The following is a 57,671-nucleotide window of genomic DNA, read 5'->3' as shown; positions in this document are numbered from 1 at the left end:
TTCAGCAAAATTACTCCTTATAATTCGTTGGCATCATAAGGTGTAATTCCACCAAAACGCCGTTCGCGTTGAGAAAAAGCATTGAGCGCACTTTCAAAAATAGTATCGTCGAAATCTGGCCATAATACGTCGGTGAAAAATAGCTCTGCATAGGCAATTTGCCACAATAAGAAATTACTAATGCGATGTTCACCTCCGGTGCGGATCACTAGATCAACTGGGGCCAGTTCGTTCATGCAAATTACCTGGCATAATGCGTCTTCATCTATTTGATCGGGATGCATTATACCCTCTTGCACCCGGGCGGCAAGTTTTCTGACCCCATGGATAATATCCCAACGGCCACCATAATTCGCGGCAATATTTAAAGTTAATCCGTCGTTATTGCAGGTCAACGCCTCTGAGAGGTGAATGAGCTCCTGTAACCGTATGCCAAAGCGCGAAGTATCTCCTATAATACGTAGCCGGATATTATGCTTGTGTAAACTTTTCACTTCGCTGCCTATCACTCGTACGAACAGCTTCATGAGTGCGGACACTTCTTGGCTGGGGCGATTCCAGTTTTCGCTGCTGAAAGCATACAGCGTCAACGCGTCAAAATGATGGTTGACGGCAAAACTTACTGCACGGTATACCGATTTAATGCCCGCCTGGTGTCCAAAGATATTTAATTGCCCTCGTTTTTTTGCCCAGCGGCCATTTCCATCCATAATAATAGCTACATGGCGTGGTGAGGAGGGCGGAAACTGTTTTCGCTGTTGCTGATTTTCCGACGACATTAGGCTCACGTATTTCCTCATTGTTAAAAATACCACGAATACTAAGTCTTATTAAAATGAAGGGGTACTCTAATGTACAAAAAGGCCGTGCACATATTCGTCTTATAGTTGATTAATCTGATCGACCTTTCTCAATGGAATAAATGTCGTAGATTATAGTATTTTTTCATTTATCGAACAAATAAACCTTCGCATCTCTTGTTCTTTGCGTCACTGCCGGTAATACCGGATGCTTTGGAGTGCCATTTTTCTCGCTTGGCTGTCAATGTATAATACTTCTTCCACGCTATTTGGTTCAGGCGAGTCGCCCTGTTCTAGCACCCGTCTGTTTACAGCGGCAATATCGGTAAAGCGGATATTGCCGCTTAAAAACGCCGCTACTGCGATTTCATTGGCTGCATTAAGTGTAGTCGTCGCGGCTTGGCCACGCTGACTAGCGTCGATTGCCAGCTGTAGGCAAGGGTAACGGTTTTTGTCCGGCTGCTCGAAACTAAGAGTACCTAGTCGTAAAAAATCTAGCGGTTTAACACCAGACGGCACCCGTTCTGGATAAGCCATCGCGTGCGCGATCGGTGTGCGCATGTCTGGCGATCCTAATTGTGCGAGCACGCTTCCGTCAGCATAGCGCACCATTGAGTGAATTATAGACTGGGGATGCAACAGTATTTCGATTTGTTCGGCTGTGGCATTGAACAACCAGCGCGCTTCGATATACTCTAATCCTTTGTTCATCATAGTAGCAGAATCCACTGATATTTTGCGCCCCATTGACCAATGTGGATGAGAGCAAGCCTGCTCCGGTGTCATCATTGCCAGCGCGGCCAGCTCTGTCTTGCGAAATGGCCCGCCTGAGCCGGTTAAAATAATGCTTGATACACCATGTTTTGTTAGAGACTCGTAACCTAACCCGTTCTGAAGTGGCTCAGGTAAACTTTGAAAAATTGCGTTGTGTTCACTGTCTACCGGTAGTAATCGGGCGCGATAGCGGTGTGCCTCGTTCATGAATAATCGGCCGCAAGTTACCAGCGATTCTTTATTGGCCAACAATACTCGCTTGCCGGCTCTTAGCGCTGCTAGCGTCGATGCCAGCCCAGCAACTCCCACAATAGTGGCCATCACCGTGTCTATTTCATCGATTGCCGCGAGCTCGCAAGCCGCATGAGCGCCTGCGAGCACAGCGGTCGTAGATCCCGCTTTGGCAAGATTATCTTTGAGCACGCGAGCCGCGGCGACGTTCGACATGCAGGCGTAATCAGGACTAAAAATTAGGCACTGCTCGGTCATTCGTGTCACGTTTTTATTGGCTACCAGTGCACGTACGGTGAATTGATCTGGATTATGCTTTATCACCGCTAACGTATTAGTACCCATGGAGCCGGTACTACCGAGAATCGTTAAATGCCGCATGAAATTACTTCTTATCGCATTTAAATTATAAAGGCAATATTCAGTTTAAAACGATGTATCCGTTTTGCCTATGATGCTTCAAACAAATAGATATAGCGACAAGTATCCTACTATGGAGATGTTCGACTCCTCCTAGAGTTTTTCATTCTCAGTTGGATTAAATTTCCATTAATTCCGCTTCTTTTTCTGCCAAGGCAATATCTATCTGGTTAATCGAGGCATTAGTCAATTTTTGAATTATATCTTGCGAATGTTGGTCTTCATCATCACCGATGGTTTTGTCTTTCAGCAATGCTTTTACTTTATCGTTAGCATAGCGACGCACATTGCGCACAGATACCCTACTTTGCTCTGCCGCGGCGCGCACTGTTTTTATTAGATCGCGTCGGCGTTCTTCTGTCAGAGGTGGCAGTGGCACGCGAATAACTACTCCGGCGGAATGGGGATTAAGTCCTAGATCTGAGGCCATAATGGCTTTTTCCACTGTTATTACCAGAGCACGGTCAAAAACGGTGATGGCCAAAGTGCGTGGATTTTCGGCGACAATATTGGCTAACTGGCGAAGCGGCGTCATAGTGCCGTAATATTCGATCTGAATATTATCAAGTAAGCTAGGAGAAGCGCGTCCCGTGCGGACTTTGCTGATATGGGTTTTAAACGCGTCGATGCATTTTGCCATGCGCATCTCGGCATCTTTACTTATTTCATTAATCACGTGACGAACCCTTACGACTTTAGTTATCTAAGAGGATAATGGCCGTTAGTGGCCAAGTTAGTTATCTATTATGTGCATTACTTAGTAATCAAGGTTCCTTCTTGATCACCCATTACAACCCGTCGCAGAGCACCAATCTTGTTTATATTAAACACACATATTGGCAGATTGTGATCCCGTGCCAAAATAAAAGAGGCTAGATCCATAATTTTCAATTCTTGCTCCAGCACATCATGATAGCTCAACTTATCATAAAATATAGCATCAGGATGTTGAACTGGATCGTCGGAAAATATGCCATCTACTTTTGTTGCTTTTAGCACGGCATCGGCTTCGATTTCAATACCGCGCAGACAGGCGGCGGAATCAGTGGTAAAGAAGGGATTGCCGGTGCCGGCGGCGAAAATCACCACGTGATTATTGCGTAGCAAGCTGATGGCTTTGGTCCAGCTATAGTTGTCACAAACGCCATTCAGAGGAATAGCTGACATCAAACGGGCGTTAACGTATGCGCGATGCAATGCGTCGCGTAGCGCCAGACCATTCATAGCGGTTGCTAACATACCTATATGATCTCCTGCCACGCGGTTCATGGTAGCCCGCGCCAGACATGCGCCGCGGAACAAATTGCCACCTCCTATTACAATACCTATTTGTATACCTAGCTTTATTAATTCTTTTACTTCTCGGACTATGCGATCGAGCATATTGGCGTCAATACCGAAATTTTCGGCACCTTGCAGGGCTTCACCGCTTAATTTGAGCAGAATACGCTGGTAAATAGGTTTTGCATTGTTTGCCATTCGATCTGTCCTTAAGAGTAATTTTATGTGTGATTTTAACCTAGTCCCGCGCCTAGTTTTGAGTACTGTACACTTTGTTTGACATTGTGTTAGTTTATTAAAACGGAACCGCCTTCAGGCGGTTCCTAATAATTTAATTTTAATTAAGTCTGTTTTTTATACTCAAGCTTTTTACTTGTATCCATCACGGTCAAGTCGGCGGCGAAATTCGCTTTAACTTTTGAATGCTTTTCACCCACTTCAAAACGAATAAAGTTATTAACTTTGGCACCGTGTTCGCCCAACAGCTGACCAACGGTTTTATTCGGATCCATTACGAAGTCCTGGCCAGTCAAGGAAATCTCATTAGTGAATTTGCGTATACGGCCTTCAACTATTTTTTCTACTATTTTACGTGGCTTGCCGGACTGCATGGCAATATCCATTTGGATTCGATGCTCACGAGCTACGACATCGGCTGGTATATCATCCGCGTTGACATATTCCGGTTTTCTGGCGGCGATGTGCATCGCGATGTGTTTCACTAATTCTACTTCCATTCCGTAAGCTAAAACTATAACGCCAATGCGAGTGCCGTGCAGATATGATCCGAGCATGTCACCTTTTAATACCCCCAGGCGGTTAATATTAATGTTTTCACCAATTTTAGCGATCAGCTCGATGCGTTTTTCTTCAAATTTAGCTTTTAACTCTTTAATATCAGAGATGTGTTCATTTAGTGCTGCTATGATAACCTCATCGCCAAAAGCTTTGAAGATGTCGTTTTTAGCAACGAAATCAGTTTCGCAATTTAGTTCAATTATAACGCCGTATTTTTTATCTTGTGCTATTTTTGTCAGAATAATGCCTTCAGCTGATACGCGCCCAGTTTTCTTGGCAGCTTTTGCCTGGCCTGACTTGCGCATATTGTCGATAGCCAGTTCTATATCGCCTCGCGTTTCAATAAGGGATTTTTTGCATTCCATAATGCCTGCGCCTGTACGTTCACGCAGTTCTTTAACCAGATCGGCGTTAATATATGCCATTATATATATGTTCCTAGTTATTCCGTGTGAGAAATAAATGAAAAGAGCCTGAAACACAGACTCTCTAACCAACACATTTAAAACTTAATTAGTAAAATCTTTTCTGAATGTATGCTTTATTATTCCGCCGCTACAAAGCTTTCTTCAATCTGCTGTGCTATATTTTGAGAAAAACTTTCTCGCAAGGTGGTCGCAACGGTGGTTAGGTACAGATTAATTGCGCGTGTGGCATCATCATTACCCGGAATAATAAAGTCTACGCCGTTAGGTTCGGAGTTAGTATCAACGATAGCGAAAACCGGAATGCCCAATTTTTTTGCTTCTTTGATAGAAATATATTCGTGTTGAGCATCGACAACAAATAGAGCGTCTGGTAGACCACCCATATCCTTGATACCGCCAAGGCTTTTTTCTAGTTTGTTTAATTCACGAGTACGCAATAGTGCTTCTTTTTTGGTTAGTTTTTCGAAAGTACCATCCTGAGACTGTGTTTCCAGGTCTTTTAAACGCTTGATAGACTGACGAACTGTTTTCCAGTTGGTCAACATACCACCTAGCCATCGATGATTGACGAAGAATTGATTGCAGCTTTTAGCCGCTTCTTTTATCGCTTCGTTTGCGGCGCGTTTGGTGCCGACAAATAAAATTTTGCCTTTACGCGAGGCAATTTTGTGCAACTCAGCTAGAGCTTCGTTGAACATAAATACCGTTTGTTCCAGGTTAATAATGTGAACTTTATTACGGGTACCGTAAATAAAAGGCTTCATTTTAGGGTTCCAGTAACGGGTTTGATGACCAAAATGAACACCCGCTTGGAGCATGTCACGCATGGAAATAGTTGCCATGATAAACCTCTAAGTAAATTTGGGGTTATGCTTCCACGTATCCCATACGACTAACTCCTACCTGACGGTTAAAGCACCCCGTTGCATGTGACGATACGTGTGTGTAATAACAGAATTAAATTTTGTTACGACAAACGGTGCGCAGCTTAAAAAACTAATGTCTACCACCAGCGCTTTTATACCATAAACTAAGCGAGAACTCCACAAAATATTTTGCGAATACTGTTGGGGAGGTGATAATTGAACAGTTTTTAGACGTACTAATACTATTAGTATAATTCTTTAATTCATCTTAATATTATTCCCAACTTTAGTGTTTGTTAATGGATCTTTATATGGCCATTTTTATTAAAACCTCAAATGATATCGCTAAAATGCGCGTTGTCGGTCGGCTGGCCGCCGAGGTGCTAGAAGTCATTAAGTATTATATTAAAACTGGCGTAAGCACTGGAGAATTAGATCGTTTGTGCCACCATCACATCACTGAAAAACAGCATGCCTTTTCCGCGGCACTTGGCTATCGAGGTTTTCCGAAATCGGTATGCATTTCGGTAAACGAGGTAGTATGCCACGGTATTCCGAGCGATGATAAAAAGCTTAAAGATGGTGATATTCTCAATATTGACGTCGCTGTTGTCAAAGACGGTTTTCATGGTGATACATCAAAGATGTTTTTTGTCGGTAAACCATCTATTCTTGGTAAACGTCTCTGTCGGGTGACCAAAGCAAGTCTTTATTTGGCTATCAGCATGATCAGGCCTGGTATTCGCTTGCGTCTTCTCGGTAAGGCGATTCAACAGTTCGTCGAAGCGGAAGGTTTTTCCGTAGTACGTGAATATTGTGGCCATGGCATCGGAGTAGGCTTTCATGAAGAGCCGCAGGTGTTAAATTATGATGCCGACGACGGCGGCGTTGTGTTGCGGACAGGCATGGTTTTTACTATTGAACCCATGGTTAACGCTGGGGACTACCGTATACGTATTATGAAAGACGGATGGACGGTAAAAACCAAGGATCATAGCTTGTCAGCACAGTATGAGCATACGGTTTTAGTAACCGAATATGGCTGTGAAATCATGACGCTGCGCACGGATGAAACATTATCGACGGTGATTCACCACCACGTAGGATAATGCCGTATACATGGTTAAATATATTTCGTTTGTTTCATGGAATACTACTTTAACTTTATAAAAGACTAGAATTTAAATATGTTATACTATTGGCTTTGTACTACATACAATTTCAACCCCTTTTTTTCTCAGTTCATCTAACTATAACACTCAAAAACGCCTGTCTATAAAAGAAAGGCTAACTGATTTACATTAACGAATCATCTTCTGTTCTTCATGCGAGAAAGTTAGCGAAATTATTTGACCTACTGGTAGATCCCACGGGGTAATGTATACCGAGTATCTCTCTTACGAGCTATTGTAGTATTTATGATGAATTTGTTAATGCGCATTCTATATATTGCTAGTATATAGTTACTGCCAGAAATAAAACGTGAAAGTTATCTGCATTAGCTACATTTTCTCTAACAGAGTTGGAATATTACGCTATGAGTAACATTTCGTAGTGTAACTAAAAATAAGCGTATTGCGTAAATATTTTTTTTACTACCGACCATGAGTACAGTCGGTATGTACTTATCTCTTGATTTATGTTTTTAGGTTTAGGATGCGGCAAAACCGTTGTTAGGCTTTTTAGCCTGTTTGAATATGATAAGAATGAACGAATACTGCTTTACAGGCAGTATGAAGTAAGTTTCGTGTTAAATATTTCTTGTTTTTTTTAAATGATGTGACTTTAACCAACTTTATTGCTTCCATCTCAGCTAACCTGGCATTTTAGTTAATGGTGTTATCCGACTGCTACGAACCATTGGTACTTATTAGTTTGTATACCACCCGCGTTGGAACCAAAATTTTTCCATTTGTAATCAGAACTATTTTAGTATTATTAAATTAGTTATCGCAATGACAGTTGCGATGTATTACCACAATTTTGTGTACATATACCGTGCAATTTTTTATTAACTGAAACGGGATAATAATAAAATATTGTCATCGGGATTTATCTGGGATGGCAGCGTGCGGCTGTCTGACTATTTTTTGCTATGTGCAATACCTCTATCCATACTACGGTATTTGAATATAAAAGCCTAGGTAATATTTCTGTCGTCACCTTAAGATGGTGTAATAATTTTTAGCTAACGGAGCTTTATTAGCCTAAATTACTGGTTACCTTTAGAGAGTTATTTATCAATTTAGACATTGCTCAGCCTGTAATGTACTCAGGAACAACAATATAAAAAAATGAAGGCGTTTGCTTGACAGCGAAGCTAAAGCCAAACTATAAAATTTGATATTTATAACGTTATAAATTTTATTAAGCTGATAGATAAGGATACTATAAAATGAAGTCATTACAGCAGGTTATTTATACCGCTTTTGAACAACGCGCCGCTATCAAACCAGAAACTGTTGATGATATTACCCGCGACGCGATTAACCAAGTAATGGCGCTGCTTGACAGTGGTGCACTGCGCATAGCGGAAAAAATCAATGGCGAGTGGTTTACCCATCAATGGCTAAAAAAAGCAGTACTACTCTCGTTTTGTATTACCAACAATACGCTAATCGAGGGCGGAGAAACGCGTTTCTTCGATAAAATACCAGTAAAGTTTGCCAGATGGGATAGCGATCGCTTTCAACGCGAGGGGGTACGTGTAGTGCCGCCGGCCATCGTGCGTTATGGAGCCTATATTGCCCACAATACGGTACTAATGCCCTCTTATGTCAATATAGGTGCCTATGTTGATGAAGGCACCATGGTAGATACTTGGGCCACAGTTGGCTCTTGTGCGCAAATTGGTAAAAATGTACATTTATCTGGCGGCGTAGGTATCGGCGGTATTCTAGAACCTTTGCAGGCCAACCCAACTATCATTGAGGATAACTGTTTTATTGGGGCCCGTTCTGAAATTGTTGAAGGTGTGATCGTAGAAGAAAACTCAGTTATTTCCATGGGAGTTTTTATTGGCCAAAGCACCAAGATTTTTGATCGCGCAACTGGTGAAGTAAGTTACGGCCGTGTGCCGGCCGGCTCGGTGGTGGTGTCTGGAAATTTACCCTCCAAAGACAGAAGTTATAGTCTCTATTGCGCGGTGATTGTAAAAAAAGTTGACTTTAAAACCCGCGGTAAGGTAAGTGTTAATGAGTTATTACGTATTATTAATTAAATATTATTGACAGCGGACGTGATCTTACTCATCAAAAGTGTTATGAGATTACATAAATTACATGTGAATGATGAGTGAAATAAAATTCATCTGCACGATCGGACTGCGATGCAAATATTAAAACATTAGACAACTTATCCAATTTAGAAGCTGGGTATTCAATAAAATTTCGACAGCGAAGAAGTATCTAAAATGACCTATGAAACAATAATACGGTTTGTTAAGTCGAGGCATCAGCACAGAAACTTTATATAGTCATGTTTTAAAACATACCCTAGGAACAAAAGCCTTGATAACAGTATTCCGTCCCAAAAAGAACTTGCGGCAATGCGCCGCATAGTTCAGAGTTTTTATATTTATTCAAAATGTTTAGCGTGTAATATCGCTAATAAATTATATTGCCTGCGGCTCTTATGATGGTTAAGTACTCCGCTTTACCATTCAGCAATAAATCAGCCTTTTCGACGCTGAATCAGCCATACGCCACATCAAATTCTAAAAGAAAATTTTCGTCAGCGCCCCTTGTGCTCTACTGCTTTAACCTCACGTGAAGGCAATATTAGCATAGCACTGACTTGATACTGCAGCTTATCTTTTTTTTACTTGTTAGAGTAAACACAACATAAAATTATGCAGCAGTGTCGTCCTCTTATCTGTTGTAGAGATAATAATCAGAAAATTATCTTGTTAGATATACGTCAATTCATGGCTTCCATGATATCATTTTCCCATTGAGTCACTTATCTGACGACTATGATCTAGTATAAAATACTTTATTTTATTAGTTAACAGTTAGTTACACCGTGTACTATATTAATAAATACACTTATTAACACCATTGTGTGCAACTATCATACACTTGCTGCTTTGAATGAAAGACCTTATATTAGTCTTGAACCTAGCAAACTCAACTTTTGCTTATGCAGCAATATGTAATTTAATAATGTTAAAGAACCAGCATAATTCAAATGTCAGTTGTTGCTAGTTATAGTTTTTAATTAATGATTAAAAATCAGCAGTTCTGTTGCTAATCGTATTCGATTACGTCAATTGGTAAAAGTATGGCATGAACTAGGAGTTCATCCGTAGTCAAAATTATTGATGTACATCGTGTTATTCACCTACGATGTAGGTAGTTTATATTATATAAAAAAGATTAAACTTTATGTAAAGCAATACATAAGCGCTGCTTTTAACTCCGAAAGCAATGATAAAAAATCCTCGTGCAATGTTAAGCGAGGTTGATCTCTAAAAGTGATCAATTTCAGAGAACAAAACAAACTTCCTGATCTGCGGGAAGTTATGCAACTACCAATCAGATAGATAGATATGCATACTATCAGTATTTGTTCTTTCTCTCCAAAGCTGTTTATCGCTAAAAAAATGGCATAACGTTGTTTTATATCAATATTGCTATATTTATGCTTACTGTATATGTCTATATTGCTTATTAGCTTAGTACTAAATTAGATTACAATAATCTGTGTCGATAATATTGCTCTTTGAGCAACGTTTGCCTTTGAAAGGCATGTTTTTTATCAATTTTGTCTCGCCAGTTTTGCGTTAAATTCTTCGCACTATTCATGCGGTACAATCTTATTAAGGAGTCGGTATTTACTTTACTAATATGATTGTTAAGGTTGCTTAACCTTTTGTTCTCAATAAAAGTTATTATAACTTTTTATAAAGCGTAAAATAAGTAAAGTAATTAATTAATTAGCATATTGCTTTTATATTATATCGTTAATTAAATTTTAAACGCATTATAATTTGTTTATAAACAAAATGTGGTTTTACGGCGATAGTTGTAACTTCAAGATGGTTTTGTTGCATTACCTATGATCACTCTCTTACTAATAACTTCATACAGTTTACCCCTCTACCTGCTAATGCATCGTATGACCGATGAAGCTTTCGCATCAGCAAAATGTCTTTTAAAATCTAACTGTAATCGGAGTAAATTAAATTTGCTCTATGCCTACATCAGTTAGGCTTATATTACCCATATAGTTACTAACTATATTAACATTGTAGTTAGTAGATTTACTCTGACTATTTTGGTTGCAAAGTCAGTGTCAGTTCAACTTTCGCCAAAGTATAATCCTGTGCCACCGTGCGGTTATAGCAGTAAATTGCATTACTGGTACTTTAAAGGCAATATGCTTGCCGGGGATAGCCTTTTGTCTTCTTGTTAGGTAACTTAGCTGTCATTTATTGCCAGTATACTACATAGCTCTTGTACAATTTACCCATGCTAGAGTAACGATTGAGTTCTTATTTTTTATCATGTTGCAGTGATATGCATTAAATTAATTTAAAGCGTAACAGTACAGTTCTAAAGTAACCACCATGATGTACTATGGACCAATATTACGCTTTTACAATCTCTGATGATGGGGAAATTAATCCTTGCTCGCTAGTGCTCTGAGTCTAGGTTGCTTTAGTTAATACCGCATGACCTTCTAAATTGCTATTTATTTCTTACTGGTTGATATTTATCAATTTTGTATGCATTATCTTTATTCAAAGATACGAAACCCGCTGCAAGTTGCAATTAGCAAAATTAATCTAAACAACCTACAGCGAGGATCTTTAATCTTATTGAATTAAAAAGTTCTAAAATGTATCTAATTAGTTTTAATCAGACTCACTGGACCTACCGTGCAGTATTACATACCACGGTTGCTTATATTCAGTTAGAATGTAATTATTATAGAGAGCTATCTTGATTAAGTATATTAACTCGTTAGGCTTTATGGATCTATTATTGCATGTATATATGCGTAGGATACGCCGCTAGCAGCGTATCCTTTATCAATTATTTTGCAACTGTGCACTGATTGTGCTTAATTATGGGATCCAGAATAATAGTAAAATAAAACCGGTTGAGCGCTATCAGAATTTTGATATCAATGTGTTACGCCACGCACGTAACACAAAGTTTGAATTAATTAACCAGACGATGGAAGCATTTATCTATGACCATATCATCCGTTTATTGCAGGCTAACTTTGTTTGCAGTATTGCAGGATATCTTGTTTATTAACAACTATACTATAAGTGTAGTTAAGCATTAACATTTTAATTTATCACACATATTTATCAGATCACAAATCTGGTGTTTTTCATTTTATGCCTTACACGAGATGAGGCGCCTAATATAAATTTCTGCGGGGGCTTGCATTCTATTAACGTAAGCGAATATAGCTACGCTAGCGCTGCCTGTAATCAGTTTAGGATTACGTAAATTGAACATTGGCACATTCGCTAATTGGATGAGTGCGACGTAGCTCCTTATGAAGAGGGAGGCTAAGCCTTTGGAGATACACAATAGCATTATTAAAGAGTGCCATTTTATCAGATGTTGCCACTAGGTCTTATTAGACCAAAAAAGCGCTAATTATTTCTGAGCGCTGAACGAATTTATTGTCAGCACTCTTGGTGCCGAAGCTATTAATACCATTATTATATCATTGTTAATGATTTCGCAGAAGTGCCAGTCATATGAAAAGTAATATCAGGATTTTAGAAAAAACAACGAGGTAGCGACCATGTTTATGGCTTCAATTGGTCGTTGCGCATCACTTATGATTTTCAGTATTCGTTTAAACTTTGTTATTAAAATATAGTTAACCTTAATTTGCATCGTGATCAGCCGTCATAATGCTTGACGTTAGACGTCGGGAGGGGCTTTCTCTGGCATCATCGCGGGCAACTTTAAGGAAAAATGTCATTCGCTCTTTATCCAGAGACACGGATTTTATCAACTCTGCATGATGAAGCTGAGATTATGTGTGGTTATGTAGATGTATTGCTTTAGGTCTTCATCATCCTAAAGCTGATGAAATTGCCTGGTAGTTCCTATCTTTTTTGCAATAAAATTGGGATGTAACTTTGATCGATGTTGTAAAAAAGTCGGTTTTATCGCTGCGATGGGGTGTTTCTCATTTATATAAAGTAAAATTAGGAGGATAAAACTTTGTTTTAATGATGTAATTGTTATTGATAGTTGATCTTTTAACCAGATCAATCTTATGCCTGCGGCAGAGTGCTATATGTTTTCCCCCTTTTAGGGAACTATTTGTTCTATTAACTATTATCGCACTAGCTACACAGCTTGTCAGTTTTATTGCAACTAGCAGTATAAAAATAAAAAAAAACTCTATCCCACCAGCAATTATCGCAAGATAAGCGCATGCGTACGTTAGTAACAAATATTTACAGGAGTTTGACATGCCAGTCATTCGCGTGGGATTTAGTTGTGAATTTATACCCATTAGCATACTAGGGGGAACAGTTGATTTATATTCCTGGGTTAACAGGGGTGTACAGTCACAAAATTCCAGGCTAGCGTTGCAGGTATTGATCTCACAATACGTTGCAAAATTATGATTAAAGATCATATAAGTATGCTTTGTTTCATTATCCGTTTGAACGATTGTTAGGGAAATAACGTCCCAAGCTGAAATGCAACTATGGTTTGGCGGTGTTACAAAGTTAAACAAACAGCTCTACCTACAAGCATCGGTTAGGTTAAAACGTCTGCTAACTACACAAGACGGGTAAAAAATTTTTTTTGTATCAGCAGTGGAGGTGATAACGCTATAGCAACCGTTTTGATAAGCGGATTATAGCAAATTCTATTTTGGTAATGCGATGAGGTTACTAATGCTTTTGGCACCTTCTTCTGTTTTTATAGTTTTGAAAAGTAAAGAGCTGTTTAGAACCATTTCTAAGTCTGTTTTTCCTAAAATTAACCCTCTTAGGTTTGTTATTTTGAATTATTGCGCATAGCCTACATTTTTATGCCTATCAGTATGTACCGCTTAGTGTATGTGGCTTTATTAGGCTCTATAAAACAATACTTACGAGAAAGAAGTCTACTAATCAATAAAACATTTGATTCCGCACGTTAATAACCAGTATATATTATGACTAGGTCAATTATAGAGTAAATTTTTTAATTTACCTGCGAATAATAAGTTTCGCACGCTTACTAGATAATTTAAGAATTTCTCCCGTTCAAATGTTAGTTATGATATCGCTAGTTCTTTTATTCATAGCCATTCTGGATAACCAATAAATGCTTCATCTTGACTTTGTGGATATAAATTACGGTATAGCTAATGATTTTATCATTAATTTAGTAGATTTCGATAACGGTATATGTTTTGTTATCAAACTGCGTTGAATTACTCTCGCTTGAGTATTGGACTTATTAGTCCATCAGTGCTATAAGTCGTAAAATTGCAATAAACATCACAAGGTTGTCACAGCTATGTGACTAGATATAAAAATTTGAGTGTATCGATTAACTAGAATAGTTGAGTAAGTTATTTTTATAAGAAAAGCTATAGCTTTTTGAATCTGTAATTATTTATTGTAATAAAAATTATTAGCAAATTTGACTACATTGCTTTTTAGTTCAAAAAAGAAGTTTATATCTAGTTAACAATAGGTCATTAGCTAATATTTATGGTGTTATTTTCATGTTAAGAAATTTAATATTGGTCGAAAATTAGCTTTATTTTAATTTCAAATTAATTAGTTAATGATATTACTGATGAAATCACTTATTAAATAAGTGACGGCTGGCGTTATAGCATTTAATGTGGTAGATAGTTTCAGTACGTTATAAGAGATGAACGCTACGGTGTTTCGATTGTCCTGAATAAAATCTACTGAAGGGGTAGTTAAAATTAGCACTTCACTATTAAGTATAGTGTACTAATTTTTAATTGTGCTGTACTACTTTTGATAATTATCAATAGAAAATCTGCTGTCATCTAGCAGTAGCGTTAGACTGCGTGCCTAAGTTCCATTGAAGCAAATCGTCGATTGTGTTTACTTCTGCTGAAGTTCTAATTACACACTATAGAAAATACATGTTTGCTTACCAACAATCTGATCTAACGTGTATGTTATTAGCACTGACCTTACTTTCCTTTTGCTCTATGATAATATTAAGCAGAGTGAGCCATCACGCACCGATAATGAATTGCGGCCGCCTATGATCATGGCTATGTAACTAAAATAGATCCCTTGTGCGTATAATGAGCTAGCTCAAATTTAAATATCAGATTGTAAAGAAATTCTCTCTGCAATGATCATGCAAGAGTATATGGTATGTTAAATACAACGTTGTTTGTAGTAGATGATGAGCAATATAGCTGTCGCACAAATTATAAATACTTATTCGATATACAACTATTTACTGGCTTTGCTGATTAATTACCGCTGCTATGTAAAAAACTACCACTTTTAATTAAGTGACCCACTATTAAGTTATCAGTTATTTTCTAGCAATTTATTACTGACCTGGATTACAAAATATCAATACCGGGTCAAAATGCGTTCAAACATGGGAATAGCAATATCACAACTTCTGAATAAGTTAAGATCGGCATCAATCTAACTCGTAAGCGCGTTTTTAGCCCCGCTCAATTGTAGCTTGCACAAACTCTTACGCAAGTACAAAAAAAATATCTGCATATCAAAATAATGGTTTTACTTTTTGTAGTCTTTGCTAGCAAGCAATTATGGCGCCTAAAGAATATTAACCCAGAAAAATCCTCCTACAAGTCAATCTGATGATTGATGGCGTCCTGCGTAACGCATAACTTGTTCATAGTTTTAGTGAAGAAATTTCAGCAACATTCCATTACGTGAAACACCTATAAGGTATTAAGTGGAAGGCATTGTTTGAACATAAATATTTTTGGGGATTGACTATTCATGATTATAGGCAAAAAAATTGCATTTTTGAAAAATTATAACTAAGTATCTTTTATAAAGCTGATTTAGTAAATCATACAATTTTATTTTCAAAATAGGCCGCAATGTAAAATAATCTTTGATTTGTTTAAATATATTTTATCCGCAGGATCGGTAGCAATAGTAAAGTATCGCTATGTCTTCGTCTCTTTGCTTATGCATCTAGGGTTAGTATTAGTTAACGGCATAATCATCCTGGTGAATAGGCTATTAGAGTATGGTTGTATCGTTCATGTTTATTATGTTACTTGAAGTCCTTTTCAGGTGTAAGTTACAGGAGCCAGTAATGGCGGAAGTAATAGTGACAGGATTTAGTCAGTATTTACTATAAAGGCTTTATCGCGTTTTCGTCATTTATTTATACTGCTCATCTGCAATTCATAGATGGAATTTATACACGGAAAATAGTAATAATAATGGGAATGCCAAATTTTTACTCTGTATTTATAATATTTCACGCTATTAATTTCAATGTAGAAATCTAGCAGAAATATAATAATTTAAGGTGTTAATATCTTTTTATGTGTATTTATTTATGAGTATAATTTAGTGAGTTTATATTAAACAAATACTACTCTATAAATTGGGAAGAAATTTACAAAAAATAAGTTGACTAAAGCCGCTATAGTTATATAATAATCCATAAGCGCGGGGTGGAGCAGTTTGGTAGCTCGTCGGGCTCATAACCCGAAGGTCGTCGGTTCAAATCCGGCTCCCGCAACCATACTTATCTAAGTATGTAATTTTATTACATTACTACTAGTAATGTACCAACTTTTCAATTACCAGTAAGAGTATTAATAGTCAATGATAAGAAAGTTAACTAGCATATAACTGTTACGTACTACTTGCTAGTACGTAGCAGTTATACTACTGTGAAGTAGTTTATTTTCTACCCATGTTTGCTCAAAGTCAATTAATTAAAGCCTCATGTAATGTACACTTGCTTCTCTAGCAATAGAGAAGGTTATCATAGTTTTGTCTAGATTAACGTATAATATTACACGATTATAATTTATGCTTGAATTTTTCAAATAAAATTTAGATTAGATTATATCTATTTGTTGTCATTCTACTGAATAATGAGATTATTACTAGATATAATAATTTTTGCATATTTAGCAATTTTTGATAAGTTTAAAGCAAATATTTAAAGCGTAAATCAGCAACTATGATTATCACTGCTTTTTATAAAAGCAATTTTCACTCAGACTAGTTTTCCTTTTTGTTTATTAATCTTATTTCGAATGTGAGTATTCGAATTAAATTTTTATCCGGACCAATTTAAGCCTTAAGCTGGCAACCATTTTGTTCTATAAAAACAAAGATAATACGATAGTTATCGTACTATAACCATGTTATTATCTCACGAACGTGAATTAGTTTTCCCAATTAGGCTTCAGTAATATCGGATTATCCGCTAAACACCTACTGCATTTTATCTTTTATGGTATAGGCAGGGATTAAATTACCGTTTAATGTATATAAACACAGGGTATAGAGGTGTGTTTTGTATCAAACACCACTGTCGGCAAAATCGTATTTATAAATCATATTTATATTGTTTCCGATCAATAACTATCATGCTTTGTGTGTTGTTAGTCGGTTATAACGATACTTGGCATTGCAGCAGCATAAATAATAGCACCACATTTATTATATAAATAGCGATACATCCCATTTTACTGCCGGAATAATAATTTCTACTTCTACCATTTCTGTATTTGCCTTGCTGTACGAGATAATACAGAAATTAATAACTTAAGTTCTGCTGCGACGAGCACGCCTAATATTAAGCGATAAAATACATTGATGCGTGCCATACATCTTCTAATATCGTTCTAATATGATACTGATGGAAATCTTTTATTATGAAATCGCTTTTAGCGGTTTTTTTACTTTAGTGATGATTATTACCTTTTGTAACCGGAAATTATCTATAGCAATAGCCATAAAGTAATTCCCATCACTTTGGTAAGCGCTTCAGACAAGCCTAAGAGGCTACTTAATTTTGTTTTCTAAAGCAATGATGGTTATCATACAACTAAGGAAAATATTATAACAAGCCTTAAATATTGGCTTGGTCTTATTTTGTATTGGTTATGAAATAACAATAAAGCATGATCCTGTGAGATCAATACCGAGATAAAAGTTTAATATAATTAGCTTTAGGGAAGATAAAAGACAGAGGGGATGTCCAAGTTAAGCAACATCATGATTCTTACCTAAATAAATTTACTTATAAAAACATTATTCTACACAGGGGATGCCACAATGACATCAGGATCTGCTGGTATTACGCAGAGAGATTTAACACAATAAGAATTAGATAAAAATATTCTGTCCAAGAAGGAGGACAGAATGTTGAGCAGCCATGCAAAAAACTAATTTAGATAAATAGTGTAAACTCTATGGTATGGATGCTATTAATCCTAGCCGTAGCATGTCATTAAACTTAGAATAGCAGCGATAGTGCGTTTTAATCGGTGGCAAGTCGTTCGATAAGGCCACTGCTTCGCAGGGTTTTAGTTTTAATAATGTGCTGCAATACCTTCTCTGTAGCGTATATAGATAAACGTGAGCGTGCACGTGTCACAGCAGTATAGAACAGCTCTCTCGTTAATACTGGTAATATTTTATTGGGTAACACTAAGGCTGTGTGATGGAATTCCGATCCCTGAGATTTATGTACCGTCATCGCGAACGCCGTTTCATGCTCAGGTAATCGTCTCAACGATATAGTTTTAACACCACCTACTGGTAGGGAGAAATGCACGCGTAGCGTCTGTTGACTGTCCCAAAGAAAGATACCGATATCACCGTTATACAGATCTAGTTCCGGTGCGTTGCGTAATATCATTACCGGACGCCCTGCGTACCAGTGTGCGGTATTATCGAGAGCGATCAGCCCCGAGTTGCTTAAAGCCCACTTAATACGTTCGTTAAGGCCAGCGATCCCGAATGGTCCTTCTCGCAGCGCACACAACAGTCGGAATCGGTTAAAGGATTCAAGAATTTTGTCCGGTGCATCGTGTTTGTGCACTTGCTGCAAATAGTCTTTATAGCCGTCAATGCAGTCGTTTAGCATACGCAGATATTCCTCTGCATCACGTAACTGCTTGTAGTTGATATCCCTCTCGATGCCGGCTTTAAGCAACTTTATCGCACCCTTGTAATCGCCAGTGTGTATAATATTTGCTAGTCGGTTAATACCGGAACTTTCATCAAAGCGGTAGTTATTACGGAGCAGGCATAAACTATCGGCGACTCCATAACCGCAGCATCCTGTATCATCTTCCGATAGCGTAAAGCCCGTTAGACGCGACAGCTCCGCGCGTCGCTCGGAGCTGTATCCACTCTCTGCGAACTGGCAGATATCGCTCAATACTGCTCCTGCCTCCACCGAGGATAACTGAAAACGATCCCCCAAAAATATCACTCGCGCTTGCGGCGGTAGCGCTGCAATCAAATTAGCCATCATCGTCAAATCAATCATTGACGCTTCATCAATAATCAAAATATCTACTTGTAGCTGATTGTCTTGATGATAAATCATCTTTTGGCTATTGGGCTGCGCTCCGAGCAAATGGTGCAGCGTTATTGCCTCAAGCGGCAGCAGTTGTTTCTGTTGTTCATTTAGCCCCAGTCGCTTTAAGGCCAAGCCAAGAGATTCGCTCAGGCGCGATGCTGCTTTACCCGTAGGGGCAGCCATAATCATGCGTAAGCGTTTGTTGTTGTTCAACTGCAGAAAAGCAGCCATCATCTTGGCTACAGTTGTGGTTTTACCAGTGCCAGGACCTCCAGATATCAGTGCGACTGGGCGTGTTATCGCGACTGCTGCCGCGATTTTTTGCCAATTGATTACTGTGCCGTCGCTAGGGAAATAACGTGTAAGGACCGAGGCGATGTTAGTTCCGTTATATTCTGCAGGTGGCGGTCGACGTTTGAAAAACTGTGCCACTTTGCATTCATAGCGCCACATGCGTTGTAAATATAATCTCTGCTTATCTAGTACTAGTGGCGTTGGATGCGAACCGGAGCTAACTGCCTTGGAATTTAGCAGTATCTTTTGCCATTCTTCAAGAGAAGGTCTACCGGCCCGCAACCAAGCCTGCTGCGCTAGTAACGGCATACGGCCGTTAAATAGTTGCGCAGGCATTAATCGTTCTAGGGGTAGGCAAACATGTCCTGAACTGGCATTAGCGCTAAGGCAGGCGCTAGCCAACATTAGTGTAGGGTCGGCTGATGTAGCTAGCATTCGGGCGAATTGGACGTCCAGTGGTCGAAATAAATGTAACTGTTGCGCTTCGGCAAGAATTTTTTCCATATACGAGCTACCTACGTTAGCCGGTAAATAATTTATCAAGTCCATCAATTAAGTCGATATCCGGTCGACAATGAAAAATACCGTTTCTTGGCATTGACGAGTTAATGCCGCGTAGAAACACATAATATACCTCGCCGAAATCGCGCTGGTAATTATAATCTATTATGCGGTGTCGCAAAAAACGATGCAGCGCTAAAGTATAAAGTTGGTACTGCAAGTCATAACGATGGGTAATTATGGCCTGTTCCATCGCCGATAAGGTATAGGCTGAATCATTTTCCCCTAGCCAGTTAGATTTATAGTCCAGAATGTAATACCGGCCCTGCCAGCGAAAAACTAGATCAATAAATCCTTTCAATATTCCCGTAAACTGCGGAAAATCTAACGATGGGCAACGTGCTGAAAGCGGATCATAGCGCTTGCAGAGTATATCAATATCACGCGCTTGTACTAAAGAGTGTATAAGCAGATAAAAAGATAGTTCAGTATGGCGGCTGTCGGGCGCAATGTTTGCTAGAGAAATCGATCTGTTATCCAGCGGCATAGCAAGAATGTTTTCTATCCATTGCGTTATTATTGGTAGCCAAACAGTATCGATGCCTTGTTGTGTTAATTTTTTGTTGAGCGACTGTGGGTCTAATGACTTGTTAAAATTTAAAGTTTCAAGCAGGCTATGCAAAAACCTTCCGGTTGACGTGCCTCTCGGAAAGTTATGCTGTGTCAGCGGTAGAATTTCCTTAGACTTACAATCCCTTGCTGCATCTCCGTCTAACCATAGCTGCAACTCTATCACCTCCGAGCTGTCGTGTTTTTGCAGATCAGAATAACTGGTGATTCGCCATGTATCTCGGGGTAGCGAAGGACATTTTCGGACGCTCAATGTGGGTGTTCGTGCAGGTATTGGCATAATAGTTTTTGCTGGGGTAGCGAGCAAATCTTCGTACAGTACAATATCACCGCTGGAACGAGAAGCTAGCGCCGCTAGCTTCTCTCGCAGGTCATAAGCATAACTATCCAGCCCTTGCTGAATAAGGTAACCTAATGCACTTAAATGAAGATTGCTGGCACCATTTTTTTTACGGTTGCTGCAGCATAGTGGTGCGATACCGATACTGCAATGGTAGATAGATCGCGTTAGTGCTACGTACAACAGACGTAAATCTTCCGATAGCCTCTCCTCTTCTGCCAGCCGTAAACTCTCTGGTGCCGCGTTGAGATCTAGCCAGGCACTGTACGTAATACGATCGTGAAATAGTGGTCGCTTTTGCGTGTGGAAATTGGCCGCGAACGGCAGGAACACTAGTGGAAATTCTAAACCTTTGGATTTATGCACCGTAATGATTTGTACTAGGTGGTGATCGCTTTCTAGCCGCACTTGTTGATTATTAATTTGTGGATTAGGGGATTGTACTTGAATTTCTAGCCAACGAATCAGTGCAAATTCGTTATCCAGTTGCGTCGAGGCTTCTTGCAGCAATTCTTCTAAATGTAGCACATCTGTAAGCCGACGTTGCCCCCCCTGGCTTGACAACAAGCTTTCCGCAATGCGATAATTTTTCATTATTTGACGCAACATTGGTTGTATTCCATTTTTTTGCCAGCGCTGGCGATAACAGGTAAACTCTTCGATCAATTGCTCCCATCGTTGATCGTCGTTATTTAGCGCATTTATTGTGGCTGCATTAAAGCTTAGCAGTGAGGTAGCCAGTGCGCGTCGCAGTGTAATATCTTGTTCCGGCATTAACACTGCTTGCAAAATCCATTGTAGTTCTCGTGCCTCTATCGTCTTAAAAACGCTATCTTTGTTAGAAAGATATACGGATGGGATCATAAGTGTCGCCAGTGCATCACGTACCAGAGCTGCTTCTTTGCGGTTGTGCACCAGTACCGTGATATCTGACGCTTGCAGTGTTTGACGCCCTTGGTGCTTTTCTAGCCACGCTTTTCCTTCCTGCGCTGCATAAAGCCAGTCACGAATGGTAGTAGCACACTGACGAGCCATGCATTTTTGGTACTCTCTTACTCCTACGCCGGCACCAGGTTGTAGCCATATGTGCATTGCTGATTGAGGTTGATTATTAACAACTAGTCGGAAATTGACGTTACCCTCGGCGGCTATTGCCGGTACAAAAGGAATATCGCTAAAAATAAATGGCTCTGGCAAGCTTTGAAATATGTGATTTACTGCATTGATCATTCCTGGTGTGGAACGCCAGTTGGTATCAAGGGTATAGTGACAATTAACTTCACTTCGGGCTAGCAGATAAGTAAAAATATCCGCGTTGCGAAACGCGTAAATGGCTTGTTTAGGGTCACCTATCAATATTAGACCGCAGTCTGATTGACCGCTGTAAATCCGGCGAAAAATGCGATATTGCTGTGGGTCGGTATCCTGAAACTCATCGATCATAACTACTGGATAGCGTATACGCACCGATTCTGACAGGTTTTCACCACTATTGACTAGCGCTTTTTCCAGGCTACTTAGCAAATCGTTGAATCCCATTTCCGCCTTGCTTTTTTTTTCCTTTTCTAGATCTTGACGCATTTCCACCAATGCCATACTGAAAATAAGTTCGCGCAGCGATAGTCTCTGTTGATAAAAGGCCTCTATCTTGACAAATAGTTCATGTTGTGGTGGTTCGTTGCCTATGGTTTTTTCTTTTAACACTGAGCTTGTGAACCGCATTAATTCATCTGGTACTTGATAATTTATGGTGTTTTCATTCGCCCAGCGATCGGTTTTTGCAAGCCAGGTTAGTATATTTTTATTGCTATAAACGCGCCGGTCTAGTTTATACTCGTAGAGTATCGTTTTTAGCGTTGATGATGCCGCGCGCCATTGTCTCTTAAGGTCATTAATGCTAGCTATTATGCGCTCATGACGAGCCAAGATAGACTCGGTTATATCTGGTGGATTAAGTATCATCGGTGGTTCACCCTGGAGATAAGGTAGCAATTCCTCCAACAATTTTTCAGGTCCTTCCCAGTACTGTAGTACGATTCGTGCAACGTCTATTGGCAACGGATAGCAATGGCGGCGCCAAAAATCAGCGATAAATTGCTGGTTCAAGGATGATTCATTTTCTAGCAATGTTTGATTAAATAGCATTCCTGACTCAACAGTGTTGTAATTAAGTATGTGCTGGCAGAAACCATGGATAGTATAAATCGCCGCTTCATCTATCTGCCGCTCGGCTGCTAGAAGATGCGATGCGGCCCATCGTAAATCTCTAAGTTGCGCGATTAGTGCCGCCATCAGTGGATCCGCGCTATTGCCTTCCAGGCAGGCCATCCTCAGTTGACGTATATTGTTACGGATACGGCCGCGCAGTTCCTTAGCGGTTGCCTTCGTAAAGGTTACCACCAATATTTCTTGTACATTCAATGGTCGTGAATACGCGGACTCGCCACCTAACCCAAGCATAAGTCGTAGATAAAGCATTGCCAAAGTATAGGTTTTTCCCGTTCCTGCTGCCGCTTCGATAAGACGACTACCATGCAGCGGTAATGTAAGAAGGTTAAGTTGTTCGGTAGTCATTAATGCAATCAATTTCCTTTTATTGTATCGGTAACATATGTTTCACAGAGTTGATTCATAAAAAAACAGATTCTATCCGTTAGAAGGTAATCAAAATAATTGTTACAGTTGCATTGCTGCCAAAAAATTGCGATAATTAAATTAATATACTTACTGATTGATATATCGTGCTAATAATAGTTGCTTAGCAAGGTTAGGGTCAATGTTTTCAAATGAGCAATCAGACGGTAGCGTTAATAAAAACGCACATTATTATGATGTAAATGGCCGGTAGAGAAATTCTCTTTTTCTTCTAAGGGCTAGAAAGCTTGTGCTACAGCAATGCTAGCAAATATTGCTTATATTGCTCTCAATTAGTTGTGTTTATAGTGTGCATATGCCGGACTACCTGATTAAAACAATCGATATAGCGATGTAAAGATATATAGATTAATTACGATTGTTGTACAACACAAACCCCGATTTTATTTCGATGACCGCCGGATATTAACAGTATAAATACAGCAATAATCTATATTGCTTCCTGAGTATTAAATTTCATGTAACTATATGATGTAAGAGTCTAGATCTGCAGAAACATATAACTATAAGTCATTATTTATTACGTCTTTTATCCGATTACAATTTAGCAAAATATAGATCTTGCAGTTATTAAGGTGTACTCGGTGCTGTAGATCAGCTTTTTAATAGTTGCTCATAGTAATGTTTCAACGGTAATTTCATCAGAGCGAGCTTTTGTTAAGTTTATTCTTATAATAACTGTGTGCAATTCACAGGTTTTTTTGTAGCTCACGGTACAGCTTTTGAGTCTAATTTGTGGATGGTAAATTGCGACCTCTGAAATGTATAGGTTTGTAGATGTAGGAAAAAACCAACACCGCCCCTCATAGGTTTAATTGCTTAGTTTCGCCAGTGTGAAGAGAGTAGAAAAATAATTATTTGATGCATATATAAAGCATAACGAATATAAAACTTGATTATATGTGCTATATACAGGCCGTAATATTAAAAATTTAATGTGTTCACCGCCTGCAGTTAGTTAATGAACATAAAATTTATCATGCTAATAATATATTGCATTGTCATCTCTATAGATCGTCTATTAAAGTCGCAGAGTGTTTAGAACAATGCGTAATATGGAGATGCAAGTTGTAATCTTAGCAATATGAATATTAATTGCGATAGTAGGTATCGTAAGCATGGTGATCAACTCCATATGTAGTTTACTGACTATATAAAGCACAAAACGATACAATAGATAATCTTATCGTGTAGCGTGTCTAGTCTGATAAGTCAGATGCGGTTACGCGGCTGCATGATAATTGGCGCAGAGAAGCATACCTTATGGCAGTTGTCAACCAGATAAGAGATATGCAGCAGATGTTACACTGTCAACTACAGCATGAAATCTATTAGTTATTTGATATAATTCATGGTAATCGCTGGGAAGCAGAAATTTTGGTCTGACATATAAGTTATTGAGTCAAGATAGTTGTTTTTAATACCTTGATGCTGTAACATCAATAGAACGACAAATATACAAGATAACCATTTTCTCCGTCCATGCTTATAATTTTTGTTAAAAAGATAAGGCTATAATAAAAAAGCTTACTATGCCAATTAATTATTAAAACAGATACGGGTGTATATGATGCATAACATTTGCAATACTTATATAATATTTGAATTTTATTGTATTGCTTGTTTAAATTATTTGGTAATACGTAACCGTTGCAACTCACATGGCAGTGATTACTAGCACGGAAATGAACGGCGCTGCGAAGTTCTGTGGTTGAAAATGCGATTCAATATAGATGTCATATATGCGTTATATCCTTAGATAAGATTCATTATTATAAATAACCGTTACTGTCAAATTAGCTAAATGATAATACTTGTATGAGTGTTGTAGCGCAATGTGCAAATTATCGTTGAGTTACAGCTCAAATTGTTGCTAGACATTCACGCCTCCGGGAATAAAGAATTCAAGGATTCAAAACCGGATCTATATCAATGCGCAGGTGCCGCTGCTTTTGTTCGCCTTTCTTTTAGCTATAGAACTAACGTATGATGTGCTACTATTTCATTTAGATCATAGAGATTATATGGTAGATTAGCCAGAGTAATTGTGCAGAGTGTTATTAACTTCCCATCAATCATCGGTATTTGAACACAGCCGCAAGCAAATTAACCTCTGTCTTTATCTGTACCCCCTAATAACATGTCATGCCGTTATCTTTTTGCCGCTAGTCTTTTAGCAGGGTGTATTATTGTAATAAGGTATGTCATTTGTTTCTACTCGCTTTTGCTTTTATTATGAAACTGCGGTATGCAAAATCAATGCAAAATTCAATCACGCGTTTAACTAGTGTTAATATTTTATCTAAGAAATTGGCCTTAGGCTTTTTTTTCGCGTTTTGCTACCCCAATCTGTGCCAAATTAAACATAAAAGGTGTAAGTAAATACTGTTCAGCAGCTGACGTAATCGCCTTAATATGTTGTTTATTTAATTGACGAATCAACCGTTGCAGATAAGGATCCTCGCCTTCGCCTGAAATATGCTGATTTCCCTGCCAAGCTTGGATAAGTTTCTCATTAGCTTTTTGTTGTTTTCCCTCCTCGTAGTTAATGCTCTTCGTTACTGGGTCGTAACAGTAACTTATCCATGCACTTCCCGATCTTGGTAGCAGCAGCAACGGCGATACCATACCTCGACAGTAGCCGGAAACCAGAGAGAGTAAAAACTCTTTTGCCCTATAAACGGGCAGGGGCGCGAAATGCCATTCTCCGTGCGTACCGATCATCCAGCTCTCTCCTTCGGCACCCATAGCGCAGTATGCGAGGTGCTCTAACCACAGTAGTAGTCCGTCTTGTGCCGATAGATTACCGGGACGCCAGCGGAGTAATCCATTATTTTGGACTTTTAGTAAACAACCGGAAAGTTTTATATTACCTAGCATTAAATCAATTTCAAGACTGTGAGTTTTCGGCAATTGCCGTATTATAACTTTCTCAGATAGCTCCTGCATCTCCTTGTACTGCTTGGCCCAATAAAGTTCGCCAAATACGCCATAAGGCAACAAACCAGCCGCTAGAACTTGGCAGAACAATCGCTGAGTGCTTTCTCCGTTAATAATGGTATTTACTAGTTTGTTATTTAGCTGATAGCGGTTTAAACTATCGATAACAAAAGGTTCGTATCTCGATATTTCAGGAGGCCTATAGTGTAAGGAAACTTTTAGGCGCTGTACAAACCAGGCACGAACCGGATGACGATAAAAAGACAGCAGCTTATCTAGCGTCAATACGTGGTAGGACTCCGCCGTCAATGGCACTATAAAATCCGGTTGTGGATTGCCCTCTCCGCTGGCTGCCGGTAACCACTCGCTAGCGAAGCTTTGAGTTTCGCTGCCTGGCATAAAGTTATCTGGTTCGAAAGGCATGCGGCTATGCCACTGCCATAGATGCTTGCGCACTCGGTTATTGCTACTTTCGGTATTGGCGTGTTCGTCGCCGGGCAGATAAAAGCTTTGTGCAATATAATCGCTTAGCTCGTTCACAAGCATTGACGGATAATGTGTCGTATTGTCCTGAATAGCACGTCCTATAAAACTAATATAGAACTTTTCCTGTGCAGACAATAGCGCTTCTAGAAACATATAACGATCATCATCACGTTGGCATCGATCGCCACAACGAGATTGCTGTGTCATTAAGTCAAACCCTACTTTTGGCTGCGTGCGCGGATAAACCCCATCATTCATGCCCAAAAGGCAAACCACTCGGAATGGAATAGAGCGCATTGGCATAAATGTACAAAAGTTGATGCTGACCGCAAGAAATCTTTGGTTGACATCCAAAGTTTGCTCCAGCCGCGCGGTCAACGCGTCCTGTAGCATCGTCACCAGCACGGGTTGATCATACCTTTCTTGCAAAGCACATTCCAAAATTTGCCGCCATTGATTTTCCAGCAGCGTTAACGCTGCTTCTGCTTTCGCATCGGGCGCGAAGAAGTCTTCTATCATTTCGTGGGCGTAGCCAAGCCAAGTTTCTGGGGAGTGAGACTGGGCCAGTCTGTCGCGCCATTTGCGTAGTTGGATCAACAGCTCAGCCAGTTGGCCGACTAGGCCAGCTATCAAACCGCTGGATTCACAATAAGGCAGAATACCTTGCCATTCGTCGCTTTCGTTATCCATGGCATAGCCTAGTAGCATGCGATTTAAGCCAAATTGCCAGGTGTTCTTGCCGGTGGCCGGCAGCATTAGTTCGCGCAGTGTATCGTCATCTAGCCCCCATCGAATTCCTGACTCAGTAACCCATTTGCGCAGTAGTTGCAGTTTTTCCTCATCAATGGCAAAGCGGTTTGCCAGTGCCGGCACCTCAAGCAATAGCAATACCTGCTCGGCAGTAAAACGGCTGCGTGGTAATTCTAGCAAGCTAAGAAACGCTAGCAAAACAGGATGGAGATGCTGAGTTCGTCTATCAAAAATTATAAAAGGCAGATACCGTTCATTTCCGTTATCGCCAAACACTGCCTGTATAGCCGGCGTATAATGTTCAATATTTGCTACCATGACCATTATATCGCGCGGGCTCAACGTCTGGTCTTCTGCCATCATTGCTAGCAGGCTGTCGTGTAATACTTCTACTTCCCGCTGCTCACTATGGCAGATATGCAGGCTTAAAGAGCGATCATTTAATTGTAGAGCTCGCTTGTCACCACTATGTTTGATCATCTTACTATTTTTTCCAATTACTGCGTGATTCTCAAGTGCTAGAATATCACGCTGAATCAGGCTCAAAAGTTTATCGCCAGTTGGCTCTACAAAAGCATCTACTTCAGTAATATCATCTAGTTGCGCTAGTAGGTAAAGATTATCACTACCCTGCTTGCCCCAGGAGCTTAGCAGAGGATTGCCTACTTGTTGTTCTCCGAACTCGTTTAACAGCGCTTTGGCCTGTTTCGGACAACAGAATAACGATAACTCTGTTTCTTGCTGATAGTGCCGTCGGTGGCGGCTTAACAGCCGCGCAAGAAAATCGCGGTCACGGATATTGCCCCAATAATAGCGGCAAGGATTTATGAGCAGCAGATAGATGTCGATATGATGACTTAAAGCCTGAAGCGTCTGCAGGAAGGTAAGCGTAAGCGCAGAGATGCCGCAAATAAATAGTCTATCGGGCAATCCAGATGGTTTATGCTGACTTTCTGTCAAGGTTTTGATAAAACACTGTTGAAAATTAGCGTGATGCCACATCGGCTTTCTTGCTTGTTCCGTTGCTACCATTAACGCCTGCCACAACTCGGCTTGCCAGAGCTGGTCTTCGCCAATACCGACAATCAATTCGCCCCGCTGCCAGCTTTCTAGCCAATCAGGGCGGTATAACATATACTTGTCAAACAGCTCCGCTACCTGGGTCGCGAATTGGAAACTTTTACGCTTATCATCATCCCGTAGATATTCGCTTATCGTCGTAAAATCTTGTTGTAGACACAGGCGCGGCAGTAGCTTCATCAGCCTCCAGGTCATAGCCTGTTTTGTAAATGAGCTTTCGTTAGGAATATAGGGAATCATGCGAGTAAACATTTGCCAAATAAAGCTGGTCGGCTGCAGAAATTTAATATTAGCCGCAATGCCGAAGTGTGCTGCAAATTTCATTTGCATCCACTGTGCCATACCAGTGTTTTGCACCAGAATTATTTCTGACTGGAAGGGATCTCGTATCGGGTTACTCGCGATTAATTGATTAGCAATGGTCTGAAGGGTATCCATTTTATTAGAATGATAAACAGTAAACATACACTCCGTACTCTGCGGTCTTTATTCTGTCTGAGATGGGGATCATTACAATGATGTGCTAACTATAATGCAATCTTTAGAAATTCAAGCCATCACGTAAGTATTTTTTACCAGATCTTGGCATAATGATTCGCTCAAGTTGATGAGATCATTGGTAGTCAAATTGTCATAGCGGTAGCTAGTTCGCAATCTGTGGGCAGGTCGTTTAATCAAAGTAAATCCGTCAGACCTGTGACTTACTATAGATCTAACGATATTCCGTTACGATTGGCATCGTACAACTTCTAGTCGTGGTTACGAAGTTGCATTGTCTCGTTGGAATTATCAAACTTGCATTTGTAGTCATCATGGTATTCTCCAGAGTTATGAGTATGAGATCATACACCAAGCTTGCTGTGCAATCCTTCATCTGCTCCTAACTTATGAATTTAACAGCGCCACGATCTGTATCGTGGCATAGACAACATTAATCCATAGAATCATATTTATGCGAAGCTATTATTTATTTCCTGCTGATGTGCATTCTATACCGCAACAGGTGCTGTGATTGACGGATGTGGATCGTAGCCTATTAGTTCAAAATCCTGAAAACGGTAATTAAATAGCGATGTTGGCCTATTCTTTATAAACAATTGCGGTAGTTCTCGCGGAACACGGGTCAACTGCAGGTCAGCCTGTTGTACATGGTTATTATAGAGATGAATATCTCCTCCGGTCCAGACGAAATCACCGACTTTTAAATCGCACTGTTGCGCTATCATGTGTATCAGCAGAGAGTAGCTAGCTATATTAAACGGTAGACCTAGGAAAATATCGCATGAACGTTGATAAAGTTGACATGATAAAGCACCGTTGGCTACATATAACTGAAATAGCGCATGGCATGGCGCTAGAGCCATTTTGTCTAGTTCTCCGACGTTCCAAGCAGAAACGATAATGCGGCGAGAATCTGGATCTTGGCTAATCTGGCGTACAACTTTGGCCAACTGATCTACCTCCCGTCCATCTCTGGTTCCCCACGCGCGCCATTGTCGGCCGTACATCGGCCCTAAATTTCCGTTTTCATCTGCCCACTGGTTCCATATGGAAACGTTGTTTTGCTGCAAATAGGCAATGTTAGTGTCGCCGTTAAGAAACCATAGCAACTCATATATAATTGACCGAAAATGGCATTGTTTAGTAGTTACTAAAGGAAAACCCAGGCTCAAATCGAAGCGCATTTGATGTCCGAATACCGACAGAGTGCCAGTACCTGTACGATCCACTTTAGGTGTTCCTTGAGTCCGCACCATGTGCATTAAATCTAAATACTGTTTCATAGTACTTCAAGAAATATGTTGCTTGGGATGGTGGCGGTATGCCCAAGTGATTATAATCACGCCAGCTAGAATCATAGGCAACGATAAAATTTGTCCCATGCTGATGATGCCGCTGAATAGGCCTATTTGGGCATCCGGCTCGCGGAAAAATTCCACTAGAATTCGAAAAATGCCATAGCAAATTAAGAATAAACTAGAAACGCTGCCGATATGCCGCGGTTTACGTATAAATAAATTGAGTATTATAAATAATATTACGCCTTCAAGCAGCATTTCGTATATTTGGGACGGATGACGAGGTAATGCGCCGTAGTGCTCGAACAACCCTTGCCATTGCGGATTGATCTGAATCAGAGCTACATCTTCTTCTTGAGATCTAGGAAACAGCATTGCCCAGGGTGTATCAAAGGTAACCCGGCCCCACAGCTCGCCATTAATAAAATTGCCTAACCGGCCAGCGCCTAAACCGAATGGTACCATGGGCGCTACAAAGTCGGCAACTTGAAAAAAATGGCGTCTGGTGCGATTGGCGAACCAGAACATCCCCACAATAACGCCTATTAAGCCGCCGTGAAATGACATGCCTCCCTCCCAGACCTTAAACAGGTATGAGGGATTATCGAGAAACAGAGGCAGATTATAAAATAGCACATAACCGATACGGCCACCTAAAAACAGCCCGATAAAACTAACATACAAAAGATTTTCTACTTCTTCTTTATGCCAACCGCTGCCGTGGCGATGTGCGCGTCGTACCGCCAGCCACATTGCAAATATAAATCCCACCAGGTACATTAAACCGTACCAGTGCAAGCAAACCGGGCCCAGGTGAAAAATTATTGCATTAAATTGAGGAAAAACTAGATAATTAGTCGTCATTTAAAGCCACACAATGTCGTCTTTTTTTATTATTTATCAGCCGAATGCCATGCCATCTGCTGTACATTTCATAAAATATCATCTCACGCGACGCGCGAAGTTAGTATATATGAACGCATAGTTGCGAGCTAGTGATAGTAAGGGAATATAAATTCTTATCTGTCTGTATATACATTACTTGCTTAGCTTCCGCCTAGACTGAGCTGCATCATGATTGCAGATACTAAATGTGAGACTTTGATGCTACTAGTGCATCAATATTAAACTAATGATCCGCGATTTGCGCTGCTCGGCTTTGCGTCGTATGTAGTTTTACATTGCGCAAAAGAATATTCGTAATCTTCTTTATATCCCCTTCCGTAAGGATACGTCCGTTAATACGTAGAGTTTAATCACCTATGTTTGCAGCAGTAACGCACTTATCAGATTGCCGGTTATTTTCCGCAAAGATGAAAACAAGCACTAGCCATGCACTTAATTCGTTTAGGTGATGATTTTCTGCAATAACGGCAATATAGGCAAGGATGCCATGGTTATAATACATCGCTGTTACCAAGTCATTAATGTGTTTTAACGATAACAAATAGTTGTGTCAGGTAGTTCGTACCGAATGACAGAAAACGACTGTCTCACCAACATCGGTGGCATAAATACTATATTGTTTTATATTCTGCTCTAATGTCTAGGCGCAGCCTGATGCCTCTTATCGTCAAAATAACACTTCTTTGACCTCTATTGCGGTCGCTGGAGATGTGTTTATTTCTCCTTCGAGGAATAGGAGATTGCAACGTAAAGTAAATTTTTTTTATTCTCGAAGAGGTGCTTATGTTCATGCTCAAAATCACATGCAAAATCACATAAATACATTCGTCATTTTTAATGACGCTTGCTTCTTTACATCATTTTTATTATTTAGGTGAGCTTGCGTTCTTAGTTGATAAATAACTAGTGTTTTTGCACTAACACCACTCCTTATTTCTTAACAGTTTACCGCGGTAGCATTTGTAGATACTAATTAGTAAACGTTTAATTAAGTAACAGCTATTAGATGTCTACTTCCTATTATGATCAGGTTCTTTCTGACATGTACTAAGATAGCAGTGTGAAAATTATTGTCGTGTAATTTATCAATTAGTAATATGAATTACGCGAGTTATTAAATTATATTACGAGGAATATCATCAAGCTAAAACGCAGTCGTTGTTTTTTTCGAAATAGCTTTCGCTAAGCAGCGCGCATTTCCTAGCCAAATGTTCAAATCACTTATTGAACTATTTATTTTCCCGCGTTCGTTATTTTTCGCTAATATATCGTGTTTTTGCCACGCATCATAGAGATGTCTATGGTCGTAACAACTTAAACTATCCTACATAATATCTTGTCTAGCTGGCAGTAAAATAATGCTGAAACTGTGAATTGGGCACTACATGAGTTAAGCGCCAGGGATCAGCTGCTTGTGTTCGAGGTCGCTATTTAGCAACAAAAAAGCTTTTTGCTAAAAAACTTGGTGAAGAATGCTTGCTGTTTTCCCAACCTAGTCCCTAAAACGATAGTCATTACTGTGCGGCAAACAGGGCGCGAATACGGGCGCATATTTGTTGTACTAGCTGAAATGAGGATGTGTAGTTGCAACCACGGTTAAATGCTGGTTAGTCACGTTCTTGACTATCTTTCCCCGAAACGATAACTTATTAATCACTCTTGTAGAATTTTTAGTGGTTCTGCTAATTTATTAGCAGAATGCTTAAGATCTTAGAGTTGTAATTGTCAACGCGCTAATTAAGGAGCTAAAATTTATTGTACACTGTGTAAGTGTGAGCGTTCGTTAAGTTAATCAACTTATACAGTCGTTAAAATAAGCCAATAATCTCTTGATTAAATGCCAGCATGATCGTTCGTGCTAGAGTTTTATTTGAATATAACTTTACTATCAGGTAACAAACAGCGTTAATTGTTATGGGCTAAATAAACTGAACCGACTTTGATCTTTACTGCTGGCAGGTTTTATTAACTAGTATGTTAAGTTAATTCAAAAACTTAATGTTATTATTATCTTCTTAACGATTACTAGTATACTTATGAGTATAATCTGCTTTATTTAGCCTTTTTTTCTTCTGTGTGTCGGCTTGAAACTCTGCTGCTGCAGTTTCATGAAGAAGCATGACTACGCTAGAAAACTCCTTCATAACCCGACGATAGACGTGCCGTTTAAAAGAAACGATTTGACGTACCGGATACCAAAAACTGACCCATCTCCAACCATCAAATTCAGGAATACCCTTGCTGTGTGTATTAATATCGGTATCCGCACATATAAGCTTCAATAGAAACCATTTTTGCTTCTGACCAATACATACCGGCTTGGTATCCCAGCGTATCATCTGATTGGGAAGCTTATAACGTATCCAGTTACGCGTCGAAGCTAGGATGCGTACATCTTTGCAGCGCAGACCGATCTCCTCGTGTAGCTCCCGGTACATGGCTTGTTCTGCGGTTTCGCTAGCATGTATGCCCCCTTGAGGAAATTGCCAGGAATGCTGCCTATATCTTTTAGCCCACAGCACTTGTTCGTTGTAATTACATATTACAATACCAACATTCTGGCGGTAGCCATTATCATCGATCACTAAATTACCTCGAACACTTCAATCTAAGATATTTTACATATTCGCTCTATACAAAATATACTACTGATTTTCACTAATTCTGGTAAAGAACACTCTTCGCGACGCTTCATTATGTCAAATTATAAATAAGACCGCGACGCCCAATCTTTACTTTATATACTGTCTTATAGGTGGTTTGTGTATAACTATAGATGAGATCGGCAATTTTTTGCAAAAAGCTCACTCAAACAAAACAAAATATAAAAGCAGATCATTAGATCTAAAACTCTTATGCTTATCAAGAATTATGCGTTGCCTATTTAGAGAATATATCTCATCATTTACCATAGATAACAAACAATTATCAGTGGTTTTGATAAAAAACGATGGATATCGCACATTAATTAATAAATAGGTTAAAACATCCTCAGATAAGTCTATATATAAATATTAATTGTAATTCACTAAGTTAGCGTCATATTATGCTGATAACCTAGTTAATAATTTAATTAATGTTGCCTGAAGTGAGCGTACCACGTTGATCAAATTTTACTTTGATCATGAAGCTTTTAAAAAAAAATTCTCGTGAAGCTTTTTTAAAAGCTATTAACATAATGTTATTATTTTGCTATGAAACCCAGCTTGTTCAGCTGGATGGGGTGCCGTCTAATTTTTTGTCTTTATTAAGTTCAGGACTAATAAATGAGTAACCTAATTCCATTTGCCCACCCGCCAGTTGATGAAAGGGTACTACTGTGCCGAGCTAATGCGCTAGCTGGTTATACTCTTGGCGAGTTGTCTGCCCAGTTTAGTCTGAGTATTCCTGCCGATCTTAAGCGTGATAAAGGGTGGATTGGTGTAATGTTAGAGCGTTATTTAGGGGTTAGCTTTGGCAATAAGCCAGAACAGGATTTTGCTGCAATCGGCGTAGAGCTGAAAACTATTCCAGTAAATAACGGAGGACGACCATTGGAAACTACCTTTGTCTGCATGGCGACGTTGACCGGCAATATCGGGGTCACTTGGAAAACTAGCTATGTACGTCATAAACTTACAAGGGTGCTTTGGATCCCCGTTGAGGGACAACGGACGATCCCCCTAAAACACCGCCGAATAGGCGCGCCATTCTTGTGGAGCCCGGATATGGAGGAAGAGTTGCAGCTGCGCCGGGATTGGGAAGAGTTAATGGACCTTATTGTGTTAGGCAAGGTCACACACATCACTGCTCGCTATGGTGAAGTACTACAGCTACGGCCAAAGGCCGCTAACAGTCAGGCAATGACTGCTGCTATCGATGAGTTTGGACAGAAGATCTTAACGTCACCGAGCGGTTTTTACCTAAAAAAAAACTTCACATCTCAAATATTGGCACGTTATTTTCTATAATGATCGTGTTTACTTTTGTTATCAGAATTAAAATTACGTACGGTTATTGTTTGCGTTTCTTTTATATTAATGCGTATAATTTTTGATTAACTTATTAATCCAGATGCATAGCTGACATGGGTGCCCAGATTATAATGTTTGATATTACTTGCAATCTGGATTCGATCATCATAGCAATGATAATAATATTTTCGTCGTCTGAATGATAGATTAGCCTATCGATAGGCATTCATCAGTCAAAATACGATCTTTAATGTTTTTGATTTTGGTTAGCAAGACACTTAAATTTTGGAAAGCGCGATTATCGATGTGTGCCTAAAGAAATTCTATGTATTTTGTCATATTTCTTATTAGCGGTAGAAATATTAAATTTATTAAACAATAAACAACTGTGTCATGGCATGTCAATCCTTATGTTTAAATACCACTTAACGCCGTAAAAGCAAAAGATTGTGATAATTTGCATTGCGTCTTGGTCGTGAAGCAATTTTTTTTGACCATATCTTTAATGATATTTATAAATTTGTATATTGATAATAATTAAAGATGTAGTCTGTTAATAACAGTATGATTAGGCGTCGTGCTTCTTAGTGATTGTACTAGCTATTAAGTAAGATCGATCATAAATATTTTAATAAATTAATTAATAGTAATTCTAGAATATATAACTTTACTAGTTTTCAATATATTTTACCATACTTAATAAAATACCAGTACAATAAAATATCAACAGCAACTATGTATTGCAAATTATCTAATTACAGATCTATCGCGTTTTGTAACTCTCTTATTATCTTATTTTGTTGCTTTAGAAACTAAATTAGTTATAATTATGAAAACAGTGCAATCACGTCTTTATATTTATTAATTAATAAAGTACTACCTTTGATGTTTTTATTTTATTACCATGTTTATTAAGGTAGTTCGCATGTTCATCTTAAGTATCATAATGTTGAGTTGACAAGATAGCAAAACGCAAGCTCATTATCAACTATATCTAACTTTTATTAATAGTATTAGTTTAAATTTACTTAATAAATTTATTAAATGTGTGCCATGTATCTTCCAGGCCTACAACTCATGAACTACAGGAGAATCACATAGGTAGTTAGTTAAAATGTCTTAGTTAGTATTAAAGTGTTTTAATTCAGTACAGAGTGCTTAGTCATGTGCGTTGTAATAATTCAGAAGCCCTAAAATAGTAAAAGTTAAATTACTAAAATATCTACCAGATACTAAAAACAATCTGCGATTCTTAAATCCTTATTATTTTATTTATATTTGTTTCTTACTAACTGCTCAACATCAACTGCTTTGGCATATTAAATTATCTATTATGTTAACAAAAAACTATCGGTCAGCCACTGCTGGGAACACCGAAAGTCTTGAACATGCAAATTTATTCCAGAAACATTTTCTGCAATATAGACGTGTTAACTTCCCCTTAAGGTTATGTGGGGTATATGTAGTTGTCAAAAAAAATAACTAGTTACCACGCATTATCATGGTGTAAAACTATGAGTGATAAATATTTTATCAGCACTTATTAGGTTAATACACGTAATCTATATTTTATCTGCTATAGCGCCCTAGTATACTCAGGCAATAATTATCGAGTATAGCAAATTGCTATAGACGAGATTTAATGTATTAATACTGGCGGACTCTGACAGTATGCATTTTATACCTATCTGCTTCTTTATGTGAATACTATCGAGTAATTAAAGTACAATTTTGATATCCTTTTGTTAAAACTTTATTTGTATTGCTAATTAATGCTATTAATTTTCTATAACTTTTTATGAACTAGTTGTTTTGATTCGTTTATTGTTAAAATTTAGTGATACCAACAAGGGCTGATGATGTTGTAGTTACCATAATAACTTTATAATAAAAGTTTCTCAGTGGTAAGGGTTATGTGTGGCAACCTATTCCACCGCGGCATTCATTATGCCTTTGGCATTCTTGAAGGCTACTTTCATAGGGAAAGTATGGCAGTGGTTACTATGTAATATAATGCGTTATTATTTGATAGAAACACATCATTTATAGATATTTTCGGATTAAAGAAAGGGTTTCTTGATTTATGCACACTACAAATCACAATATAAGTCCTAACCGCCAGCTCCATGGACATATAAAGCGCTTTTAACAGTTAGCAACTAGTTGGGCGTGATGTCGATATTGCTAGTTCTTTTGATCCCCTTGCAAGCTAACCACTAGATCATCTTGATTTGCGAATCCGACGCTAGAATTAGAAATTTCTTTCACTAGACTGTGTTTTATTATGCGCTGATCATAATGTTGATAGATCCGTTAATGCTATTTCGAAATAGATACTGCTGTAAACATCAATATCAGGTACGGCGATACAACTGAGTGTTGCTCTATAAGTTTATTGATTATCAAAAATTCTTTAGTAAGTTATTTAATAATAGTGTTTTAATTTTCAGGATGTAATACTTTATTTTAAAATAAAGTATCTACTACGATTTCGTTTATAGCATTAAGTTTTACTATTTTAGTATTAATTGCAATTTTAGTAATGTTTTATTTTGCCGTTCTAAGAAGGAAGTGATTGCTTAGTAATTGATAACTGAACGGCTTATGTTTATGGATATGTTTGCCGTATTATAATTGTAGGCTAAGCTTAATTATCTGTATTGAGTACTAAATATAACGGTAAACACTTTGCTAATTAGGTTGACCTATAAAAATATGAAATGAGTATAACAGTTCAATTAAAGTAATTAATTGCAGTGTGCTATTGTTGTATAGATTGTATATATGTGCAAGCAGCAGAATTAGGATAATACAGATTATAACGGCTGCGTAATTAAAACTATACGCTTTCTTTATTGGGGCTAATGATAAAAATAATACTTTATGTTCTTGCTTTACAAGATATTTTACTTTGTTTATTAGGCTTTATTGGGTTTTTAGCGCGGTTGTAAAAGTCATATTTAGTCGAATATGGCATAGAGAGTTAAAAGAGAATTAAAGCCAACAGGCTTAATATACTGTTGTTGTGCGCACAGTTTAACCGTGTCTTTCAAATATGCACTTAGAGAGACATATAGTACTTGGCTTCTGACTTCTAGCTTTATTTTCTAAGTCATGCTATTAAAATTAAGGCTAAGATTTAAGAGATCTGGTTAGCAGAAATTTGATATACTTCTAATAAAGCTATTACTATTTTCTTACTAAGATCTTAGTAAGCATGAATTTTTGATGTAACGGTAGAGAATTATTAAAATATCTTCTGATAATCTATCAGAAGTCTGTCAAGACGACAGGTAACATTAATATAATACAAGAAAGATAAATTTAATTACATTTATCTTTTAAAACTATGAAGCTAACACAATAAATATTATATGTTACAGATAACAACTATATTAATAATATTTAAGCTGATTTAAAGTCTACCAGAAAGCTATAATCTCTTAGTAGGATTTCATTTGATCATTTTAATAGTGAAGCAACGTTTTATTTAAGTATGGTAAACAATATTTATTAAACATTAAAACATAATAGTAGCATGGATTATATTAGTTAAAGTTTTTAATAATTAAATTATTACATTTAGACATCAAATGTGTTCATATTAACAATAAGCACTTGATCAAGTTAGTTTGAAATTTAATTTATTTCGTTTTGCTCGTAATAAGTAATTAACTAAAACTAGGTTATAAATATACTAAGTAAAATGTAGTTAATAAATAATTACACTAACATCCTAACAATAAAGCCAGAGCACTAGCTTAGTATTCTACGGCTTCTTGGAAACTTATAGGTATTGATGAGTTATAATTATTTATTATATCATAATGTAACGGATAAAATTTTATGTTATATCAATTTTCTTTATGATGGACATGATATTAATCAATAGTATTTTACTAGATCATACCTACTATATCTACGTCGACTAATTGGCAACGTGTTGTTTTATCTATTCTTTAGATGAATATAAAGGTGCAAGATTTTCTTTGCTCTCGTGAGAGCACTCCCTAAAGCGTAGACGTCAGCATTGAGTTTAAGTATTTTGGAAATGTTTTCAATTAAATAAATTAAACGTAAAATTAATTTCTTTTGGTAAGTTAGATAAAGTTGATGGGAAGTAAACGATAATGCCATGCTTGGGATAATGCCGTAATTTTACCGCTATTTCCTGTTATAGTAACTTATTCGTTGAACGTGCGATAAAAGATGGTGAATTAAAGCATAGCAAAATATCACTATAGTCGGCATTTATTGAGTAATAATACCTTTAGATGTAGCTAAAAGGTGTTATACTACTGTTGACTATTCGGTGGTGGTTATGATTGATTATCTGGTATGTAGTATATTGATTTTATGTTAACCAACAGTGAGAATTATTGGTAATATTTTACCACGTAGTGAGTGTACTTATTAAGTAACGCAATTATGTGCATTGTTCCTATAATGAAATAGTTCGTATTTATTTAAGCCAACGGCTCTGATCCTATAAATTATAAGCGGATCAATTGATGATATATTATGTTATGCTAGATTAGATTCGTTAATATACTTCTATGCGGCTTCGCCGAAAAGATAGTTTCCTTGCATATTAAAGCATATTGAAAAGTGCAATATTGATGACCACATTTAAGAGATAATATAAATAACTTCATAATTTATCGTAACTTTTATTTTATCGCATCTGTCGTGTTATATTTTATTACGAAAAGTCAAGCTTAGTTACTGAATACGTGCTTATCTTAAGCGTCTGACGGTATCTATCGTTATTTTTCTTATCTTATCACGCATATACCCGTATTTTTTGCCTTATTGCCGGAAAGGGATATATGAAGCATATTCATCTGGTCCTTATCCTTGATAAGGACCATTTCTCGCGGCGTTAGCGTGCGGTGATTTATACTGTAGATTTGAGTAAATAATAACGTTATTTAGCTAATAAATCAACATATTTATGTTAGGTTAGGATTAACGCACGTCAACGTTACGGATAGCATAACGATATTTCAATATTCCACCATATTTTTGATATAACAAAAGATCTTCTATCAAAGTCGTTGCTATTTAGCTCTCTATGCTTTTGCGACTTCATGCATGCGTATTTATTTTAAAAATAAAGAGTAACTATCTTATCACTCTGATTAAATGTTTTTATGCATGTAATCAAAAATATGTTAGATAAACTTTTTGTCATTTAGCTGATCATTGTGATTTTTTATTTGTATTTTATTATGTTATCGCGAATATGTTTGTCATCTCGTTTTTAATTTTGCTGACCGGCTACCTTTATTGCCTTATAATAATACAATTTTTACCTCCTTAACTACAAACTTACTAATTGTACAGAACTTGCTTTTGATACCTAGCTTATCTCACGTAACGCTACCGCCTTTTGTTGCCTTCAGAATTATTTAGTATCGTTAGTCACATGCCTGATAAAAGTATCAGGCACTATATCAGCAATTTTTTCATATCAGGCTATATTTCATTAAAAGCTTTTCACTTGCAGCTGTTAATTAATATTTTAATGCGGCTATTGTAATGCTATATGCCATAATATATGTATTAATTGTCTTTAATTGATAACATGGTTATTAAGGCGAGGATATTTGTGATATATTGTGTATTTTATAAGTTTCTATGTCATATGCATCTTTTAACTTATTAATTTGCAGTAATAAAACTGGGGATAATTCTTACGTTTATGGTAAGAGGAAATATACAGCTACAGCAAAGATAATGTAGTATTATTTGCTAATACTAACAAGTTATTATAAAATAAGCAGTAAGTTACTTGAATTAGTTTTACGAAACTTCTGTCAGTCCTGACAACTAAGTTCTTATAAACTCTTTCTGCAATTGACTATTACATTTCTGCTGTATTTATGAAGAGATATACTAGAATTGCATCGTAATATTAAGGAAGGTATTTAAATGGGGATAAAATAGTTTGCTGCATCACCGATATTGCTGAAGCAATATCCAGCTCTTTTCTTAACAACACGTCGCGTTTAATATTAGTTGACTAATTAGTTAATTATTGGCTTTCAATATCTTGAAAGCATTTAACTGCCTAATTATTTTGTATTTTTATAAAGTTATTGCCCATGGCAGCCAAGTTGGGTATTTTAATGATTGTGCAATAGTATTAAATTAATTTATACTATTATATTGTTTTGTTTAAGTAGAATTATTTGTACAGCTACTTTTTAATATATAAAGTGACCTATGTAGTAAAACATCAAGACATTTAATATTTATTGTTTTATTACATAACGTTTTAAAATTTTACTATTTTCCGTGTTCCTTAGCTACCGTATGATAGTTTACGATATTAATATTTAAAACGTAATTTAAGTAAAAGGATACATAATTTAATCTTTTATTAGCATAAGACTGTTAATCGATTTATGATAGAAATGTCTTCTATCAAAAAAATTAATAAAAGTATAGTGTAATTATTGTTTTAAGCAGTAATTATATTATCTAATAATAATTATGAAAATTAATTAAACATCAGTATTTTACTCGTAATCTAATGACTATTAGTCCAGCATATTATTGAGTTTAATGAACTTGCTGATGATAATATTGTATCAATCATATTGAGTTTAGTAGGATATCCGTATTTATCTTGAGGTATGTTTACACGGTGTCATTTATCTGGTCGCTTCTTGTATATCGATAAAAGAGTAGGTCAGCGATGTATTGTGTGTTATTAATAACATTAATATGGCAGTAAAAGCGGGCAATCCTTATGGCGATAATTTCCTTCAGCGTCTCGTCGTTTAGTCATCTCTTATTAGACTTAGATTACCAATTCTCATGAACTGGTGGTTAGCTAAGCATTAAAAATAACATGTAATCTATTACCATGAACCGCACTAATAATTAGTAACAATGAGAAAATTCGTGCAACTAATGAATGTTAGTTAGCAGTGATGTGGTCCTGGTAATGTAATCTATTTATACTAAATATCTCGTGACGTGTTATGACATACCAGAGTTATCGCGATGTCTCGGGGCATTTAATAAATACAGTACATTTTTAGGTCGATTTTATTTCTAGGTCAAACAGGTCTTGAAGCGATTGACGACAGCGAATTTGTCGCGCTTTGCCTCTCTCAAATAATATTTCTGGCAGCAATGGTCGGCTATTGTAGTTCGAGGACATAGAAGCGCCATAAGCGCCGGTATCATGAAAAACCAGATAGTCTCCTACCTTAGTTAGCGGCAAACGACGCGGCGAGATAACACCGTTAGCAGTTTGGGTAAAAATATCGCCTGATTCGCATAATGGCCCTCCCACCACGGTATCGAGCAGCGGTTGCGTGCTGGGATCGCAGCCGTCTGCTGGTAGAAGCGAGATAGCGTGGTAGCTACCGTACATAGCTGGGCGCATTAAATCGTTAAATCCAGCGTCGACCAGTACGAAATGACGACTACCCATCTTTTTTACCGCTCTGACTTGAGTTACCAGTACTCCCGCTTCCGCTATTAAAAACCGCCCAGGTTCAGTTTCAAGTGTCACTGGATGGCCGAGGTGTTCACTAACTCGCTGCCGTGCAGCATCCCACATTTTAAAGTAATGATCGGTATCAATTGCTTCCTCTCCCCAACGGTAGGGTATTGATAATCCTCCGCCAGCCGAAATAATCGAAATGTCTAGTCCGCTGGTGATGACTTGTTGCACCATTGCATCGCAAACTTGCGCAAGATGAAAATAATCTACACCCGATCCTATATGCATATGCATTCCAATAAGATGCAGGTTGTAGTTACGAATAAGCTTTACAGCTTGTGGTAAGTCTTCATGCCAAATACCGTGTTTGCTATTTTCCCCTCCGGTATTGGTTTTTTTGCTATGGCCATGGCCAAAACCGGGATTGATCCGCAACCACACGTCGTGTCCCGGTGCGCGAGCACCAAGTTGCGCTAACATATCAGCCGAGCCGGCATTGACAGGTATACCTAGCTCAATAACCCTTTTGAGTGTCGGTTCATCCAACAAATCAGCGGTAAAAATAATTTTATTACTAGTAGTGCCCGGTTCAAAACCGGCTAGTAGCGATCTTTCAATTTCCCCGAGCGATACAGAATCTACTTTAACTCCTTGGCGGCGCATCATGCGCAGCAGATGAATATTGGAACAGGCTTTTTGAGCAAAACGGATCGTATCGAAACGGCATAATTGCGCAATGCGCGCGCTGATGATTTCCGCTTCGTAAACCCAGACAGGCCCGCCATACTGCTGATGCAACGGTAATAAGTTAGCAGCATTTAGGGCTCGTTCTGTAGAGTAAAGGTTGTGCGACATGGTTTTCCTCTTGAGTGATATTTCGGTCTTGGCAACGATGGCGTTGACTCAGGATATTTTTTTGTAATGTAATAGCGCTTATTAACAAAATATCTTTTGCGTTTCTGTATGGTTGTTCAAGGATAATTCTCCTTAAGATAAAATAAATCATGATGGCATTAAACTCAAAACAGATTGGTATCTTCACGCGGTTATGAATATAGAGAATCTGACTGAGGCTGCAATACTTATTCATACTTTTCGAGCCTACTATGAGCCATGAAAACTGACGGCTGGAATAGTTGTGGTAGCGTTACGACGCTGTTTAAAAGAATTAAAAGCTGCCTAAAAATCGACCCAGGTTCAGGTCCAGGGGGCAGGGATTGCGGATATTAAATACAGTACAGGGCGCTCTTAATTGTAGCATGAGTAGATCCTTAGCAGTTCGTGCGCCATTCGGGAATGTAGTTAGACGCAGTGTTTTGTTTTTACCATTTTCTAGTTACCTTTGTTAAAGTTGTTCTTAGTTTTCTTAGCAGCTTATGCAGAAATTAGTCTGAATATTATTTATGAGTCGCTGCTGTTATAGGAATTGCTTTCCGTGCAGCAAAAATTTATTTTGTGTGACGAAACACCCGATAGAATTATCACGAAACTTTTATGACTCTTAATGAAATTTGCTTGTTAACGCCCAATCACCTGCTAGGTGCCAAATTTATATTAAATGCCGGAGTATTTTCATGCTTTACTGCATTCTAGTCTTTCAGCTACTAACAGTTACTAACATTTACTTTTAGTAGGTATTTCAGAAGTTAGGGGTGTAAAGATGAGGAAGTATAGTGGGGAGATAACATGGGTTCTACTACGGTTTGCTCCATCGTGAGTGCCTATGGTTTGGGATTGCGATCATTAATTCCTTTAGCGGTACTAAATTATGTGGCCGGTGATATCCTCATCTGTTTCTTCAGTATCGTGGTCTAAATTAACTGTGAGCTTGATTCCTCAGCTATATCGTTACATCCCGCCTATCCTAACCATACGTTATGGAGGTGAAGTTAGCAGTTTTTCCAAACTGTGCCACCGAAGTACCCCTGAGCAGTTTTCTCGCGTAATGCAGAAGAGTTGTCAGTGAGCGGTAAGTTTGCGCGTTGGTTTATCTAGTCAAAGACTAGAGATAACATCTTTTTTGCCATTAGTGCAGTCTCTAAGTAGGTACTGTTGTGTATCTGTTGTCCGCCTCTTGATCGTGTGTAGACATACACGCATATTTGCGCATCATAGGCAGTTAATAGTCAATTTAGCGAATGAGCATAAGTTTCACCAGCTTGGGGGTAAAATTTAATTACCTTTACGCAACATTGTACGGTGATTACCACTCTTGCGATCATCAATAGTTCTTTATAGCAATGGGTATAGTTTATAGAACATTATTAGCGTTATATAGATTTTGTAGAGATAAATACTTGGTTAACATAGCTATAATTAATTAAATGATAAAAGAACTTCTTATCTTATTAATAATAAGATAACTCACGTCCGAAAAATTGACTATAAGATCCCTTGTAAGCTTCGGCAATAAGCTCATAATGTAAGTTAAGTAGTATCGTGATAGTAAAGGTTATCAGCGTCAGCAATTATATAAGCATGGCAAACTTAATAGAATTTCGTCACTATTAATGTCTTGTATGACAGTTATTATGCTGCAGTGTTGTTCGTTGTGCAAAAAAGACCTAGCATATCAATGCTTAGGTAAAATTATCGTTTGAAATAACATTGTTATACCGAGAATGTAATTCGCAACCTGCGTGGTTAAAATAGTATTGTTAGGGGTTAAAAGTTACTATAATTAGATGGTTGAATTCTTGTAGTATAAAGGTTACTGCCTCTTGCTTTTGTTAGTTAATGTTGGTTAGAAATAAAAAATTTTCGGAATCCTCAGCAATGTAAGGCTACACCGCCTAATGTATGTCAATTTATTATTCATTGCTCAATGTCTATTTAAATTAACTAATTACTATAGAAGTAATGCAATGTCCGCTGTAAGAAGTAAGGGTAATTTTAAGCATGATTATAAGGATTAGTCAATATATACAGCATAATCACGGTTACCTATGATTTATTAACAAGAAGTATATTTTCGTATTTTGATAGTTTATATGCCCTTATTAACTTTAGCGTTCATAAGATAGTTATTGATTGCGAAGATGACTTCTTGATAATTATTGATGAAGATTTTTATTTTTAATAAATAGGTAGTTGTATATCTTGTGCTTATTTTCGTGTCTTTCGTTATTGTTCCTGACATGTGTTTATTAAACAGAGTAAATCTTCGTTATATGTCCTGCTAATATGAATGCTGTTTTTTATGAAAAAAGTTCTATTTGGCGGTCACTAAATATATTGTACTTTTACATGCAAAGATAACTATTAGTTCTTTCAAACGGCATAGGTGTATGATAATTAGGTAATCTTTTGTCAACAATGTAGCTATCAAATTAATTACGTTATTTGGTCTCTGGTGCACTTTCATTTCTTCGTAAGTCTTGCCGAAGCTAGTGCCTCTGTCTAACACTTGTGTGTTATATTATTTACTAATGATAAAATTGATAATCACATAATCTCTCCTGCAGGTGTTCAGCCGTTTTATCTACGCCAGGAAAATTTATGTTTTGTAACAGTAAGAGTAAAGAGGACATGTGGAGAATCAGATTCTTAGTAAGAAAAAGAATATTACTCATGTTAGCAGAAGAGTAAACGTGCGGTAGCTACAAGTAGAATTTTAGCATAATAAATCTAGCTGCATATCCTTTTCTCTGTCTATTTTGACGTGATTTGTAAGAAAGATTATCTTTAGGATAATCGTGCTTGCTCGGTAGCTAGCCATTCTGCCGTATTATTTATTAAGGTCGGGCATTGCCTTTTCGAGAGGCACAATACACTCATCGAGAATATGCAAAACATTATCTGATATTTAACATTGATCAGGCTAATTCAGAGCTACTCAAAGAGTTATATCACACGGCGACATATAACATTTTTGTAAGACGTTCTAATTCGATATTGTGTTATTAAATATGCATGGGAACAGTAGTAGCAAAGACCATTCAATTGCTTCTCCGCTTTGTTTTACCTTCCATAATCAAATAAAACCGGCATATCTATAAATCAGATTATTTTAAAATAGCGGTGAGCAATTAGTATATGTTTCCTTCGCAGGTTGAGCACTTTGTTTTGGTGTCTCACTTGGCTTAGTTTGCGTAACTTCCAGAAGGTCTTCATGTTTGAGTATAATCAGCTAGCTCCAACGCCTTCATTAGGCGTTAAGTTGCCTCAACCCGTAATCTAATGTTGGCAAGTTGATATAAAATACCACGTAAACCCATTAGAATATTGTAACTTAAGAACATTGATATTTGTTGATGGTCAGTATAACTTTTATGTCCATCACAAATCACTGCTGGTACTTTATGATTGATCTCTTAAGGTTCGTTAATACCATTGTTTTCTGTATTTAGAAAAGAATTAATAAATATATAGGTACTAATGCAATTTAATGCGTCATTTTTGTTAAATGACGTTGCGGCAGTGTGCGGTAATAATAAGTGCTATTGTTTTTCGAGCAGAATAGTTTCTTGTCTGCAAACTTATCCGGATAACAATTTGTTTATTCTGTAAAAAATTATTTAGTGCTGCGTCGCAAAATCTAGTATGATTACTTATCACAATGTCTGTTTGTGTATATTTTTGCTTTAGGTCGCGTGGGGACGACCATTGCTCACAACTAATAGATACACATTTTCCAGCACAAGCCAATAAGAAGTCATTATTTTACTTTCTTTACACCGGCAATAGGTAACTAGCGATCTAGCAACCTATCGAACACTGCGTATTATGCTCGGAATGAACGTTGTTGATTAGTGAACAGACAAAACTTAAATACAATTGCACTCTCTAAGAAACACGGTGTCAAATTAGTGTTTTATTTATTCAATATCAATATTATTGTATTAAGTTATAATTACAATATTGCCTAACTAGTTCATAGTCTATTTGTTATAAACGATCAAGTATTACCTTTATACATAGCTTCTGATATAACTATTTGATCTGAATTGCAGTATTGTGGCGTAAACTTTATCTAGTATGTATCGCAGCTTATTCATCAGGATAATACCGCAAGATTTTCATACTAACGCTTGTGCTAAAACATCATTTGTTGTTGCTTATACAACTGTGTTGTAGTAGATTAATACAGTACTAATCAACACCGGTAACTGTCAAATATCAGTGAGTATCCCTATTTGTAGTTAATTGACAATGATTTTATGATTTATTTAGTCCTAAATATCACGCAATCATCTATATACAAAATAGGGCTATATTTTGTTATGCGATTCAGAGTTATTTACTGCAATTAATCATTCCTTCTTTAATTAGTTCCTGATTTATATTTATTTTAATTTTACGTTTACTTGGAATTATTGATAGTGTAGTGGTAATCTTCATTCATGAATAAATTTTAATGAAATGAATGCTTATATTTTTTACTTTTGCTCCTGCATTACTGTTTTACGTATTAAACACTCAGTTAATAGGTAACACATGTAAGAAAACGCGAGCGCAACAGTTACCACTATTTCATCAAGGGTAACATAGTAATCATGGCATGAGCTTTCACCGCTATAGAGGTGATTTCATATGCTTAATAAGTGATCGCGTCCTTGCTGTGCGACAGATTAAATTTTTACAATAGTTAAAATATTTTGCCTGTGCTAGTTTGCAGACACATTCGATAATATTCGTTTGTCGGTGACTAGGGAGTATGAATGTTTTGCTGTTAACAAGAAATAAGATTTCTCTGTCTCCGTATTATTAACTTCTCAATAAATAATGTACTAATTTTATTAGTACTTTAGTTATCAAAGTATTACTTTAGTTGTGTAAATCTAGGGATAATGAATATTAAGTTCTAGAGCGTAATTATACGTAGGCTGCCACAGGCTAACGCCGCATTAACTTAAAATAAATTATTTGACGGCTAGATTTTTTGCAGTTTTTTTAGTTTTAACGTAGTTAAATTAATCTTAATTAGTTTCTTTATGCCGTTGAGCAATCCAGATTAACAGTGTGGATCTGCTGACAAGCTATATACTTCTGATACGCTGTTGCATGATGTTCACATCATGCTTAAAATCACTTGCCTACCCAACTTTTTAAATATCTTATAGGCCATACTAATAGCTAACATTGAATAGTTGATACCGATTATATTGCTGATAAAATAGAATTATATCTGATAAGATGGAGTTAGGTATTAGGCTTTGTAAATATCATTAATCCAGAGCTTTCATTTATTAGAAACATATTTTTCCAATTCATGCATCACATTTCATGCTCCTCATGCGTCTTTTCATAGCCAAACTAGTGTCCGTGGACAATCTTTTTATTCGTATCTATATTATTAAAATATCCATGATATTAGTAGTTGATAGGTAGTTAATTTAGTTAATTTTATAGTATGTGTTTTCTCCCTTTACTAAAATAATACATTACTGCAATAGTTGAAAGAATTCACGTAAATAAAGTTTAGCACTGCTGCGACTGATACCAATGATGGCTTTATTACTGATAACTGCTACGGAGCATTGACAATGCTTTGTTCCTAATCCGGCGCATTAGTGGAAATTTTACCAACTTACTGCTAACAGTAAGCAACACTAATAGATGGGGTACAACTTCATAGAGGTTAATGTTGCGTATTGTAGTTATAAGCAATAATTTCTCGTTATAAATCATTAACGATCTTTTTATATCAAATTAAAACAGTCATCGCGGCCATAAATTTAGAGTTTATTTATAATTTAGCGCTTGTTAATAATGGTAAATCAGTAAGAAGATTGTCGTGGTTTAAGGCAGGTAAGGTTTCGTTTATCAGCCTGTAGGCGCCAATCACGCTGTATGTTCGCCTGTTTTATTACCGCTATAAGATGATCAGATAAGTATCTTCTGATAGTGATAAAGAAAATTTGCTCGGCAGGATGAACGTCATGTTTTTAATTAAAAAAAACAAAATATTACTTGTGTTAAATTGCCGCTCTATGCTTTGGTGAAACGCCAAAGCTAGCTGCTGTTTTATTAAAATTAACACAGCTATTAGCTACTACTTATAATCTTTTAAATTGCTAGTTTATAATAGTACGAAAATCGTCAATTACGACATCATTATTTTGTATATATATTTATTTATGGTTAGCGCTAGAAATTAAAATATAGGCTGGCTAGATGAGTAAAACGTGGTGTTTAGTAGCGTGGTTTCTTCTATGCGTATCTCTTTGCAGTTATTTATTGATGAGTATACTAATATCAAGAATAATGCTGATATTACAAGGTTAAGATATGTTAATACGCTTGCGTTTACTTACGATGCGGTTTTGTCTTATGAGACAAAACAATATAGCACAGATATTCTCGTGGTATTGCTGTTGCCTATTTATACTTGGTTATGATCATTGTTAGGTTATTTTACTTTTAATACAAGATTAGTTGCCGAAATATCTAATTAATACGGCATCATCTTCATATCAACATTGTGACGTTCGCTAATTGACGAATGAGTGCTAGCAGCAATTTAGCCGTGTAAGTAAAACGAGACATGTTTATTAAACAATCCATAATTATAGTAATTTAGTATTAATTATATGATACATGCAATCATTATATTGAGCTCGCGATCATGGTAGACAACGATTTATCCGTCGCCTAGTTATCCTGCTGATAGCGAATAGTATCATACAAATCTTAATGTTTTTACAGCGTGTTCGGAGCGTTTTAGTTTAGTGGGGCAGATAATATTTATAAATAATATCCACCGCATTAAAAATATTATAACCACCATAACCGGTTTATAACGGAATTATGTATGGTATAGAGCACTGCTTTGTAAAAGTGGATATCTTCTTTGTTAAGCTTATCACGATTTATATATGGTTGATTATGATATTTATCGTTTCGTCAATAATTTATGTATTACCGTATCGCATTTAGCGTTTGACTGCATATCCAAGTTAATTTTGTAACTAACTGATTATCTTGATATTCATCTTATAGTTTATCCTCTAAGATTGTTATAAATATCAAATCGACTAGTAACGTTGATTTCATGGATTGCATTACTTATCTGAGCGTTGGCATTGTTATTTTAATTATCTCCAGATTATTAGTTTAATCGCTAATGGTACTCAGTTCATCACGAACTAATCCCAGACACTTCAATAATTTTGTGATATGATACTCATGTACTATTTAATAAGTAGTAAAATATTTTATATCGATGAAAGGCTTGTAAGATTCTTGCGAAATTATCTATCGGAATGACCTGCGGAAAATTCAAGATAAAAGTTCGCTAACATGCGAAAGAATGGATCTATTTAAAGATCATGCTTTTAATATGAAGCATTTTTAAGAAAACACGACTAGTTGACTATTTAGGTTGTTGTATTGTTTAGTAGTTATCAGTAATGCATAAATTTTTCTTTTTTGTGCTTAGTAGCATAAGGATATAGTAGTACATGGTTTTCTAATGCCAAAATAGTTCAATATGAACGATAATGATGAGAGTCGCGAGACAGTGGAATAAAGAGTAATCTTATTTAAGAATTTAAAATTGAAGCAAAAACTGTATCACTTCCTAAGTGTAAGCTAAGTTTTATTAGTTATTAAATATCAATATTTGATACCCTTAGCGCATTTTCTTCAATAAATGCTCGTCGAGGTTCTACCGCATCACCCATTAGTGTGGTAAAGAGCTGATCAGCAGAGATCGCGTCTTTGACTGTAACGCGCAACATGCGGCGGTTATTGGGATTCATGGTGGTTTCCCACAGTTGTTCTGGATTCATCTCACCCAGACCTTTATAACGCTGCACTACCAGTCCACGACGCGACTCTTTCATCAACCAGTCTAATGCCTGTGCAAAGCGGGCGACCGGTTGACGGCGTTCACCACGCTCAATATAGGCATCAGCCTTAATAAGATTGCTGAGTTTTTCACCAAGAGTCGCCAATTTACGATACTCACCGCCGTTGATAAAATTGTAATCTAATAGATAATCAGTATCGACGCCATGCGTCTGTACACGCAGCAGCAACTCGAATAGCTGATTCTCTCTATTTTTCTGCACGTTGAAGTTATATTTGCTGCCATGCTTCTCGTTATCGTTCATTGTTTGCACTAGTGTTGAAATCCAGCTCGTGACCTTCTCTTGCTGATTTAATTGTGCTTTAAGCAGTGCTGGGTGATACATTAAATGATTAAGTAATGATCGTGGGAAGCGACATTCCATGTGACTAATCATTTTTTGTACGTCGTAATATTCAGTGACCAAATTCTTTAGTGTCTTTCCGGTCAGCGCTGGGGCATGGGAATTAGCGTACAGCGTAGCGCCATCTATTGCCAACGTTATCTGATACTGGTCCATGGCTTCGTCATCTTTAATATATTGCTCTTGCTTGCCTTTCTTCACTTTATAGAGCGGCGGCTGGGCTATAAACACGTGGCCGCGCTCAATAATTTCCGGCATCTGACGATAAAAAAAAGTTAATAACAGGGTGCGAATATGCGAGCCATCAATGTCAGCATCGGTCATAATAATAATATTGTGGTAGCGTAGCTTATCTGGATTATATTCGTCTCGTCCGATACCGCAGCCAAGGGCAGTTATTAGCGTGGCGACTTCTTGGGAAGAAAGCATTTTGTCAAAACGAGCTTTTTCAACGTTAAGGATTTTCCCTTTTAGAGGTAAAATCGCCTGATTTTTGCGGTTACGCCCTTGCTTGGCTGAACCGCCTGCTGAATCACCCTCTACCAGGTATAGCTCAGATAGAGCTGGGTCGCGTTCTTGACAATCCGCTAGTTTACCAGGCAAGCCTGCTAAATCCAGCGCCCCCTTACGACGCGTCATTTCGCGTGCCTTACGGGCAGCTTCACGGGCGCGGGCGGCATCTATAATTTTACCCACCACTATTTTAGCGTCGTTGGGATTTTCCTGTAGGTATTCTACCAGTCGTTCATTCACAAGTGACTCGACTGCGGATTTTACTTCTGAAGACACTAGTTTATCTTTAGTTTGAGAAGAAAACTTCGGATCTGGCACTTTTACTGAAACAACAGCGATAAGGCCTTCACGAGAGTCGTCGCCAATGGCGTTAACTTTAGCTTTCTTGCTGTAGCCTTCTGTATCCATATAAGAATTTAATGTACGAGTCATAGCAGCGCGGAAGCCTGCCATATGAGTACCGCCGTCACGCTGAGGTATATTGTTAGTAAAACAGTAAATATTTTCCTGGAATCCATCATTCCATTGTAGAGCTACTTCTACGCCGATACTATCTTTCTCAGTAGAAAAATAAAACACGTTCGGGTGAATAGGATTTTTGTTTTTGTTTAGATACTTCACGAAAGCCTTAATTCCACCTACATAATGAAAGTGATCTTCTCTTTCATTGCGCTTGTCCCGCAAAGAGATAGATACCCCAGAATTTAAGAAAGATAATTCACGTAGCCGCTTTGCCAGTATTTCGTATTGGAATTCGGTATTTTTGGTAAAGATGGTTAAGCTTGGCCAGAATCTTACGGTAGTGCCAGTATTATTTGTTTTTCCTACCACTGCTAGTGGCGATTGGGGTACGCCAGTATAATAGGTCTGCTGATGTACTTTGCCGTCGCGTTTTATTATTAGTTCGAGTTTTTCTGATAAAGCATTCACTACGGACACACCAACACCATGCAATCCACCTGATACTTTGTAGGAGTTATCGTCGAACTTCCCTCCTGCATGCAATACAGTCATTATAACTTCGGCGGCAGATACTCCTTCTTCGTGAATACCGGTTGGGATACCACGACCATCGTCTTGGACGGAAACTGAATTGTCTTCGTGGATTATAACCACGATTTCTTTACAGTGTCCGGCAAGAGCTTCATCTATAGCGTTATCTACAACCTCGAATACCATATGATGCAGCCCGGTACCATCATCGGTATTACCGATATACATTCCAGGGCGTTTACGAACCGCGTCTAGTCCTTTTAGTACTTTGATACTTGCGGAGTCATAATAATTCGACATCAACATTTTCAACTCATTTGAACATTTTAAAGTAAAAGATTTATTTTGCCTTAAATATCTTTTGTGTTTATCAACACATATCACGTATCGTTTGTCTATAATATCACGCATTTTATGCGTAAAATAAATAATTATGTTATAAAAATTCATTAAAATACATTCTTTAGTTTCCCCACTACATGTACCGCCTAAGTACAGATGAAAATATAGCAAAACTGGATTCAGAAGGCGGTAATATTTCGTAACTAGATTTTTGAGTTAAACGGCTTGATAAGGTTAAGATGCGCTAGCAATATCAGTCCCTGATTTCAAACGCGCAACTATTAATAATGAATGACTTTTATGAAAGGCAGAATTTTACTAGTTCAACAACCAACGCAGGTTGTTCTAGGTAGTAAAGATATATTATTATCAATAGATGAAGGAATGATCAGCGCTTGAATTTTGACATATAAGAAATGCTTGGTTATGAATAATCGTATGCATCCCTGTAACGCTGGTTTACCGTCCGACACCATTTACACTAAACCGAAAGTTAAATTTGGTAGCTAAAGATCAATCTATAGAGACGATTTTACGAAATTATGAATCGACATATGCACTACAGAGTTATTAATTAACATACATTTTAACTATGTAACCTTAGTTACAGACGCATTGGCATAACGACATAGGTAGCTGTTTGATTGGAGCTGTCTTCAATCTGCACGCTAGACATTCCATCAGTCAGCAGCAACCGTACTTCCTTGCATTTTAAAGTGTTTAGCACGTCGAGTATGTAGTTGATGTTAAAACTTATTTCCATCTCACTGCCCTGATATTTGACGTTAAGAATTTCTTCAGCCTCTTCCTGTTCTGTATTATTAGCATGGATTTTTAACTGGTTAGTACTGAGGTGAAGACGCGCGCCACGAAATTTTTCATTGGAGATAATTGCGGCTCGAGCAAAGGCCTGTTTGAGCATATTACAGTCCGCCTCAAGCTTTTTATTTGGATTTTTAGGAAATACACGGCGATATTCAGGGAAATGGCCGTCAACTAATTTAGAAGTAAAAATATAATCACCGATTATGGCCCGAATATTGTTGCTTCCTATTTGTATTTTGACAGTATTTTCTCCTACGCATAGCATGTGTTCGAGCTCGATCACGCTTTTGCGCGGTACAATTACGGAATGAGATGGCAATGCTTCGCTAAGAGACATGGTACAAACAGCTAGACGATGCCCATCAGTGGCCACTGTGCGCAGTTCTTTATTATTGGTTTCAAATAGCATACCGTTGAGGTAGTAACGCACATCTTGATGTGCCATAGAGAATTGAGTAGATTCAATTAATCGTTTTAAAATCGATTGCGATAAGGTGAATTCTACCTGACTTTGCCAATTATCTAAATTAGGAAAATCGGATGCGGGTAACGTGTAAAGTGAATAGCGGATGCGTCCGGAGCGAATCAGCATTTTTTTATCTTCTAACGTTATGGAAATTTCTGCTCCTGTTGGTAAATTGCGACAAATATCAAAAAACTTGCGTGCTGGAACTGTAGTAGCCCCCTGCTCATGAGCAGCGATCAGTTCAACCCGCGCGACCATTTCTATTTCTAAATCAGTGCCGGTTAACAATAAGTCATCTTTCCTCACCTGCAATAGCAGGTGACCAAGAATAGGTAAAGTCGGTCGTCTTCCTCCCAGTGGGCTACTGACCTGTTGCAGGGGTTTGAGCAGATGCTCACGTTCAACGCTAAATGTCATAGTCATAAAGATAATATTCTGATTAAATTAGAGAAATCTTCTTTAATGTCATAAACTTCTTCACGTAGTTGCTCTATTTTTCGGCAGGCGTGCAATGCCGTAGTATGATCGCGTCCACCGAACGCGTCGCCGATTTCGGTTAAGCTGTGGTTGGTTAATTCTTTAGATAATGCCATTGCCATTTGTCGTGGTCTGGCTACTGATCGGGAACGTCGCTTTGCGAGTAAATCAGCTACCTTGATTTTATAGTATTCCGCCACGGTTTTTTGGATATTATCAATGGTGACTAGCTTGTCTTGTATTGATAAAAGATCCCGCAATGCTTCTCGCACAAAATCAATGGTAATCGTTCGACTGGTTAGGTTGGCATTGGCAATAACGCGATTTAATGCTCCTTCAAGTTCTCGTACGTTAGAGCGTAAACGTTTGGCTATAAAAAAAGCTACTTCTCCGGGTAGGAGCATCGCGTTTTCATCGGCTTTTTTCATTAAAATTGCTACACGTGTCTCAAGCTCTGGTGGCTCAATCGCCACCGTCAGCCCCCAACCAAAGCGAGATTTTAACCGGTCTTCGACACCATTTATTTCTTTGGGATAACGATCAGAAGTTAAAATAATTTGCTGATTGCCTTCCAACAGTGCATTGAATGTATGAAAAAACTCCTCTTGCGAACGCTCTTTATTAGCGAAAAACTGAATGTCATCGATAAGCAGTGCATCTACCGACCGATAATAGCGTTTGAATTCTTCAATCGCATTATTTTGTAATGCCTTGACCATGTCCTGAACAAAACGCTCAGAATGCATATATACGACTTTAGCACTAGCCTTACTCGCAATGATACCATTGCCCACCGCATGTAGTAGATGAGTCTTGCCTAGCCCGGTGACGCCATAAAGAAATAGTGGATTATAGGCGCCGCCTGGATTATCGGCAACCTGACGTGCCGCAGCGCGCGCCAACTGGTTTGATTTACCTTCAACGAAATTGTTGAAGTTGTGTTTAGGATTTATATTAGAGCAATAAGATAGTACCGGCGGTAGCGGAGCGTTATCCCAACTAGGTCGTGGCCGGCAGGTCACTGTTTGTGACAGTGCGTCGCTGACGTGATAGCTCGCCGGCTGAATGACCGCAATTTGCTGCGGTTTGCTGCCTACCTCAAAACGCAATAACGGCGCATCAATGCCGCAGAAATCATTTAACAGTCCATTTATATTCTGTAGATACTTATCACGCACCCAATCCATCACAAACCGATTAGGGGCGTAAAGAGCTAGAGTATTATCACTCAGTTCCGCCTGTAGGGGGCGGATCCACATACAGAATTCTGTCGCAGGTAGCTCATCCTGTAGACGGGTAAGACATTGCTGCCAAATCGAAAGCGACACGGCGGACTCCAATCGAACAAAATTAATAAAAAAATAAAACTATATGATTTAGGATCAATTTTTAATTGACATAGGTTACGGTGATGTAACCGCCGAACCAGCTTAAACGGTTTTCCCGCCTAGGATCTTATCGGGAATTAGACATTACGGAATGTAGATCATAACTCAAACCGCGTCTTAGATCCTCTTCTTCCTACACAGTTTTCATCCTTTTTATACACAGGGATAACTGTGACACTTGGATGTGTACCTTGTATTTCATTATGTACTATCTAAATAAAAATTTAGCTTGATGAGAATCTATCAAGATTCATATTTTGATTTTTTTGATGGGGATCGCGGACATGTAATTTTGTCAAGAATATAATATGGCTTGTTCTGTAGTTGCGTTTTAATTCGAAATTCGTATAATTCTCATATTCATAAGTCCTACCTATTGTTCTGTTGGATTTGTATAATAGGGATTACCGTATAACTATATTTATTTAAGTGGGAATCAGCAATATCAATTGAACACTCTACTATATTACAATCTCTTCTTTGTTATAAACAGATTATTGAGGTGGTCGTTCTTTTATGTTGAGTGGCTAAATGTTTTATTTAAGTAATTATGAAAGTTTAGGTGTAAATAGCTATGAAACGTACTTTTCAACCT

At 37.8% G+C, this 57,671-nt stretch carries 22 protein-coding genes and 1 tRNA gene (1 of these 23 running past the window's edge); 6 read left to right on the top strand and 17 right to left on the bottom strand.

Annotated features, from left to right (window positions below; translation table 11 throughout):
• The 7 genes from cdsA to rpsB all read right to left on the bottom strand — a co-directional run.
• On the bottom strand, positions 1-8 hold the beginning of the coding sequence (gene cdsA, locus HBA_RS00110) for a phosphatidate cytidylyltransferase (protein WP_097032043.1). It extends 850 nt beyond the left edge of the window; the window shows 8 of its 858 coding nt (coding positions 1-8); its start codon is at positions 6-8; the stop codon falls past the left edge of the window.
• Positions 9-17: 9 nt separating this feature from the next.
• The gene (ispU, locus tag HBA_RS00105; protein WP_097032042.1) at positions 18-779 is read right to left on the bottom strand and encodes a (2E,6E)-farnesyl-diphosphate-specific ditrans,polycis-undecaprenyl-diphosphate synthase; all 762 of its coding nucleotides are present in this window, start codon (positions 777-779) and stop codon (positions 18-20) included.
• 210 nt (positions 780-989) lie between these two features.
• Complete coding sequence (gene ispC / locus HBA_RS00100) at positions 990-2,186, bottom strand: 1-deoxy-D-xylulose-5-phosphate reductoisomerase (protein WP_097032041.1); 1,197 nt, start codon at positions 2,184-2,186, stop codon at positions 990-992.
• A gap of 157 nt (positions 2,187-2,343) precedes the next feature.
• Positions 2,344-2,901 (bottom strand): ribosome recycling factor, encoded by a 558-nt coding sequence (gene frr, locus HBA_RS00095; RefSeq protein WP_097032040.1) that lies wholly within the window; start codon positions 2,899-2,901, stop codon positions 2,344-2,346.
• A gap of 77 nt (positions 2,902-2,978) precedes the next feature.
• Entirely contained in the window at positions 2,979-3,704 is a 726-nt protein-coding gene (pyrH, locus tag HBA_RS00090; protein ID WP_097032039.1) for a UMP kinase, read from the bottom strand.
• A 143-nt stretch (positions 3,705-3,847) separates the two neighbouring features.
• Positions 3,848-4,729 carry a translation elongation factor Ts gene (gene tsf / locus HBA_RS00085; protein WP_097032038.1) on the bottom strand — a complete coding sequence of 294 codons (882 nt, stop codon included), beginning with the start codon at positions 4,727-4,729 and terminating at the stop codon, positions 3,848-3,850.
• Positions 4,730-4,848: 119 nt separating this feature from the next.
• Complete coding sequence (gene rpsB / locus HBA_RS00080) at positions 4,849-5,574, bottom strand: 30S ribosomal protein S2 (protein ID WP_097032037.1); 726 nt, start codon at positions 5,572-5,574, stop codon at positions 4,849-4,851.
• A gap of 335 nt (positions 5,575-5,909) precedes the next feature.
• On the opposite strand from rpsB, the gene map reads away from it, so the two are divergent.
• The 4 genes from map (at position 5,910) to HBA_RS00060 (ending at position 16,316) form a co-directional block, all read left to right on the top strand.
• The gene (gene map / locus HBA_RS00075) at positions 5,910-6,707 is read left to right on the top strand and encodes a type I methionyl aminopeptidase (protein WP_097032036.1); all 798 of its coding nucleotides are present in this window, start codon (positions 5,910-5,912) and stop codon (positions 6,705-6,707) included.
• Positions 6,708-7,993: 1,286 nt separating this feature from the next.
• On the top strand, positions 7,994-8,818 hold the full coding sequence (dapD, locus tag HBA_RS00070; protein WP_097032035.1) for a 2,3,4,5-tetrahydropyridine-2,6-dicarboxylate N-succinyltransferase: 825 nt from the start codon (positions 7,994-7,996) through the stop codon (positions 8,816-8,818).
• Between the two features lie 2,806 nt (positions 8,819-11,624).
• Positions 11,625-11,864, top strand: coding sequence for a pyrimidine/purine nucleosidase domain-containing protein (locus HBA_RS03410; protein WP_457920945.1), 240 nt, complete (start codon positions 11,625-11,627; stop codon positions 11,862-11,864).
• 4,375 nt (positions 11,865-16,239) lie between these two features.
• A tRNA-Met gene (locus tag HBA_RS00060) sits at positions 16,240-16,316 on the top strand.
• 1,755 nt (positions 16,317-18,071) lie between these two features.
• Here the strand turns inward: HBA_RS00060 and recD are convergent.
• From recD to rppH, 6 genes are all read right to left on the bottom strand, one after another.
• A complete protein-coding gene (recD, locus tag HBA_RS00055; RefSeq protein WP_097032599.1) occupies positions 18,072-19,919 on the bottom strand; it encodes an exodeoxyribonuclease V subunit alpha in 1,848 nt (615 codons plus the stop codon).
• A 16-nt stretch (positions 19,920-19,935) separates the two neighbouring features.
• Positions 19,936-23,460 (bottom strand): exodeoxyribonuclease V subunit beta, encoded by a 3,525-nt coding sequence (recB, locus tag HBA_RS00050; RefSeq protein WP_097032033.1) that lies wholly within the window; start codon positions 23,458-23,460, stop codon positions 19,936-19,938.
• Positions 23,461-25,857: 2,397 nt separating this feature from the next.
• Positions 25,858-29,262: an exodeoxyribonuclease V subunit gamma gene (gene recC / locus HBA_RS00045; RefSeq protein WP_097032032.1), complete on the bottom strand. Its 3,405-nt coding sequence runs from the start codon at positions 29,260-29,262 to the stop codon at positions 25,858-25,860.
• 524 nt (positions 29,263-29,786) lie between these two features.
• Positions 29,787-30,581, bottom strand: coding sequence for a thymidylate synthase (gene thyA / locus HBA_RS00040; RefSeq protein ID WP_097032031.1), 795 nt, complete (start codon positions 30,579-30,581; stop codon positions 29,787-29,789).
• 6 nt (positions 30,582-30,587) lie between these two features.
• On the bottom strand, positions 30,588-31,460 hold the full coding sequence (gene lgt, locus HBA_RS00035) for a prolipoprotein diacylglyceryl transferase (RefSeq protein WP_097032030.1): 873 nt from the start codon (positions 31,458-31,460) through the stop codon (positions 30,588-30,590).
• Between the two features lie 2,057 nt (positions 31,461-33,517).
• On the bottom strand, positions 33,518-34,087 hold the full coding sequence (rppH, locus tag HBA_RS00030) for an RNA pyrophosphohydrolase (RefSeq protein WP_097032029.1): 570 nt from the start codon (positions 34,085-34,087) through the stop codon (positions 33,518-33,520).
• A gap of 681 nt (positions 34,088-34,768) precedes the next feature.
• On the opposite strand from rppH, the gene mutH reads away from it, so the two are divergent.
• On the top strand, positions 34,769-35,452 hold the full coding sequence (gene mutH, locus HBA_RS00025) for a DNA mismatch repair endonuclease MutH (protein WP_097032028.1): 684 nt from the start codon (positions 34,769-34,771) through the stop codon (positions 35,450-35,452).
• A 7,051-nt stretch (positions 35,453-42,503) separates the two neighbouring features.
• Here mutH and lysA read toward each other — a convergent pair.
• Complete coding sequence (gene lysA / locus HBA_RS00020) at positions 42,504-43,772, bottom strand: diaminopimelate decarboxylase (RefSeq protein WP_097032027.1); 1,269 nt, start codon at positions 43,770-43,772, stop codon at positions 42,504-42,506.
• Between the two features lie 831 nt (positions 43,773-44,603).
• On the opposite strand from lysA, the gene HBA_RS03555 reads away from it, so the two are divergent.
• The gene (locus HBA_RS03555) at positions 44,604-44,732 is read left to right on the top strand and encodes a hypothetical protein (RefSeq protein ID WP_457920926.1); all 129 of its coding nucleotides are present in this window, start codon (positions 44,604-44,606) and stop codon (positions 44,730-44,732) included.
• Positions 44,733-51,466: 6,734 nt separating this feature from the next.
• Here the strand turns inward: HBA_RS03555 and gyrB are convergent.
• From gyrB to dnaA, 3 genes are all read right to left on the bottom strand, one after another.
• On the bottom strand, positions 51,467-53,878 hold the full coding sequence (gene gyrB / locus HBA_RS00015; RefSeq protein ID WP_097032598.1) for a DNA topoisomerase (ATP-hydrolyzing) subunit B: 2,412 nt from the start codon (positions 53,876-53,878) through the stop codon (positions 51,467-51,469).
• Positions 53,879-54,524: 646 nt separating this feature from the next.
• Entirely contained in the window at positions 54,525-55,628 is a 1,104-nt protein-coding gene (dnaN, locus tag HBA_RS00010) for a DNA polymerase III subunit beta (RefSeq protein ID WP_097032597.1), read from the bottom strand.
• 2 nt (positions 55,629-55,630) lie between these two features.
• On the bottom strand, positions 55,631-57,016 hold the full coding sequence (gene dnaA / locus HBA_RS00005) for a chromosomal replication initiator protein DnaA (protein ID WP_097032026.1): 1,386 nt from the start codon (positions 57,014-57,016) through the stop codon (positions 55,631-55,633).
• Positions 57,017-57,671 lie beyond the last annotated feature (655 nt).

Source organism: Sodalis endosymbiont of Henestaris halophilus, assembly GCF_900161835.1.
Classification (GTDB): domain Bacteria; phylum Pseudomonadota; class Gammaproteobacteria; order Enterobacterales; family Enterobacteriaceae.
The sequence above is the reverse complement of the archived record's forward strand: the minus strand, read 5'-3'. Positions and strand labels throughout refer to the sequence as shown.

Coding starts and splice junctions, on each gene's coding strand:
- gyrB (WP_097032598.1), bottom strand. CDS start 53,878: ATGTCGAATTATTATGACTCCGCAAGTATCAAAGTACTAAAAGGACTA.
- mutH (WP_097032028.1), top strand. CDS start 34,769: ATGAGTAACCTAATTCCATTTGCCCACCCGCCAGTTGATGAAAGGGTA.
- pyrH (WP_097032039.1), bottom strand. CDS start 3,704: ATGGCAAACAATGCAAAACCTATTTACCAGCGTATTCTGCTCAAATTA.
- tsf (WP_097032038.1), bottom strand. CDS start 4,729: ATGGCATATATTAACGCCGATCTGGTTAAAGAACTGCGTGAACGTACA.
- map (WP_097032036.1), top strand. CDS start 5,910: ATGGCCATTTTTATTAAAACCTCAAATGATATCGCTAAAATGCGCGTT.
- ispU (WP_097032042.1), bottom strand. CDS start 779: ATGTCGTCGGAAAATCAGCAACAGCGAAAACAGTTTCCGCCCTCCTCA.
- rpsB (WP_097032037.1), bottom strand. CDS start 5,574: ATGGCAACTATTTCCATGCGTGACATGCTCCAAGCGGGTGTTCATTTT.
- dapD (WP_097032035.1), top strand. CDS start 7,994: ATGAAGTCATTACAGCAGGTTATTTATACCGCTTTTGAACAACGCGCC.
- lgt (WP_097032030.1), bottom strand. CDS start 31,460: ATGACGACTAATTATCTAGTTTTTCCTCAATTTAATGCAATAATTTTT.
- dnaN (WP_097032597.1), bottom strand. CDS start 55,628: ATGACATTTAGCGTTGAACGTGAGCATCTGCTCAAACCCCTGCAACAG.
- thyA (WP_097032031.1), bottom strand. CDS start 30,581: ATGAAACAGTATTTAGATTTAATGCACATGGTGCGGACTCAAGGAACA.
- recC (WP_097032032.1), bottom strand. CDS start 29,262: ATGTTTACTGTTTATCATTCTAATAAAATGGATACCCTTCAGACCATT.
- ispC (WP_097032041.1), bottom strand. CDS start 2,186: ATGCGGCATTTAACGATTCTCGGTAGTACCGGCTCCATGGGTACTAAT.
- recD (WP_097032599.1), bottom strand. CDS start 19,919: ATGGAAAAAATTCTTGCCGAAGCGCAACAGTTACATTTATTTCGACCA.
- HBA_RS03555 (WP_457920926.1), top strand. CDS start 44,604: ATGGGTTCTACTACGGTTTGCTCCATCGTGAGTGCCTATGGTTTGGGA.
- recB (WP_097032033.1), bottom strand. CDS start 23,460: ATGACTACCGAACAACTTAACCTTCTTACATTACCGCTGCATGGTAGT.
- lysA (WP_097032027.1), bottom strand. CDS start 43,772: ATGTCGCACAACCTTTACTCTACAGAACGAGCCCTAAATGCTGCTAAC.